This is a genomic window from Chryseobacterium shigense (genome assembly GCF_014207845.1).
GTDB lineage: Bacteria > Bacteroidota > Bacteroidia > Flavobacteriales > Weeksellaceae > Chryseobacterium > Chryseobacterium shigense_A.
Genome location: NZ_JACHLC010000009.1, coordinates 1 through 42,886 on the forward strand (window position 1 = coordinate 1; position 42,886 = coordinate 42,886).

Annotated in this window: 44 protein-coding genes and 1 tRNA gene; 21 read left to right on the forward strand and 24 right to left on the reverse strand. The window is 35.8% G+C overall.

Features of this window, described 5'->3' with window-relative positions:
- Positions 1–74 precede the first annotated feature (74 nt).
- The 10 genes from HNP36_RS18755 to pdxA all read right to left on the reverse strand — a co-directional run bounded on the left by HNP36_RS18755 (position 75) and on the right by pdxA (position 8,781).
- A complete protein-coding gene (locus tag HNP36_RS18755) occupies positions 75–434 on the reverse strand; it encodes a polysaccharide deacetylase family protein (protein ID WP_184167566.1) in 360 nt (119 codons plus the stop codon).
- A gap of 369 nt (positions 435–803) precedes the next feature.
- Positions 804–1,559 carry a glycosyltransferase family 2 protein gene (locus HNP36_RS18760; RefSeq protein ID WP_184167568.1) on the reverse strand — a complete coding sequence of 252 codons (756 nt, stop codon included), beginning with the start codon at positions 1,557–1,559 and terminating at the stop codon, positions 804–806.
- Positions 1,559–2,806, reverse strand: coding sequence for an ornithine--oxo-acid transaminase (gene rocD / locus HNP36_RS18765; protein WP_184167570.1), 1,248 nt, complete (start codon positions 2,804–2,806; stop codon positions 1,559–1,561). The genes HNP36_RS18760 and rocD overlap by 1 nt, the downstream gene beginning before the upstream one ends.
- 313 nt (positions 2,807–3,119) lie before the next feature.
- Complete coding sequence (locus tag HNP36_RS18770; RefSeq protein ID WP_184167572.1) at positions 3,120–3,671, reverse strand: YdcF family protein; 552 nt, start codon at positions 3,669–3,671, stop codon at positions 3,120–3,122.
- 332 nt (positions 3,672–4,003) lie between these two features.
- Complete coding sequence (tssD, locus tag HNP36_RS18775; protein ID WP_184167574.1) at positions 4,004–4,411, reverse strand: type VI secretion system tube protein TssD; 408 nt, start codon at positions 4,409–4,411, stop codon at positions 4,004–4,006.
- Between the two features lie 327 nt (positions 4,412–4,738).
- On the reverse strand, positions 4,739–6,094 hold the full coding sequence (gene accC, locus HNP36_RS18780) for an acetyl-CoA carboxylase biotin carboxylase subunit (protein WP_184167577.1): 1,356 nt from the start codon (positions 6,092–6,094) through the stop codon (positions 4,739–4,741).
- 99 nt (positions 6,095–6,193) lie between these two features.
- Entirely contained in the window at positions 6,194–6,676 is a 483-nt protein-coding gene (gene accB, locus HNP36_RS18785) for an acetyl-CoA carboxylase biotin carboxyl carrier protein (protein ID WP_184167580.1), read from the reverse strand.
- Between the two features lie 128 nt (positions 6,677–6,804).
- Positions 6,805–7,008 (reverse strand): 50S ribosomal protein L32, encoded by a 204-nt coding sequence (gene rpmF / locus HNP36_RS18790; protein ID WP_007843326.1) that lies wholly within the window; start codon positions 7,006–7,008, stop codon positions 6,805–6,807.
- A gap of 66 nt (positions 7,009–7,074) precedes the next feature.
- Positions 7,075–7,605 (reverse strand): YceD family protein, encoded by a 531-nt coding sequence (locus tag HNP36_RS18795; RefSeq protein ID WP_184167583.1) that lies wholly within the window; start codon positions 7,603–7,605, stop codon positions 7,075–7,077.
- Between the two features lie 84 nt (positions 7,606–7,689).
- The gene (pdxA, locus tag HNP36_RS18800) at positions 7,690–8,781 is read right to left on the reverse strand and encodes a 4-hydroxythreonine-4-phosphate dehydrogenase PdxA (RefSeq protein ID WP_184167586.1); all 1,092 of its coding nucleotides are present in this window, start codon (positions 8,779–8,781) and stop codon (positions 7,690–7,692) included.
- A 48-nt stretch (positions 8,782–8,829) separates the two neighbouring features.
- Here pdxA and HNP36_RS18805 point away from each other — a divergent pair, with 48 nt between their 5' ends.
- From HNP36_RS18805 to HNP36_RS18815, 3 genes are read left to right on the forward strand one after another with little or no spacing between them, the layout of a single operon-like run.
- Positions 8,830–9,414 (forward strand): riboflavin synthase, encoded by a 585-nt coding sequence (locus HNP36_RS18805; protein WP_184167589.1) that lies wholly within the window; start codon positions 8,830–8,832, stop codon positions 9,412–9,414.
- Between the two features lies 1 nt (position 9,415).
- On the forward strand, positions 9,416–10,867 hold the full coding sequence (locus HNP36_RS18810; RefSeq protein WP_184167592.1) for a sensor histidine kinase: 1,452 nt from the start codon (positions 9,416–9,418) through the stop codon (positions 10,865–10,867).
- Positions 10,867–11,565 carry a tRNA1(Val) (adenine(37)-N6)-methyltransferase gene (locus HNP36_RS18815; RefSeq protein ID WP_184167595.1) on the forward strand — a complete coding sequence of 233 codons (699 nt, stop codon included), beginning with the start codon at positions 10,867–10,869 and terminating at the stop codon, positions 11,563–11,565. Before HNP36_RS18810 ends, HNP36_RS18815 begins: the two co-directional genes overlap by 1 nt.
- Before the next feature lie 53 nt (positions 11,566–11,618).
- On the opposite strand, the gene HNP36_RS18820 is transcribed toward HNP36_RS18815, so the two are convergent.
- Positions 11,619–12,329, reverse strand: coding sequence for a cell division ATP-binding protein FtsE (locus HNP36_RS18820; protein ID WP_184167598.1), 711 nt, complete (start codon positions 12,327–12,329; stop codon positions 11,619–11,621).
- A gap of 155 nt (positions 12,330–12,484) precedes the next feature.
- Positions 12,485–12,643 (reverse strand): 50S ribosomal protein L34, encoded by a 159-nt coding sequence (gene rpmH / locus HNP36_RS18825; RefSeq protein ID WP_034701860.1) that lies wholly within the window; start codon positions 12,641–12,643, stop codon positions 12,485–12,487.
- A gap of 235 nt (positions 12,644–12,878) precedes the next feature.
- Here rpmH and HNP36_RS18830 point away from each other — a divergent pair, with 235 nt between their 5' ends.
- On the forward strand, positions 12,879–13,883 hold the full coding sequence (locus HNP36_RS18830; RefSeq protein WP_184167601.1) for a DHH family phosphoesterase: 1,005 nt from the start codon (positions 12,879–12,881) through the stop codon (positions 13,881–13,883).
- 68 nt (positions 13,884–13,951) lie between these two features.
- Here HNP36_RS18830 and HNP36_RS18835 read toward each other — a convergent pair whose 3' ends face one another.
- From HNP36_RS18835 to tilS, 5 genes are all read right to left on the reverse strand, one after another.
- The gene (locus tag HNP36_RS18835) at positions 13,952–14,755 is read right to left on the reverse strand and encodes a patatin-like phospholipase family protein (protein WP_184167604.1); all 804 of its coding nucleotides are present in this window, start codon (positions 14,753–14,755) and stop codon (positions 13,952–13,954) included.
- Between the two features lie 74 nt (positions 14,756–14,829).
- Positions 14,830–15,612 carry an alpha/beta fold hydrolase gene (locus tag HNP36_RS18840; RefSeq protein ID WP_184167692.1) on the reverse strand — a complete coding sequence of 261 codons (783 nt, stop codon included), beginning with the start codon at positions 15,610–15,612 and terminating at the stop codon, positions 14,830–14,832.
- 61 nt (positions 15,613–15,673) lie between these two features.
- Positions 15,674–16,192, reverse strand: coding sequence for a biopolymer transporter ExbD (locus tag HNP36_RS18845; protein ID WP_184167607.1), 519 nt, complete (start codon positions 16,190–16,192; stop codon positions 15,674–15,676).
- A gap of 265 nt (positions 16,193–16,457) precedes the next feature.
- Positions 16,458–18,524 carry a protein-disulfide reductase DsbD family protein gene (locus tag HNP36_RS18850; RefSeq protein ID WP_184167610.1) on the reverse strand — a complete coding sequence of 689 codons (2,067 nt, stop codon included), beginning with the start codon at positions 18,522–18,524 and terminating at the stop codon, positions 16,458–16,460.
- A complete protein-coding gene (gene tilS / locus HNP36_RS18855; protein WP_184167625.1) occupies positions 18,514–19,839 on the reverse strand; it encodes a tRNA lysidine(34) synthetase TilS in 1,326 nt (441 codons plus the stop codon). The genes HNP36_RS18850 and tilS overlap by 11 nt, the downstream gene beginning before the upstream one ends.
- A 90-nt stretch (positions 19,840–19,929) precedes the next feature.
- On the opposite strand from tilS, the gene HNP36_RS18860 reads away from it, so the two are divergent.
- From HNP36_RS18860 to HNP36_RS18880, 5 genes are all read left to right on the forward strand, one after another.
- Positions 19,930–20,763 (forward strand): OmpA family protein, encoded by an 834-nt coding sequence (locus tag HNP36_RS18860; protein WP_184167628.1) that lies wholly within the window; start codon positions 19,930–19,932, stop codon positions 20,761–20,763.
- Positions 20,764–21,161: 398 nt separating this feature from the next.
- Positions 21,162–21,809 carry an O-methyltransferase gene (locus HNP36_RS18865; protein ID WP_184167631.1) on the forward strand — a complete coding sequence of 216 codons (648 nt, stop codon included), beginning with the start codon at positions 21,162–21,164 and terminating at the stop codon, positions 21,807–21,809.
- A gap of 88 nt (positions 21,810–21,897) precedes the next feature.
- A complete protein-coding gene (locus tag HNP36_RS18870; protein ID WP_184167634.1) occupies positions 21,898–22,614 on the forward strand; it encodes a C40 family peptidase in 717 nt (238 codons plus the stop codon).
- A gap of 134 nt (positions 22,615–22,748) precedes the next feature.
- Positions 22,749–23,093 carry a cupin domain-containing protein gene (locus tag HNP36_RS18875; protein ID WP_184167637.1) on the forward strand — a complete coding sequence of 115 codons (345 nt, stop codon included), beginning with the start codon at positions 22,749–22,751 and terminating at the stop codon, positions 23,091–23,093.
- Positions 23,094–23,098: 5 nt separating this feature from the next.
- Entirely contained in the window at positions 23,099–24,331 is a 1,233-nt protein-coding gene (locus HNP36_RS18880; protein ID WP_184167640.1) for a 3-deoxy-D-manno-octulosonic acid transferase, read from the forward strand.
- Here the strand turns inward: HNP36_RS18880 and HNP36_RS18885 are convergent.
- The 3 genes from HNP36_RS18885 to HNP36_RS18895 are packed head-to-tail and all read right to left on the reverse strand — an operon-like array spanning position 24,323 to position 26,705.
- Positions 24,323–24,949 carry a deoxyuridine 5'-triphosphate nucleotidohydrolase gene (locus HNP36_RS18885; RefSeq protein ID WP_184167643.1) on the reverse strand — a complete coding sequence of 209 codons (627 nt, stop codon included), beginning with the start codon at positions 24,947–24,949 and terminating at the stop codon, positions 24,323–24,325. The two genes, HNP36_RS18880 and HNP36_RS18885, sit on opposite strands and share 9 nt — an antisense overlap.
- Entirely contained in the window at positions 24,949–25,704 is a 756-nt protein-coding gene (locus HNP36_RS18890) for a glycosyltransferase family 2 protein (RefSeq protein WP_184167646.1), read from the reverse strand. Before HNP36_RS18890 ends, HNP36_RS18885 begins: the two co-directional genes overlap by 1 nt.
- A gap of 23 nt (positions 25,705–25,727) precedes the next feature.
- Complete coding sequence (locus tag HNP36_RS18895) at positions 25,728–26,705, reverse strand: acyltransferase family protein (RefSeq protein WP_184167649.1); 978 nt, start codon at positions 26,703–26,705, stop codon at positions 25,728–25,730.
- Between the two features lie 198 nt (positions 26,706–26,903).
- Between HNP36_RS18895 and HNP36_RS18900 the strand changes: the two genes are divergently transcribed.
- The 11 genes from HNP36_RS18900 to HNP36_RS18950 all read left to right on the forward strand — a co-directional run bounded on the left by HNP36_RS18900 (position 26,904) and on the right by HNP36_RS18950 (position 37,387).
- On the forward strand, positions 26,904–27,374 hold the full coding sequence (locus HNP36_RS18900; RefSeq protein WP_184167652.1) for a lipocalin family protein: 471 nt from the start codon (positions 26,904–26,906) through the stop codon (positions 27,372–27,374).
- A 190-nt stretch (positions 27,375–27,564) separates the two neighbouring features.
- Entirely contained in the window at positions 27,565–30,378 is a 2,814-nt protein-coding gene (leuS, locus tag HNP36_RS18905; RefSeq protein ID WP_184167655.1) for a leucine--tRNA ligase, read from the forward strand.
- Positions 30,379–30,618: 240 nt separating this feature from the next.
- Complete coding sequence (locus tag HNP36_RS18910; RefSeq protein WP_048502767.1) at positions 30,619–31,482, forward strand: MotA/TolQ/ExbB proton channel family protein; 864 nt, start codon at positions 30,619–30,621, stop codon at positions 31,480–31,482.
- 62 nt (positions 31,483–31,544) lie between these two features.
- A complete protein-coding gene (locus tag HNP36_RS18915; protein WP_184167657.1) occupies positions 31,545–32,147 on the forward strand; it encodes an ExbD/TolR family protein in 603 nt (200 codons plus the stop codon).
- Between the two features lie 15 nt (positions 32,148–32,162).
- Entirely contained in the window at positions 32,163–32,735 is a 573-nt protein-coding gene (locus tag HNP36_RS18920) for an ExbD/TolR family protein (RefSeq protein ID WP_184167660.1), read from the forward strand.
- A 23-nt stretch (positions 32,736–32,758) separates the two neighbouring features.
- Positions 32,759–33,598 (forward strand): energy transducer TonB, encoded by an 840-nt coding sequence (locus HNP36_RS18925; protein WP_184167663.1) that lies wholly within the window; start codon positions 32,759–32,761, stop codon positions 33,596–33,598.
- Positions 33,599–33,674: 76 nt separating this feature from the next.
- Positions 33,675–33,872 carry a DUF308 domain-containing protein gene (locus tag HNP36_RS18930; protein ID WP_184167665.1) on the forward strand — a complete coding sequence of 66 codons (198 nt, stop codon included), beginning with the start codon at positions 33,675–33,677 and terminating at the stop codon, positions 33,870–33,872.
- Complete coding sequence (locus HNP36_RS18935) at positions 33,862–34,734, forward strand: PstS family phosphate ABC transporter substrate-binding protein (protein WP_184167668.1); 873 nt, start codon at positions 33,862–33,864, stop codon at positions 34,732–34,734. Before HNP36_RS18930 ends, HNP36_RS18935 begins: the two co-directional genes overlap by 11 nt.
- A 90-nt stretch (positions 34,735–34,824) precedes the next feature.
- The gene (locus tag HNP36_RS18940; RefSeq protein ID WP_184167671.1) at positions 34,825–36,474 is read left to right on the forward strand and encodes a tetratricopeptide repeat protein; all 1,650 of its coding nucleotides are present in this window, start codon (positions 34,825–34,827) and stop codon (positions 36,472–36,474) included.
- An 82-nt stretch (positions 36,475–36,556) separates the two neighbouring features.
- Positions 36,557–37,276: a bacillithiol biosynthesis deacetylase BshB1 gene (gene bshB1 / locus HNP36_RS18945; protein ID WP_184167674.1), complete on the forward strand. Its 720-nt coding sequence runs from the start codon at positions 36,557–36,559 to the stop codon at positions 37,274–37,276.
- Positions 37,277–37,311: 35 nt separating this feature from the next.
- Positions 37,312–37,387: transfer RNA gene (locus HNP36_RS18950), tRNA-His, on the forward strand.
- 303 nt (positions 37,388–37,690) lie between these two features.
- On the opposite strand, the gene HNP36_RS18955 is transcribed toward HNP36_RS18950, so the two are convergent.
- From HNP36_RS18955 to HNP36_RS18965, 3 genes are read right to left on the reverse strand one after another with little or no spacing between them, the layout of a single operon-like run.
- Positions 37,691–39,745 carry an ATP-binding protein gene (locus HNP36_RS18955; protein WP_184167677.1) on the reverse strand — a complete coding sequence of 685 codons (2,055 nt, stop codon included), beginning with the start codon at positions 39,743–39,745 and terminating at the stop codon, positions 37,691–37,693.
- Complete coding sequence (locus HNP36_RS18960) at positions 39,732–40,211, reverse strand: hypothetical protein (protein ID WP_184167680.1); 480 nt, start codon at positions 40,209–40,211, stop codon at positions 39,732–39,734. Before HNP36_RS18960 ends, HNP36_RS18955 begins: the two co-directional genes overlap by 14 nt.
- A 1-nt stretch (position 40,212) precedes the next feature.
- On the reverse strand, positions 40,213–41,142 hold the full coding sequence (locus HNP36_RS18965; RefSeq protein ID WP_184167683.1) for a hypothetical protein: 930 nt from the start codon (positions 41,140–41,142) through the stop codon (positions 40,213–40,215).
- Between the two features lie 542 nt (positions 41,143–41,684).
- Here HNP36_RS18965 and HNP36_RS18970 point away from each other — a divergent pair.
- Positions 41,685–42,305: a hypothetical protein gene (locus HNP36_RS18970; RefSeq protein ID WP_184167686.1), complete on the forward strand. Its 621-nt coding sequence runs from the start codon at positions 41,685–41,687 to the stop codon at positions 42,303–42,305.
- Positions 42,306–42,390: 85 nt separating this feature from the next.
- Here HNP36_RS18970 and HNP36_RS18975 read toward each other — a convergent pair.
- The coding region (locus tag HNP36_RS18975; protein WP_228456444.1) for a hypothetical protein at positions 42,391–42,886 on the reverse strand (496 nt) is incomplete at its 5' end.

Consider the following 42,886-nt stretch of genomic DNA (forward strand, 5'->3'; position numbering starts at 1 on the left):
AAGGGCCAAAAAGTTATTAACAATTTTAGCCCAAAAATTGAAAAAAAATATCTTAAATTTTGTTAAATACTGTCCTAAGGATGGGGAGTATTATAAGCCTCACATTTCTGGATAAGCTCCGTTGGAATGAAGATGGTGGCCTGCAGCTTATATTTTTCAAGCAAAGGAACCAAATACTGAAGATTGTTGAGGTAACCGTCATCAAACGTAAGAATGAGTTTATGTTTCAACTGACAGCCGGGCTTCAGGTCATTGAAAAATATAGTATTATAATTATTTTTAATATACCTGAGGTGTTCTTCCAGGTTTTCTGCGGATACGGTGAGCAAATCCCTACTGGTGATTTCTTTCTCCGGCAGAATTTTGTGATACATGAGAATACGGATGCTTTCTGTTTTTGAAAGGCCAAGCATCCTTTTAACAAATTTGAGCATGGTTATCTGAATTTTGCAATCCGTACGTTTATACTATAAAAGCTACTTACGGTTTATATAATTCTATTGTTTTTACTTATTGACTGATTTATTGCTATGAGTCTACATAAAAAGACATCTGTTACAATTTTCAAAATTAACTAAATATCAGGTGTGCCAGCTTAAAAAAAAAATTAAAAAACTAATAAAAACAGCTGAACAATGGATTATAAATCTAGATAAAGAAATCCGGATAATAGCAGCGAAAATACAAACAGAAACGAACGGACTATTTATAACCAAATGGAATTAAAATGAAAAGAAAACGAAAACAGCCGGCACAAAAAGTTGATGTTTGTCCGGCTGTTTTTATTTTAAGATCTTAAGGTGTTATTTGAACTTAAGAATTTCGTTGATCTTTATGTATTTCAGGAATGTGTAAAATGCTCCGGTAACAGATATATAAAATCCGGCCATACCATCCAGAAAACCTAGCTTGAAGAAATAAGTTTTCATAAAATCGAAGAAAGGGGAGAAAATAATCTTGAAAATGGATACTGTTTTTCCGTTAGAGATCTTTTTTTCTGCCATCAACTGTGTATAATTATTGATTTTTTCAATGTGATGGGCAATGCTTTTGTAGGTATAATGATCAATATTTCCCGGCAGTTTCCCTTTTTTATCCTGTGTTATAAAACACTCATGCACCAGATCATCAGTGTATTTCCCATGCCCTTTTTTAAAGAATCTTTCTCTCCATACGTTGCCCCAGCCACCATATTTAATGGTTTTCTTCAGCAAAATATTGTTGAAGTGGATTTCATAAACATTATAAGGGGGACTGGGATTTTGTAGGATTTCTTTAATGGCATTTACGGCCTCTGCATCCGGAACTTCATCGGAATCTAAAAACAATATCCATTCTCCTGAAGCTTCGGACAGGGTATAGTTCTTCTGACAGCCGAAGCCGTAGAATTTTTTTCGGATAAATTTTACCTTCGGAAACCCGGTACAAATTTCTTCGGTTTTGTCTGTGGAAAAGGAATCAACGACAATAATTTCATCAGCTATCTCATGGATACTCCTGATGCTTTTCTCAATGATCCTTTCTCCATTAAAAACAATATAACAGACTGATAACTTCATTAATGAAATTCTGTGATAGTTTTTTCAATGATTTTTACGCAGTCTAAAAGCTGCTCTTCTGTAATAACCAAAGGTGGTGCCAATCTAATGATATTTCCGTGGGTAGGTTTTGCCAGCAGACCGTTTTCTTTTAACTGCAGACATAAATTCCATGCTGTAGAGCTGTCTGGTGTGTCATTAATTAAAATAGCATTTAAAAGACCTTTTCCTCTTACTTTGGTAATCAGATTATTTTTTTCAATAATTTTTTCAATTTCAGCTCTGAAAAGCTGACCCAGATGTTCTGCTCTTTCAGACAATTTTTCATCGGCAACCACATCTAAAGCGGCTACTGCCACTGCGCAGGCAATAGGATTTCCTCCGAATGTGGAACCATGCTGCCCCGGCTTAATCACATTCATAATATGATTATTGGCTAATACCGCAGATACAGGATACATACCTCCTGAAAGGGCTTTCCCTAGGATCAGGATGTCCGGCTGCACATTTTCGTGGTGACATGCGATGAGCTGCCCTGTTCTTGCGATGCCGGTCTGAACTTCATCTGCAATGAACAATACGTTATGTTTTTTACATAGTTCAGAAGCATTTTTCAGGAAGCCTTCATCCGGAACATACACTCCGGCCTCTCCCTGAATAGGTTCCACCAGAAAAGCTGCAATATTTGCGGCTTCTCTGTTGAGCACTTCTTCCAGTGCTGTAATATCATTGTATGGAATTTTTATAAATCCGGGTGTAAAAGGGCCATAGTTCTGGTTTGCATCGGGATCATTTGAGAAAGAAACTATAGTAGTTGTTCTTCCGTGGAAATTATTTTCACAAACGATAATTTTAGCTGCATTTTCAGAAATTCCTTTTACTTCATAGCTCCATTTTCTGGCCAGTTTTACGGCAGTTTCTACAGCTTCAGCTCCGGAATTCATAGGAAGAACCTTATCGAATCCGAAAAGGGAAGTGATTTTCTGTTCGTATTCGCCCAGTTTTGAGTTGTAAAATGCTCTTGATGTAAGGGCAAGCTTTTGGGCCTGCTCTACCAGTGCCGCTACAATTTTAGGATGGGAGTGCCCCTGGTTTACAGCAGAATAAGCGGAAAGGAAATCATAATATTTTTTGCCTTCAACATCCCATACAAAAACGCCTTCTCCGCGGTCAAGAACTACCGGAAGAGGGTGATAGTTGTGTGCTCCATGTTTGTCTTCAAGGTCAATAAAATACTGTGAGTTTTTTGCTGTTGCTGCTGTTGACATATGTTTCGGTTTTCGACAAATTTAAGCATTATTAATGAGATGCATGAACAAAAACATAATGCAGTATATAGCAGTAATTAAAGTATATTTTAAGGTTTGTAAGTGCTGCATCAGAAAATATTTCTTTTGTGAATTAGCTGTGACAGGTTTTATATCTTTCGAAGATGATTTTGAGTTTTTTTATTGTTTTTCCTTTATTATCTGAAAAGATGATTGCTGTTTCAATGTGTTTTCTTTTGCCTCCGATTTATAGACAATAGTATGCTGAATTTTTTCCATTATTTTTTGTCTATGGCAGTATCAGGTTTGTGTATTATAAATAATAGGCAAAAAATTCTCTGAAAATTGAATACAGATCCCTAATTTCAAAGTACTCAGGGCTGGAGCTGGTTATATTGTTAAAGTGATGCTTTCTGAACAATTTTTTAATACGGGTCTGATGATAGTATTGAGAGACTGAAATGATACTTTTATACTTTAAGCTGTCTGCAATTCTTACTGAATTAATAACAGTTTTTTCAGTAGTATCACCATGATTGTCTGTAATAATTTTGTCAGAAGGAATTTTATTTTCAATCAGGTATTTCTTCATCTCACTTCCTTCCCAATATCCTTCTTTACCCAGGCCGCCGCTTACCAATATTTCTTTTACCTGTTTTTTTCTATAGAGTTTGATTGTCTCATCTAATCTGGCTTTCAATCTGGGAGACAGGGTTCCGTCTTCATTAACTTTATTGCCAAGCACAACTGCCAAATCAGCATTTTGTTGAGTATTGATTAACCCATCTGCCGTTATATAAATTGAATGGATGACAAACCATACCATTCCTGCAATAAAAATGTATTTAAAAATATTTTTCAACATAGATTTGTTTGCCGTTATTGCATTTTTACCTGTTTTCCGCTGTTAATGCTTTTTCGTTCTTGAGTTTCCGTGATATCTTCGCCTGCCATGATATTATTTTTTTGTATTGAAGCAATAATAATTCCTTTCTGTATTTATCTGTACATTTTCTCCTTAGACTCATTTTTTCTGGCAGGATGCTGCTTTAAAAATCGGATAATATAAATCTTATATCATCTTCGTATTTTTTGTAGAAATTAACCAAGACACTATTAGAATCAAAAAAGACAGAACGGTATTCCTTACGGTTTACCATTCTGTCTGCTGTTTTTTTCTTGAGGTAGGAATTACTTTTAAGATGTAGGCCATTCCGCTCTATAAGAAGAAGTACCCAGATCGATAAGCTCAGCGCTTACAATGAAGCTGATGTACATGCTGTTTTCATCTACTGCATCAAAGTCTACTTCGTGCTGAATTACGTATCCGTTTTCCCATTTCAAAGTAGTAAGTGTTCCTTCTTCGTGAGACTTGTTGAAGGTAACCTCTCCGGTTGTAGGTTTGTATTTTCCGTTAAGAAGACTTTCCAGAATGTCTGATTTTTCAGTTGCCTCTACTGTGATTTTGATCAATGCATTGGAAGGATCTGATGCTACTCTTCCTGATACATCTGTAGTACGGGATACACTGTAGTTAAGCTTTAATAACTTCTGTCCTTCACCGCCGTTGAATTTTAGAATTCCTCTTGAATTTCTTTCTGCCATGATTAGTAAATTTTAATTGTTAATATTTTGTGATTTGTTGTTTATATCACCAAAAATAGAAGTAATTATACAATCAGGAAAATTTTTTAAGGAAATTTGAAAAAGTGTCGTAATTCTTCTACTAACAAGTGTTAGGTTTTTTTATTTGTTAGTAATCAGTGGTTTATGAATTTAATATTAAAGATTTATTAACTCCTGTTGGGCAGAGAGTTTGAAAGGGTTTCCGGGAAATTAGTTCTACTTTTTGAAAAGATAAAAGCCTCAAAAATCTGAACATAAAAAAACTGCCCCGGAATGAGGCAGTTTAAAATGTATATACCAATAATCTTAGTGATTATCATATTTTCTGTCCATTACAAAATCCTCCATGAATTTTGTTGTGTAGTTTCCTGCCAGATAATCTTCATTATCCATCAGTTGTCTGTGGAAAGGAATCGTTGTTTTTACTCCTTCAATATAGAATTCTTCCAAAGCACGTCTCATTTTGGCAATAGCCTCATCACGGGTTTGAGCCGTAGTGATAAGTTTTGCGATCATTGAATCATAGTTGGAAGGAATGGTGTATCCGGAATATACGTGAGTATCCACTCTGATTCCGTGTCCGCCTGGGATATTTAATCCTGTGATTTTTCCCGGAGACGGTCTGAAGTCTGCATAAGGATCTTCAGCATTGATTCTGCACTCAATTGAGTGTAATTTCGGGTAGTAATTGATTCCTGAAATAGGAGTTCCCGCAGCAAGAAGAATCTGTTCTCTGATCAGGTCATAATCAATTACCTGCTCAGTAATAGGATGCTCTACCTGGATTCTTGTGTTCATTTCCATGAAATAGAAATTTCTGTGCTTGTCTACAAGGAATTCAATAGTTCCTACCCCTTCATATCCAATAAATTCAGCCGCTTTTACAGCCGCTTCACCCATTTTCTCACGAAGTTCATCAGTCATGAACGGAGAAGGAGTTTCTTCAGTCAGTTTTTGGTTTCTTCTCTGTACAGAACAGTCTCTTTCAGAAAGGTGACATGCTTTTCCGTACTGGTCGCCAGCAACCTGAATTTCGATATGTCTTGGCTCTTCAATCAATTTTTCCATGTACATTCCTCCGTTTCCGAAGGCGGCTACAGCTTCCTGAATTGCAGATTCCCAGTGATCTTTAAGGTCTTCAGCTTTCCATACAGCTCTCATCCCTTTTCCACCACCACCTGCAGTAGCTTTGATCATAACAGGATATCCTGTTTCTTCTGCTACTTTTACAGCATGCTCATAAGATTCGATCAGACCGTCAGAACCTGGTACACATGGTACTCCTGCAGCTTTCATCGTTGCTTTGGCATTGGCTTTATCACCCATTTTTTCAATCTGCTCGGGAGAAGCACCAATAAATTTGATGTTGTTTTTCTGGCAGATTCCTGAGAAATTAGCATTTTCAGAAAGGAATCCGTAACCCGGATGAATAGCATCAGCATTGGTAATTTCTGCTGCTGCAATAATATTAGGAATTTTAAGATATGAGTCTTTGCTCATCGCAGGGCCTATACAAACCGCTTCATCAGCAAATCTTACGTGAAGACTGTCTTTGTCCGCAGTAGAGTATACTGCAACGGTTTTGATACCCATTTCTTTGCAGGTACGTAAGATACGCATTGCAATTTCGCCACGATTGGCTATTAATATTTTTTTGAACATCTTTTTTAATTTGAAAATTAGATAATTTGAAAATTAGATAATGTTATTTTGAATGCAGAATTAAGTCTAACATCTAATGTCTAACATCTAACTTCTGAATTAAGATGGATCTACTAAGAATAAAGGCTGGTCATATTCTACCGGAGTAGCATCATCTACCAGGATCTTCACGATTTTTCCGCTGATCTCAGAATCAATCTGGTTGAATAACTTCATTGCTTCGATTACGCAAACTACTTTTCCTGCAGTAATTTCATCGCCCACGTTTACGAATACGTCCTTATCCGGAGACGGTTTTCTGTAAAAAGTACCGATCATTGGAGATTTGATAGCCACATATTTGCTGTCATCAGATGCTGCTTCAGCTTTTTCAACTGGTGCTGCTGCCGGAACTGCTGCTACAGGAGCGGGAGCAGCTGCCTGAGGAGCTGTGTGGTAAACTGCTGGCTGTGCATATACCGCATCGCTACCGGCTAATGGAGTTTTAATAGTGATTTCGAAATCTTTAGTTTTGTATTTTACTTCTGAAACTTCAGCCTTAGATACAAACTTAATAAGATTTTGTATGTCTTTAATGTCCATAAATTTGATATTTGATTTTGACCCAAAGATACCAAAAAAACATAAAAAACAACAAAAAACCGCCTAATTTTATCTAAATTGAGCGGTTTTTGTATTAAAATGAGGCTTTTTCAGCGAAAAAGCGACTCTTAGTTTTCTTCTGTAGTTGCTACTTCTTTTTCCAATACTACTTTACCTCTGTAATAAAGTTTTCCTTCATGCCAGTGAGCTCTGTGGTAAAGGTGAAGTTCACCAGTTGTTGCATCTTTAGCTAATTGAGGAACTACTGCTTTATAATGAGTTCTTCTCTTATCTCTTCTTGTGGACGACTGTCTTCTCTTAGGATGTGCCATTTTGAATAACTTTTTTAATTGATGAGCGATGAGATTCATCATCTCATCATATTTAAATTATTTTATTTAATTATTGTCTTTTAATTTTCTTAAGGCGTCCCATCTCGGATCGCTCTCATGTTCCTCTTCTTCGGACTCTTCAATATCTTTTGGACTGAACCTGTTCAGGATTTCCAGATCTTCATCGGTTACATTCGGTGAAATTTTTTTCATTGGTATGGAAAGCTGTACATTTTCATAAATCAGCTGAGCTACGTTGAATGCATGATCTGAGGCCGGTATAGTAATAACCTCTTCATTACTGTCATCATATTCCTCACCAAAATTGATCAAAATCTTAATCTCATGTTCCACAGGATAGTTGAATTCATCATTTGTGATATCACAAATAAGTTCCACAGTTCCGTGTATTTTGATCTCAAATTCTAAAAAAGTAGTATGCTTTTCAAGAAAAACATCTGCTGTTATTTTAGGATTTGTAAATTCCTGTTCAGTGTCAAATAATTGAAAGAACGCATTATCTATCTCAAATTTGAACACGTGCTTCCCGTTTTTGAGTCCGGAAAAGCTTACGTCATAGTTTCTTAACTTGTCCATAAAATGAGTGTGCAAAAATATGCAAATTTTTTATAATTACAAATAAAATACATAACAAATTAATTTAAAATTTGTTTTTAATAATTATATTTCGGGTTCATCAGGCAGATCTTCATCCACTCCGTTGTCAACAGCCATTTTTCTAGGCTGCATCCTGTTGGTCATCAGATCGTTATATTCGGTTCTGTTCCTGAAAATCTTGATAGCCGTGAAGATGGCTTCAGTAAAACTCTGCGCATCAGCTATGTTTTTCCCCGCAATATCATATGCCACTCCATGGTCCGGGGAGGTTCTGATAAATGGAAGTCCGGCTGTATAATTTACTCCTTCTTCATAAGCCAGTGTTTTGAACGGAGCCAGGCCCTGATCATGGTACATTGCTAACACAGCGTCAAAATTCCTGTATTTGCCCGGCTGGAAGAAACTGTCTGCGGGATAAGGCCCGAAAGCCAGAATTCCATTGTCTGAAAGCTCTTTTATGGCTGGTTCTATGATCTCGATTTCTTCCTTTCCGATCACTCCGCCATCTCCTGCATGAGGGTTTAATCCCAGCACTGCAATCTTCGGCTTCTGTACACAGAAATCTTCGATCAGCGTTTGGTTTAAAGCTCTGATCTGTTTTTTTATTTTTTCTTTGGAAATGTTTTCTGCAACACTGGCAATTGGAATGTGGTGGGTAGAAACAGCTACTTTCAGGTCTTCCGTAACCAGGAACATAAGCCCTTTTTTACTGAATTTTTCTTCAAAATACCCAGTATGTCCGGCATGTTTAAAGCCCATCTTTACCATTTCATCCTTATTGATAGGTGCGGTAACAAGAACATCAATGTCCCCTTTCATCAGGGCTTCCGTAGCCAGTTCAAGGGAATCAATGGCCATTTTGGTAGATTCTTCTGTGGGAACTCCCAATTCTACGTTCACATTTTCCTTGGTAAGGTTCACCATATTGAGTTTTCCTGCCTGAGCCTGTGATGCTTCATTGACGTAGTTGAAATTCAGATTCAGCTTGAAAATATTTTTCTGAAAGGTAAATAACTTTCCCGAGCCAAAAATCACCGGAGTGAAAAAATCCGTAATGGTTTTATCACTCAGGGACTTCATGATGATCTCCGGACCAATACCGTTAAAATCACCTATTGAAATTCCTACTCGCACTTTATGGTTTTTTGGGCTCATTTTGATTATCTTTGAAGATTATAATTTACAAATTTAGCAAAAAATAATATGTTCACAGGAATTATTGAAGCAGTTGGCGTTATTGAAAAGATTGAAGAAAAAGGAAGCAACATAGATTTCACATTAACATGCCCTTTTACGAATGAGCTGAAAATAGACCAAAGTCTTGCCCATAACGGGTGCTGCCTTACAGTTGTTGAAATTAAAGGAGATCAATATGTGGTAACGGCAATCAACGAAACCCTGGAAAAGACCAATCTTGGAAAATGGGAGACAGGTACTGTGATAAATCTTGAAAGATGCATGAAGATGGATGGAAGATTAGACGGACATATTGTGCAGGGCCATGTTGACAAGACAGGTGAAGTAACAGGAATTGAAAATAAAGACGGAAGCTTTTTTATTACTATCAGATACGAAGACAACGGTAATTTTGTAACGGTTCCGCAAGGTTCTATTACGGTGAACGGTATAAGCCTTACTGTGGCAAAAAGTGAAGATACGCAGTTTTCTGTAGCCATTATCCCGTATACCTGGGAATTTACGAATATGCAGCATCTGAAAATCGGAGATAAAGTTAATTTAGAATTTGACATCATTGGTAAGTATATTGCTAGGTTAATTAAAAAATAGGATGCCAATAAATAAATACAAAGGATACAGTTTAAGGAACCGGGTGTTTTTCGGGTTTCTGCTTGTATGTTTTTTAAGTGTTGTGGCTACATCGCTGGTTCCCTATTTTGTATTAAGGAATAATTCCCTGCAGCAGAGCAATATTGACATGCAGGAGAAAACCAACGCGGTGATGAGATATCTGGATTATGCAGTAAGCCGGACTCTTGTTGAAACAAAAGACCTGCCCCAGGTTCTGGGAAACAAGATCTTCGAGATAGCAGATATCAACCAGCATGATATTGTCATCTACGATCTGAAGGGAAATTACCTTCTTTCCAATAATGAAAGCCTTATTGACCAGAAAACAATCCCGATTAATATTGTTAATAAAATTCTCTCCACAGATTCCAGGGTAGATATTAAAGGCTACGACAAAACGAAAGATGCAGGCCGTACCTCGTCTTATCTCCTTTTAAAGAATAATGAGCTTGAGCCTATAGGAATTGTATATATTCCTTTGTATCATAATGAATCTGCATATCTTGATGTTCTTCATCAATACATAAAATACATCCTTTTAGTAGATATTTTCCTGATTCTGTTCAGTGTCTGGATAAGCTGGGTAACTTCCAACAGTCTGGCAAAAAATATCACCAAATTCTCTGATATGATTACCCGTATTACATTATTTGAAAATGAAATGCGTCCAATCAGATATTATAAAAATGATGAGCTTAATGCATTGGCAAGAGCTTATAACAGGATGATCCTACAGATTCAGGACCAGAAGGAAAGGCTGCGTTTCAAAGCCTCGGAAGAAGCCTGGAGAGAAATGGCAAAACAGGTAGCCCATGAGGTGAAGAATCCTCTTACCCCAATGAAACTGACCATTCAGAATTTTGAGAGAAAATTTGATCCGGAAGATCCGAATATCAGGGAAAGGGTAAAGCTGATGAGCAAAACGATGGTAGACCAGATCGACCTGATTGCTACAGTAGCATCTGCTTTCTCAGAATTTGCAAAACTTCCTGAAAAAAATAATGAGGTCATTAATCTGAATACAGAAGTGGAGGATATTCTGCGTGTCTTCAATGATGACAGTATCTTCATGCATTCCAATAAAGCGAATATTATGATCAATATGGACAGGATCTACCTTTCCAGGATCATTACCAATCTCGTGACCAATGCAAAACAGGCGCAAAGTGATGAACGTAGGCTGATCATTAATGTAGATGTGGAACAGCATCAGAGAAGGGTAATGATTTCCGTACAGGACAACGGAATCGGGATTCCTGAAAATATGTATGAAAGAATCTTTGAACCTAATTTTACCTCTAAAAACAGTGGTATGGGACTCGGGCTTTCCATGGTAAGAAAGATGATCGAAGATTACAAAGGAGAGATCGCTGTGAAATCAGAAGTAGGGAAGGGGTCTACATTTACCATTACATTACCTACAAATTTATAGTGAAGCCTTTCAGATTTAAACATTTTGAAATTCAGCAGTCAAAAAATGTCTTCCGTGTAGGAACGGATGGGGTGTTGCTCGGTGCTTTAGCTGATGTGGAAAATAATGCTTCGGAAGTTCTGGAAGTCGGAACGGGAACAGGGCTGATCTCTTTGATGCTTGCCCAAAGAAACCCGGATGCATGCTTTCTTGGACTTGATATCAATGAAGATGCAGCATTGCTCACCAAAACCAATTTTGAACATTCTCCTTTTCATTCAAGGCTGAAAAATATTCATCAGGACCTTAAAACTTTTGAAGCAGGAAGAAAATTTGATCTGATTGTCTCAAATCCCCCTTATTTTGAAGAATCTGATTCGGATAAGGATAAATTGGCTCGCCAAACTGTAGAATTGAATTTCAAGCAACTTATTGAAGCTTCCGTAAGACTGCTGTCTGATCAGGGAATATTGTCTGTTATTATTCCTGCTGAAGCGGGAAGTGGGTTTGTTGAAACAGCTTTGAAAAACCGGTTGTTTTTAAACCGTAAGATTGATATCAAAGGTATTGAATATTCAAAAACGAAAAGATTAGTTCTTGAATTTTCCTTTACAGAAAAAGAGATTGAAGTGTTTGATTTTGTGATAGAAAAAAGTCCGAGACAATACTCGGACCAATATCTTGAACTCACAAAAGAGTTTCATGTCTTTAAAAAATAAGGATTAAAAAGCTCTGAATTTTTTAATCTTTTAATCCTTGAATCATTTAATTTTTATTCAAATAATTCTGCAGTATCCAGCACGGAAACTTTTCCGTCCTCACATCTGATTGCTTCTCCCGGGAAGTTCTGGATCATATGGTAATCATGCGTTGCCATTACTACTGCAGCTCCGTTTTCAAGGGCTACCTGCTTCAGAAGGGTCATGATTTCGTTGGATGTTTCCGGGTCAAGGTTTCCTGTAGGCTCATCAGCAAGGATGAGGTCAGGATGGTTCAGTAGGGCTCTTGCAATAGCGATACGCTGCTGCTCTCCTCCGGAAAGTTCGTGCGGCATTTTGTGCTTTTTGCTTTTCATGTTCACGCTTCCCAAAACTTCATTGATACGGTCTTCCATTTTCACCTTATCTTTCCATCCTGTTGCTTCAAGAACGAATTTTAGGTTTTTCTCAACCGTTCTGTCGGAAAGAAGCTGGAAGTCCTGGAATACAATTCCCAGTTTTCTTCTCAGGTTAGGAATATCAGAAGGTTTAAGCTTGGCAAGTTCAAAACCTACTACGGCTCCATGTCCTGATGCTAAAGGAATATGTCCGTAAAGCGTTTTCAGAAGAGAACTTTTTCCGGAACCTGTCTTCCCGATAAGGTAGCAGAACCTGCCTTTTTTGATATTAAGATTAACATCAGAAAGTACAGTGAAATTTTTTTGCGCAATTTTTGCGTGCTGTAAGCTTATAATATTATCTCCGGAGATATTTGTATGCGGCATAATTCAATTTTATGGGGCTATTTCTAAAATATTTTTTCAGATCTTAAAAATAGAAAAAAGAAGCTTAAAAACCTTAAACTTTAGGAAATTTTAACAACAAAAAATGCCTGAAAAGCTACTTTTCAAGCATAATTTGTATATGATAATTCGAGATATTATCTCTTAGCGCGTGCTGCACTAACAGTTAAACTCTTTCTGCCTTTAGCTCTTCTTGCTGCCAAAACTCTTCTTCCATTTGGCGTAGACATTCTTTCTCTGAAACCGTGTTTGTTTCTTTTCTTTCTCTCTGATGGCTGGAATGTTCTTTTACTCATTACTATATATTTAAATCGTAATTAATCTATTAATTTTCAGGTTGCAAAGATATATAAATTTTTAAAAATTACAAACTTTACGTATCTTTTTTTAGAAATTATTTGAAATGCTTTTGATCCCGATATGAACAAAGTCTCCCTGGAAACCAAATTTTGTGTAAATAAATAATATGCAGATGATTTATTTAAAAGCTCTATCTTTGGAAACTCAAATTTAAAGAAAAATAAACACAAGATGTTTACACCAGCAGAACTTTTAGATATCAATACATTACTTACGCCTGAAAACAAAATAGTAATCCTTACCCACTATAATCCGGACGGGGATGCTATAGGTTCCAGCCTGGGTTTGAAACATTACCTGGCGGCAAAAGGAATTCCGGCTGAAGTAATTGTTCCGAATGATTTTCCGAAATTTCTGAAATGGATGCCGGAATCCAAAAAGGTGATTATTGGAGAATACAAAAGAAAATATGCATTTGATCTGATCAGCGGAGCAGATGTGATCTTCTGCCTTGATTTTAATTCTCCTTCAAGAATAGGATTGCTGGGGGAATGGCTGATCAAATCCAGGGCTAAGAAAATTCTTATCGATCATCACCAGCAGCCTGAAAAATTTGATTTTGTATATTCAGATACGGTAATTCCTGCCACTTCACAGATGATTTATCATTTTATAGAAGAAATGAATGATGAGAAGCTGGTTAATCAGAATATGGCAGAATGTCTTTATACCGGAATCATGACGGATACAGGAGGCTTCCGCTTCCGCTCCACAAGTGCAACAACCCACAGAATTATTGCCAATTTAATAGAAAAAGGAGCTGATCCGTCTGTGATTACTTCAAATACCTGGGATACCAATACTGTTTCCCGTCTTCATCTTCTTGCTCTTGTGCTTGGAAGGATAGAAGTGGTAAACGACGGTAAGGTAGCTGTGCTGTCTCTTACAAGAAACGAGCTGAAAGAATTTGGATTCCAGAAAGGTGATACGGAAGGTTTTGTAAATTACGGACTAAGTATTGCGGGAGTAAAAATGGCGGCTTTCTTTATGGAAGACTTATATGATGATTTTATTAAGATCTCTTTCAGAAGTAAGGATGATGTGGATGTAAACCAGTTTTCCAGAAAATATTTTAGCGGTGGCGGGCATATTAATGCAGCGGGTGGAAAATCCAATGAATCTCTGTATGATACTATCGAAACCTTTAAGAAAAGACTGGAGGAAGAGGAATTATAAGCAACAGGAAAGATTGGGAACACAAAACGTAGTATTTTAAACCCGGATACGCTCAAGCCCTAAGACCCTCATACACTCAAACCCTTGGTATATCCTTTACTTTCGAGTTCTTCACAGGTATACTCATATACTTCCTGAAACATAACGTCGAGATTTTTCTTGCTGAATAAGCTGAATTTCGTCATTTTGGGAGGGTCCAGAAAAATATCACAGGATTTAACTTTGGAATAAACCGATTTTGCAATTGCTAAATGGAGAATCCTGTCGAATTCCTTCATCAGGCTCATCTTTTTCAGTTCATCGTAGCTTATTGAGTTAACATGGGATGCAATTAGAAAATCACATTTGTCAATAATAGGTTCTATAGGAAGGTTGTCTAAAACTCCTCCGTCAACATATATTTTCTCACCTATTCTTACAGGAGGTAAAACAAAAGGGACACTTGATGAGGCCAGAAGTGGACCGAAAAGCTCGCCTTCCGAAAAGAAATCTACAATTCCATGGGTCATTTCTGTAGCTGTAACGTAAACAGGGATTTTCAGAATCTTAAAATCATTCTCAGGAAAATGATCATTAAAAAGTTTTAAGATGAAATTGGAGCTGAAAATACCATTTTTGGAAAGCTTCAGATAAGACCTTGAGAAAAATGTAGTGTACTTTACAATGTCCATCATCTCGTCCGGCGATTTTCCAAAGGAATAGAAGGCTCCTACAATAGAGCCGGCGCTGGTTCCTGAAATGATATGGGGTTTCAGATTGTATTCTTCAAGTGCTTTCAGTACTGCGATATGGGCAATCCCGCGCATACCTCCGCCGGAAAGTGTAAGGCCGATAACTGGTGGTGTCTTTTTTTTGAACGAGAATAAACCCATTGAAAACTATTAATCTCCACTAAGATACAAGAATTTTTGACATGCATCGAATAAGATGATGACTGCCGTATGGTTTACAGGACTAATTTTTTGGGTAAGTTGTGAAGAAGCTCAGTGTTGATAATCTCGGCACAGATCCCCGGTTTTTCCCAGTGTCCGTTGTGCCCGCAATCCAGAATATAAGATTTTATATTGGTTCTGTCCGGAAGATGTTTGATCATGGTATCTGTTTTTACGGCATTGTCGTGTTTTCCTGCCAATACTAAAATTTTAGCTTCCAGGTTTTCCATGATATGTTTTTTATCCGTTCTTTCCACCATACCTTTTACACAGGCAAGAGCGCCCATATTATTGGTAGAAAGAGCTGTTTCCAGTGCCGTTTCAATTTTTCCTTCCAGGATATCTCTTTCATTGGGGTTGAACAGATTCGGAACTCCGGCCCGGGCGTAATGGGCAAAAGCATCTTTGATAATCCTGTAACTTTTGATCCGTTGCTGTTTTTTCTCCTCATCGTCAGGGAAGTAAGTGGAAAAGAATAGGGTAAGACTTTTAAGGGCTTCCGGGTATTTTTCCGCAAAAGCCAGTGAGGTGTAGCCTCCCATTGAGTGACCTAAAAGGTGTATTTTAGTCAGATTTTCATAGTCTAAAACTTTTTTCACTTCATCAGCCATCAATTCCATCGTGTGAACCTCTGCTAAGATATCGGATTGCCCATGACCGGGAAGATCTATTTTCAGCAGTGAAAAATGATCGGAAAGATGAGGTTCCATATCACTCCAGATAGAAAGATTTTCCATAAAGCCGTGAAGCAGTACTAAAGTTTCTTTTCCGTTTCCTTTTCTTTCAAAGTTCAGCATAATCTCAGATGTTTCTTCAAATTTAAATAAAAAAAGAGCATTGTAAAAATGCTCTTTCATATTACTTGGTTAATTCGGTATAAACCTTCTTTTCCCAGGGTTTTATATCTGTAATGCCGTATCTTTCTTTTTTAGAGATCGCGATATTGTCCAGGATGTCTACAAAGTTCTTATAATTGGCTTCATCTGTCGGTTTTACAATAACAGTAAAGTTTTCAGGTATTGGTGCATTTCTATAAGCATCAGAAATGATTTTGGAAATTTTCACCCCGCTGAAATCTGTTTCTTTCAGATTTCCTGTATTCAGATCCTTTTCATTGCTCTGGTGGTAAAATACCCTGTTGTCTTTTCCAAGGATAAATGTAACCTGATTTTTTTGATCAACCACAGGTCCGGAAGGCGGATTGCCTTTTCCGGGAAGTCCCAGATCCATTACATTAGGTTTTGTAAAATTGGTAGTAAACATAAAGAATGTGATTAATAAAAATCCTAAGTCTACCATCGGAGTCATATCAACTCTTATTAATTTTTTTCGTTGTTTGCTTCCTCCCTGTTTTTCTTGTGCAATTACTTCAGCCATAATTAATATTTTTAAATGTTAAACGGTTTTTGGTAAAAAGTAAAGTGTTGATACTTATTTTGAGGAATCTATACAAAGTTTATACCCAAAATTGATAAATGACAATGAAATTTGAAATTTATAAAATGTATGGCATAAAAAAACCTTATGAAGCTTTATATTCATAAGGTTTTGTGATTTTTTAAGATAGATTATTGTTTTCTGATGAATGTATAAAAAAGCCTTATCAGAATAAATGATAAGGCTTTGCTATGTTTAGTAAATCTTACTTTGTTGTTTTGTAATAATTAACACCGCATTCCAAAAATTTCCTGAAATCTTCTTTCGGCATATATCCGGATACCGGAGTATTTATTACTTTTCCGTCTGGTGTTACCAGAACGTAGTGTGGTTGGGAATTGTTGTTAAAATTCACCTGCTGGAATAAACTCCATCTATCACCAATTGTTTTTACTTTTTTTACCTGTCCGTCCCCAAGATCTATTTTTGTTTTCTGATCTTCAGGAAGTTCTTCCTTATCATCTACATATAGGGATGCCAATACCACATCATTCTGTAAAATAGGAAGAATGTCCGGCTCGCTCCATACAAATTCCTCCATTTTACGGCAGTTCTCACAGCCGTAACCGGTAAAGTCGATCAAAATAGGTTTGTTTTCCTTTTTGGCAAGCTCAATAGCTTTAAAGAAATCATGTTCAGGATGCATACCCAGAATTCCGTCTTTTTCATCATGGAAATAACTTACATTCAATGGAGGCAGGATTCCGCTTAACAGCTGAAGTTTTGGTCGTTCGGAAGGCATTAATCCCTGGATCAGGTAGATCACAAAGCCTATTCCTAAAACTCCCAAAATCTTTCTTGTAACGGAAATTTTCGGTTTTTTATCATCATGCGGAAATCTTATTAACCCGAAGAGGTAAAGTGCCAGTCCTAATGCAATTACAATCCATATCGCAATGAAGAGTTCTCTTTTTAATAAGAATGTTTTAGACACCAAATCTGCCTTAGACAGGAATTTAAGTGCTAAAGCCAGTTCTACAAACCCAAGAACCACTTTTACAGTATTCATCCACCCTCCGGATTTCGGAAGACTTTGTAAAGCCTGCGGGAATAAAGCCAGCAATCCGAAAACGATAGCCCATGCCAACCCGAATCCAGCCAATGCAAATGTAAGCAGCATTGAAACGTTTGCAGATCCTGTAACAGCACTTCCAAGCAAACTTCCCAGGATAGGTCCGGTACATGAAAAAGAAACAATAACCAAGGTTAATGCCATGAAGAAAATACCGATAATTCCACCTGCTTCTTCCGCTTTTGAAGATTTGTTGGCAATAGAGCTGGGTAATGTGATATCATAATATCCGAAGAAACTTCCTGCGAAGAAGATGAATATGATAAAGAAGGCAATATTAAGCCATACGCTTGTAGAAATTTCATTGAAAATATTCCCGGCAATTCCATCAATTAAATGGAAAGGAAGACTTAATAGCACAAAGATCAGAAGAATGAAAAATCCATAGATCAATGCATCTCTTTTGCCTTTTGCTTTGTTTTTTGTTCCTTTTGTAAAGAAAGAAACCGTTAGGGGGATCATAGGGAAAACACATGGTGTCAGTAAGGCGATCAAACCTCCTATGAATCCTAAGAATAAATAAGTCCAGTAGTTTTCACCTACTTTTTCCGTTGCTGTTCCGCAATCCGTTAAAGGTTTCTGGAAATCAATGGTTGCTATTTTTAACTGTTTAGGATCCAGTTTTGAAGCTTCTGCAACTTTCACTTCTCCTTTTACAGGATCAGCCACAATGGTTTCTACATCTTTTACTGAGTCTTTTGGGGCTTCGGTTTTTTCTTGTGTTGCTTCTTCAGTAGCTCCTTTTGGTGTTACTTTCTGGTTGAATTCCAGGGTGTTCGGGGCAAGACAAACTCTGTCGTCACAGGTTTGATAGGTTATTTCAGAGATAACATCTGCGGGCTTCGTAGGATCTTTTAATTTGAATTTCTGTTTAAAACCGGCTGAATTGGAATAAAAAACAATTGTCCCTCCAAAAGCCTCCGAAAATTCTTCATGTTTCTTACCCACTTCGGTAAACTTTCCGATCAGCTCAATATTTTTCCCCGAAACTTTATATTCAGTAGGAATTCCCGTATCTTCAGGAAGGTCTTTGGAGTAAATATGCCAGCCGCTCTCCATCGTAGCATTTAAAACAGCTTCATATTGGTTATTTCCCAGATCATTGACCGTAAACTTAAACTTTACAGGATTCTTGATCTGTGCATTAATTCCTGCTGCTAAAAACAGCAATACTACTAAAAACCAGTTTCTAAATTTCATTTTTTCTTTTCATTAAAATTTTGAGAATACGTTGCGTTTTCTCATCATTTGCATATCGCCTGTCCTGTCTGAAAGGTATAATTCCGAGTACAGAATTGTTGCTGTCGCACAGGATCCAGATTTTTGGCCTCGCTAAAATAGATAATTTTTCGTCCCTAAAAAACTTGGAAACTTTCTTTTTCCCTGAAAATCCTGCCGGATAAAACTCGTCACCATCCTGCTGTTTTCTTAATCGCAGTGGGAACTGAAGTTTCGCGGCATCAAAATACCATTCAAAACTGTTATTGATTCCTTCAATATTTTCAATCGTATTTTCAAGGCTGATGCTCATCTGGTTTTTAGAGAAATCAAAATTCTCAGCCAGAAGAATTTCATGTACGGTTTCCTGTTTTTTATCTTTATTGATGAAAATTAACTCATCACGGTTGATTATGAGCTGGTAATCTTTTGAAAAAAAAGAACTGCCGTTTTCCGAACTGAAGATTTTGGGAATTTCCTCTTCCTGATCGAACCCGTATTTCTTTAAAATTTCAAACTGTACAAAAGCACTTTCCTTGCTCAGTTTGTCTTTTGATAAGATTTTATGCTCCGGGTTAAATAAAGTAATCTTGTTTTCAATCTCTGCGATCTGTTTTTCTACAAAATCTCTGGTTTGATTTAAATAAGAAGAACTCTTTTTAAAATTTTCAAGGAAATGCTCGTTTGTTTCTAAGAGGCCGGGAACTATTTCGTTCCTGATTTTATTTCTTAAATAATCATTTTTTTTGTTGGAGAGATCTTCCCTGAAATGAATCCCGTTTTCTTCAGCGTATTCGTAAATTTCTTTTTTTGAAAAATGTAAAAGCGGACGCAGTACATTGTTCCTGTCTGCCGGAATTCCACTCAGTCCATTGATCCCGGAAGCTTTGGAAAGATTGATGATGAAGGTCTCCAGCTGGTCATTCAGATGATGGGCGGTAACAAGAAATTCAAGGTTTTCCTGCTCCCGGATTTCTCTGAAAAAACTGTAACGGATTTCCCTTGCCCAAAGCTGGATAGAGTTTTCAGGCTTTTTATCTTTTTCCGAAACCTGGTAAAGATGAAACGGAACATGATTTTTCTCACAAAAATCCTGAACCGTCTTCTGATCCAGATCGGAATCTTCACCTCTGAGTCTGTAATTGATGTGCGCCACCTGGTAGGTAAACCCTAAACACTGAAAAAGAGAGGCCAGAACCATTGAATCGGCACCACCACTTACAGCCAGAAGATAGCTGTGATTTTCCGGATTCCTGACAAGCTTTTCAAGCTGATTTTTAAAACTGAATTTTTCCAAGAGGTATGCTGAAGATTTCTTTTATGCAAAGATAATCCATAAAATTCAATTCAATTTTCCTAACTTTGATTCGTCTAAAAATGATTACATATGAAGATTATTAAAATTTTAGGAATTGCTGCAATGGCGTTGGGGCTGACTTCTTGTGTCAGTAAAAAGCAGTATGATGCATTAAGTTCAAACTATAAGCAATGTATTGAAAATATCGGGGAAAGACAAAGAGAGATCCAGGATTTAAAATCTCAGAACTCTGCATTGTCAGGTGAAAATAATCTTTTAAAAAGCCAGCACGATGCTTTAAAATCATCTTTGGATGCGTGCCTTGCAAATACAGGAAAAAGCTCTGCTAATATTGATAAACTGGTTGGAGAGATCAATGCTTCAAACTCATATATCAAACAGCTGATCTCAAGTAATGCTAAAAATGACAGTTTGAATCTTGCGCTGTCTAACAAGCTTAAAAGATCTCTTGATAATGTAGCTGACGATGATGTACAGGTGAAAGTATTGAAAGGAGTGGTAATGATCTCACTTTCAGACAAAATGTTATATAAAACAGGTGATTACAATATATTGCCTGCTGCTCAGGAAGTTTTAGGGAAAGTAGCTAAAGTAATTAATGATTATGATAAATACTCTGTACTGATTGAAGGTAATACAGATAATGCTCCTTTAAGCTCTCCTAATCTGCCAAGAGATAACTGGGATCTTTCTGCATTGAGAGGTACGGCTATTGCTAAGGTACTTCAGACTCAATTTGGAGTGGATCCTGCAAGAATTACCGCAGGAGGACGTTCTGAATACAATCCTAAAGCAACCAACATGAGTGTTTCGGGAAGAGCAGAAAACAGGAGAACGGAAATCATCATTATGCCGAAGCTTGATGAATTCATGAAGTTAATGGATATTACTCCTAAGAAATAACTGAACATACAGATAAAAATAAATCCCGAAGTCATTCGGGATTTATTTTTTTACTCAAATTAATTCTTCTTTTTTCAATAATGAAATAATCCGATGAAAAAATGAGTTGGATATTTCTGCTTTAGTTTTTTTGGACGAAGAATCCGCCTTGCCTTTCGGCCCTGCGGTCTTCTGATTCTCTGTGTTAATTAGTTTTCCCCCTGCATTCATTTTCTTTTTTCTTTAGTGTTTTTACCCCTTGTTCTTATGCAAATGTATAACTATGATTCCGGAAAAAACATCCGTATTTTTACGGTATTTTCTACAGTGTTTTTCCGGGAGTTTTTCCGGAAAATAGGTATGGATAAATAATTTTTCCTTATATTTAAGTACCTTTGAATAACGTAAATAATTGCAGTATGAGCTTTTTTGAAGAAAAAAATCCGGAAATGGACAGGTATCTGGAAACACATGCTTCCTCGGAACCTGAAATTCTGAAAAAACTGAGAAGAGAGACCTATCAGAAAACCACACAGCCGCATATGATATCAGGATATCAGCAGGGAAGGCTTTTAACCATTATTTCCCAGATGATACAGCCTGAAAACATACTGGAAATTGGGACTTTTACAGGATATGCCACACTTTGCCTCACAACAGGACTGGCTAAAAACGGACGAATTACAACTCTGGATGTGAATGAAGATCTTGCTTACCTGCCGAAAAAATATTTTGAAGAGAGTGAATATGCAGCACAGATTGATTTTAAGCTTCAGGATGCTAAAGAATTCTTAAGAGAGACTGATGAAATTTTTGATCTGGTCTTTATAGATGCTGATAAAGAAAATTATGCAGAATATTTCAGACTTATCAAGCCCAGAACAAAATCAGGGTCGGTAGTTATGTTTGATAATGTTTTATGGTACGGAAAAGTGCTGGAAGAAAATCCTAAACAGAAATCTACACAGGTTATTAAAGAACTGAATGATTTGATCGCAAAAGACGATGATTTTGAAAATCTTATTTTACCTTTGCGGGATGGAGTAAACTTCCTTCGCAGGAAGTAATAAAATATTTAAAGATTAAAAACAGTAAAGATTTTTACAGGCTGTAATTTTTTAATCATTAAATTATTCAATCTTTTAATTTTAACGAATGGATAAAGGAATTTGCAATGTTACAGTAGCACCCGTTCGCGCAGAAAATTCTGATAAGGCGGAAATTGTTACGGAAATACTGTTTGGAGAAAGCGCTGATATTCTGGAGGTAAATAAAAACTGGACCAGGATAAAAATGCATTATGACGGATATGAAGGATGGATGGATACCAAACAGCTGAAGCCTGTAACAGACGAAGAACTGGCTGAAAGAAAAGTTACCGTAGTTACTGAAGATTTTTCCTCAGTACTGATGAATGACGGAAAAATCCTTTTATCCATGGGTTCCGAGGTGGAATTTCCTGTTGTGGCTTCAAGAAGAAGTCATGATCTTCGTGAAAGTATAGCTTTAACGGCAAAAGAATTCCTTAATGTACCTTATTTATGGGGTGGTAAAAGCTTTTTTGCTATAGACTGCTCAGGTTTTACGCAGCTTGTTTATAAAATTCATGATATTAAATTACCGAGAGATACTTATCAGCAGGCAGAAGTAGGAGAGCCTTTGACTTTTGTTGAGGAAAGCCAGCCCGGCGATTTAGCTTTCTTTGAAAATCCTGAAGGCAGAATCATTCACGTAGGAATTATGCTCGACAATCAGAGAATCATTCACGCTTCAGGAAAAGTGAGAATAGATACCCTTGATTCTACCGGGATCTTTAACAAAGAAATGAATAAACATACCCATAAACTGAGAGTGATTAAAAACGTACTTTAGTTTCACAAATGGGACGGATTTTACTCCCGGTATTCCTTTGATGAAAATGTGAAACCAAAAGTACATCTGTCTACGGTTATTTTATCAGTTATCGGAACTTTAATCATCGTTTTTGTTTTAGCAGGCTTATTCAAATGATACAATCTAAAAATAATTCAGAACATTATACTTGGGGAAACGGTTGTGACAGCTGGGTTCTGAACAATTCGCAAAACCTTTCCGTAAAACAGGAAAAAATGCCCGCAGGAACTGCTGAAAAAATGCATTTTCACGCAAGGGCAGAACAGGTTTTTTATATTCTGAAAGGTGAAGCTGTTTTATATGTTAATAATGAGAAATTTTTAGTGAGAACAGGAGAAAGTATTTCCATCCAGCCGGAGTTGGAACATTTTATTTCCAATGAATCTCAGGATGATCTGGAATTCCTTGTTATTTCCAGCCCATCCACCAATAACGACCGAACCGAAATTGAAAAATAATTAAGATGGCTTTCCTGTACAACATATTTATTAGTCTCCTCATTTTCGGAATGAAGGTTTTTTCTTTGTTCAATGATAAAACTAAAAAAGGCGTTGAAGGAAGAAAACAGTCTTTAAATAAAGTAAAAGCAGCATTTTTACCTTCAGATAAAGTAATCTGGATGCATGCGGCCAGCCTGGGCGAATATGAACAGGGACTTCCTGTTTTGGAAAAGCTTAAAGAAAATTTTCCGGGCCATAAAATCCTTGTCACTTTCTTTTCTCCTTCAGGCTATGAAAATGTTGTAAAAAAGAAACATATTGCGGATGTCATCTGCTATCTTCCTTTTGATAAAAAAAATACTGTAAAAGAATTTATTTCCCGGTTTGATACAGAACTGTTTGTTACGGTTAAATATGATTATTGGTATCATCTCCTGGCCGGGCTTAAAAATCGGGGGACAAAGATCTATGTGATATCTGCTTTATTTTATGAAAGTCAGGCCTTCTTTACTTCTTATGGAAAATGGTTTGTGAAGCAGCTCAAAAAAGATGTAGACTGGTTTTTTCACCAGACCGCTTTTTCTTTTGCATTGGCTAAAAATATTGGCCTGACGAACTCTTCAGTAACAGGAGACACAAGGTTTGACAGGGTGAAACAGCTTAGGGCAAGAGATAACCATGTTGAGTTCATTGCAGATTTTATAGGAGACCACCAGTCTGTTGTATTTGGTAGCTCCTGGCAGGCTGAGGAAAAAATTGCCGCTACAGTTTTCAGAATGAATGCTGATTTGAAATTAATTATTGCTCCTCATGATTTGAAAAGAGTGGAGCATTTGAAAAATATTTTTCCGGAAGCATTATTATACAGCGAAATACAAAATCCGAAGCTTCCCGTTTCTGAATATCAGATTTTAATCATTGACAGCATTGGTTTACTGTCAAAACTTTATTCCTATGCAGATGTGGCTGTGGTAGGCGGAGGTTTTCATGATGCAGGGCTGCATAATATTCTGGAAGCGGCAACATTCGGCACTCCCGTGATTTTTGGAGATCATTATAAAAAGAATCCTGAGGCGGACGATCTTATTACAGCCGGTGGAGGAAAAGCTTTTTCAGAAGAATATGCAGCAGCAGATTTTGTATTGTTTCTTCTTAATAATGAAGAAGAGCTGCAGGAAATGTCCGGCAATGCCAGAAAATTCGTAAAAGAAAAGCCGGATGCCACGAATCTTATTCTGCAGAAAATTTTATCTTAAAAATCCTTGACTTTTGGTGTCTTTCATGATCTGTTCTATATGTTCTGGAATATAATCAGATTCAAGCCAGCTCATATCCAGGCCATTGTTGATGCAGAGTTTTTGCAGGTAATGATTTTCAGAGATTTTATTCCGGGTTTCTTTCAGAAGCTCATCAATTTCCATCCAGTAATCTTCATCCAGCTTTTTGGTTAGTACCAGCGCTTTGAATACTTTATTAATGATATAGATATAAAGCTTGTAAACATTATCAAATCTTTGTCTGCTGAGGTCGCTGTTATGATCCAGAATTCTGTTTACCAGCAAAAGATTCAGTGAAACTTCCCCAAATTTATCAGTGGTTATTTTGATGTGTTCGGTTATCTCTGCACTCAGCTTTCGGATAATGGTCAGGAAATATTTGGCGTTTCCTACATATTTTGAAGCCAGGAGAACCTGTTCAGCAACGTTTTCTTCCATTGCATTTCTTTTATCATCGGTAGTTTCCTGATCGATCAGTTCGAAATACAGTTTTTTAGACAAAAGTTTATCCTTTTTCAGCAGTCTGAAAATAAGACGGTCTTTTTCTATGCTGGAAAAAGCACTTAACGCAGCTTTAAACTCTTTTGAATATTCCATCAATTAAAGATCTTGGAATATTTTAGGAATCCATTGATAGCCCAATTGGCTGTATAATAAAAGGATTTGACAGTGGAGAATCCCATAAAGTCTTTGTATACCAGATACTGATCCTTAATGATATTTTTTTTGTTTCGGGAAACACTGTTTTCACGCATTCTGTACTTTGCCAGTGTCTTATTGATAGGCATTCCTTTAGGGATTACCTTTAAAAGATTCAGCCACATCACGTGATCTTCACGCTTGCTTTTTATAGGAAATAGAAATTTTCCGACTCTTTTGGTATCGTACATGGTGGAAACCGGTGCCAGTCTGCAGGTTTTCAGGAGATTGGAAAAGGTTACCACCTTATCTGCCATAAAATCCTTTAAAACAGGCTGTAGCTGCTCATTACATCTTGAATAATTACAGTATACCAGTTCTGCGCTGTTTTCCTCCATATAATCCGTCATGGTTTCCAGATATTCTGGATACCAGAAATCATCAGAATCAAGGAAGGCGATATACCGTCCTGTAGCTCTTTCCAGGCTGTTGTTCCTGGCATTTCCGGCACCGCCGTTTTTCTCAAGGACCTGTAATTTTATCCTTGGGTCATTATATTTTCTTAAAACTTCTACAGTATTGTCTTTGGAAAGATCATCAGTAATCAGCCATTCCCAGTTTTCATAGGTTTGGTTTAAAACAGATTGGATCGTTTCTTCGATGAATTCAGCAGAATTGTAACAGGGAGTTATGATGGAGACAAGGTCTTTCATTTGTGTTTTTACTGGGTGTAAAATTATAAAAATTTTTTCTCATAAAGATGCCACGATGCAATTCCCACACCAATAACTACCAGCATACATACAAACCCCATCAAAAAAGGATTGTAGTTTGCAAACAGTCCGAGTGTAGCAAACACCCTTATAATAGGGAAATGGAATATATAAATACCATAGGTGAAATCTCCGTATTTTCCGAAGTTATTCAGGAATTTGAATGAATAGGCAATATAGAGTACAATAATACTGATCATAATCGGAGAGAACAGCTTGATATGCAGGATAAGGTCTATCCAAACCGTTATGATGGCAATCATAAAGAGCCTGTTTTTATATTTGATAAACTGATCAAAATGGAAGTAGACCAGCATTCCGCCAATGAAATAGCATAATGAACCTGGAAGCTGTCTGGATACGGCAGGTCTTCCGGTCATTTCGAAATAATTGAGGAATATGAGAGAAAGGAAATACAACACAATCAGGCTGATATTTCTGTATTTATTGTTTTTTCCGAACAGTAAAAAGATCAGAGGAACCGCTATGTAAAAGCACATCTCAATTTTAAGTGTCCAAAGAGCACCGTTTACAGCCTCGTTCCCGAATACGCCGGGAAGGTTAGGCGCCATGAAGTTCATGAAAATAGAGTTCCAGAAGAGATACTTATAAACCTTTATATCGCCAAAATAATCGGAAAAAGACAGAGTACTTACCAAACTCAGAAGAACAGTGCAGAGAAATACAACGAGTAAATAGGCGGGGACAATCCTGTTGAATCTTTTCTTGGCATAGCTTTTAAGGCTGGAAGATCTCTCGTAGCTCCTGGCAATAAGGAATCCACTGACGATGAAAAACGAAAAAACAGCAACTTCTACGGGACTGTGGGACAAAAAGTGAAGCTGACCGGAGTAGCTTAAAGTTCCCAAATGTCCTAAAAAGACAATGAAAGCAAGGAGAACACGGATGAAGTCAAAATTATTTTTCGTTATACTCTGCATTTTTGTTTATTTCTGCAAAAATAGTTTTTTTAATAAAAACAGAGAGGAAACCGGAATTCAATATTTTGTTAAATAACGCCTGTTTTAAGGGTTAATCTTTTAAAATTTTCAGAAATATACTTTATCGAAATTATTTTTCACAAAAAATAGTGATATAAATCAAAAAAATTATAATTTTAGGCCTTGAAAATTTTATCTATGAAGAAATTAGCATTACTATTTGCAGGTTTATCATTATTTGTAGCTACAGGGTGTAATGATGATGATAAGGAAATGGAGTATCCTCTTGTAGGGGTTTGGCAGCCGCTGAAGGAAGTAGTTACTACCGTAGAAACCGGTGAGGAGCCTGTTTCAGACCTTATTACATATACCGATTGTGATAAAGAAGGAAGATGGAGATTTACCTCTGAAGCGACAGGGAAAGTAACCAAAAATGGGGAAGTAGGGACAACGCCACAATGTGTTATCACATCAGATCAGAACTTTACCTATACCTATGATAGAAGTGCTAAAACAATAGTGATTAAATATCAGGGGATCGTAGAACCTTCCAATGGGAAAATAATTACCCTCGATAACACAACCCTGAACCTTGCCATAAGAGAAGAGACGCAGGATCCGACTGTATATAAAACAAGAACGTTTACAATGAGGAGAATCCCTCAATAAATATATAGTTCATACCTAAACATAGATCTCATCTCAGGATGGGATTTTTTTGTTAAAGGCATTCGTGAATTAATCTAAAATTAAAATTTACATTTCTTTTAAAATCATTATTTTTGTGAATCTTGATTTGGAATTAATGGAAAAATTAGCTCTAAAATCTAAAGTCTAACATCTAACATCTATTATAAAAGTGTTTTACGATCATCAGCAGATAGAAAAAAAGTGGCAGAAGTACTGGGAGGACAATCAGACCTATAAAACCTCCAATAACACAGATAAACCTAAATTTTATGTCCTCGATATGTTTCCGTATCCATCCGGAGCAGGGCTTCACGTAGGACATCCGCTGGGATATATTGCATCGGATATTTATGCAAGATATAAAAGACACCAGGGATTTAATGTTCTTCATCCGGTAGGATATGACAGTTTTGGTCTTCCTGCTGAACAGTATGCAATCCAGACGGGGCAGCATCCTGCAATAACAACCGAGGAAAATATCAACAGGTATGAAGAGCAGCTGAAAAAGATCGGTTTTTCATTCGACTGGAGCAGGGAAGTGAGAACTTCAGACGCATCCTATTATAAATGGACGCAGTGGATCTTTATCGAACTGTATCATTCATGGTACAATAAAAATACAGATAAGGCAGAACCTGTCAATACCTTAATTCAGCATTTTGAAGAAAAAGGAACCGAAGGATTGAATGCCAATCAGAATGACGAATTAAATTTCACGGCAGAAGAATGGAAAGAGTCTTCTGACCTTGATAAAGAAGATATCCTATTAAATTACCGTCTGGCTTACAGAGCAGAAACTACAGTAAACTGGTGCCCGGCTTTGGGAACCGTACTGGCCAATGATGAGGTAAAAGACGGAAAATCAGAGAGAGGAGGATTCCCTGTATTCCAGAAGAAAATGATGCAGTGGAGCATGAGGATTTCTGCTTACTCTGAAAGATTATTACAGGGATTAAATACATTAGACTGGCCGCAGCCCCTTAAAGATTCCCAGGAATACTGGATCGGGAAATCCCAGGGAGCACAGGTTCAGTTTAAGGTAGAAGGACATGATGAAACTATTGAAGTATTCACCACCAGACCTGATACTATTTTCGGAGCAACATTTATGGTATTGGCCCCTGAAAATCCTTTAGTGGATACCATTACTACGGAAGCTCAGAAAGCAGAAGTAGATTCTTATATTGAAGAAACTTCCAAGAAAACGGAAAGAGACAGGATGTCTGACGTGAAAAATGTGAGCGGAGCCTTTACGGGAAGTTATGCAATCAATCCTTTCAGTGGCGAGAAAATGCCAATCTATATTTCAGATTATGTATTGATGGGATATGGAACAGGTGCTGTAATGGCCGTTCCTGCACATGATGAACGTGATCACAGATTTGCCAGGAAATTTAACCTTGATATTAAAAAGGTAGTAGATACCGATGAAGATGTTCAGGAAAAATCTTTCGATTCTAAAGATTCAGTTTGTGTGAACTCTGATTTCTTAAACGGATTGAATTATAATGATGCCAAATCAAAAATAATTTCTGAAATCGAAAATAAAGGGATTGGCCACGGAACCACGAACTACAGACAGCGTGATGCCATTTTCTCCAGACAGCGTTACTGGGGTGAGCCGGTTCCTATATATTATAAGGAAGGAATGCCTTATACGCTTCCGGTTTCCGCTTTGCCGCTGGAGCTTCCTGAAGTTGAAAAGTATCTTCCTACCGAAGACGGAGACCCGCCATTAGGAAATGCAAAGGTATTTGCCTGGGATGAAGCCAGCCAAAAAGTTGTTTCTACCGATTGGGTTGATGATAAAACCATATTCCCGTTAGAATTATCCACCATGCCGGGATGGGCAGGAAGCTCATGGTATTTCTTAAGATATATGGATCCGAATGATCAGGAAGTTTTTGTTAAAAAAGAACTTGCAGATTATTGGGGGCAGGTAGATTTATACATCGGAGGAAGCGAGCACGCAACCGGTCACTTATTATATTCCCGTTTCTGGAACATGTTCTTAAAAGACAGAGGATATATTAATAATGATGAGCCTTTCCAGAAATTGATCAATCAGGGAATGATTTTGGGGATGAGTGCATTTGTGTACAGAATTGATGGAACCAACCAATATGTCTCCAAAAATCTTGCAGGTGATTATCAAACCCAGAAGATTCATGTAGACGTATCCTTATTAAAAGGAACTTCTGATGAATTGGATACTGAGGCCTTCAAAGCCTGGAGACCGGATTATGCCAATGCCGAATTTATTCTGGAAGATGGAAAGTACATTACAGACCGTGAAGTAGAGAAAATGTCCAAGTCCAAATACAATGTGGTAAACCCTGACGATATCTGTGAAGAATACGGAGCAGACGGGTTAAGACTGTATGAAATGTTCTTAGGACCTTTGGAGCAGTCAAAGCCGTGGAATACACAAGGACTTAGCGGAGTATATGGATTCCTTAAGAAATTCTGGAACCTGTATTTCAACGGAGATACTTTCGAGGTTTCCGATGAAGAGCCAACAAAAGCAGAATACAAAGTTTTGCATACCTTAATAAAGAAGGTGGTTTATGATATTGAAAACTTCTCGTTCAATACCTCTGTATCTTCATTTATGATCGCCGTGAACGAGCTGCAGAAAATAAAATGCAACAAACGCAATATTTTGGAACCGTTAGCCGTTATCATCTCTCCCTATGCGCCACACATCTGCGAAGAACTTTGGAGTTTACTGGGGCATAATGAATCTGTTGAATTTGAGAAATTCCCTGTATTGAACGAGGAATACCTGGTAGAAGATGAAATTGAATATCCGGTAAGTGTAAACGGTAAAATGAAGTTCAAGATTTCACTTTCCGCTCAGTTATCAGCCAAAGAAGTGGAAGATTTGGTGATTTCCGATGAAAAAGTACAATCGGTTTTAGAAGGGAAGACCCCTAAAAAAATCATCGTAGTGCATCACCGTATTGTGAATATCGTAATTTAAAAAAAAATTAACATTGGGAAATTAAAAAAAATGAGGGTTTTATTTTTTTAAGTTTCTAACTCAAATGTTAAATTTGGGAAAAATAAATAAAATATCTAAAAATAATTATTATATCGAAATCGTATTAAAATTTCTTTATCAGAAAAATGCAAAATGTTTATTTAAGACTATTGCATTTTAATTAATTTTGCCTTTAATTTACACCTTGTAAAATTTTAAAACAATATAATTTAGTTAAATATGGAAATGAATGTTTCAAAAAATGATGAGCAAGTAGTTGCTAGAAAAGCAGGAGGTTTAAACCCGGCTGTTATTATTCCTATTCTTTTCGTTATAGGAGTTTGTATTTATTTATTCGTTCTTGGTAACCCAGGAAACTTTAAAGATGCAGAAAAACTAGGTAGTGGGTCTGTGGCTTTCTCAAGTGTTGAAGGAAAAGACATTCACCCGGAATCGTTTTTAGGTATTATCTACAAAGGAGGGGTTATCGTACCAATCTTGATTACTTTCATGATCACTGTAATCGTTTTCTCTTTTGAAAGATATTTCGTACTAGGTAAAGCTGCCGGAAAAGGAAACTTAGACAACTTCGTAGTACAGGTAAGAAGCTTACTGAATCAAAACAAAATTGATGAAGCTTTAGAAGAGTGTGACAGACAGCAAGGATCTGTAGGTAACGTAGTGAAAGAAGGTCTTACTACTTACAAAGCACTTTCTCATGATACTACTTTAAATAAAGAGCAGAAAATGGTAGCGCTTAATAAAGCTATCGAAGAAGCTACAACTCTTGAAATGCCAATGCTTGAAAAGAACATGATGATTCTTTCTACATTAGGTACTGTAGCAACGCTAATCGCACTTTTAGGAACTGTAATCGGGATGATCAAAGCATTCTTCGCATTAGGTTCAGGTGGTGGTACTCCAGATGCTGCTGCACTTTCTACAGGTATCTCTGAAGCCTTGATCAACACGGCGTTAGGTATTGGTACTTCAGCTATCGCGATTATCCTTTATAACTTCTTTACATCTAAAATTGACGGATTAACTTATAAGATCGATGAGATCGCTATGAGCATCCAGCAGTCTTTCGCTGAATTCAACTAAGAATTTTAGCAAGGAATTTGCATTCAATTAAAAGAAGTTTAATATTTAAATAATTCAAAACAATGGCGAGAGTCAAACCAAAAAGACATGGAGTAGTGACGGATATGACGGCAATGTGTGACGTTGCTTTCCTGCTACTTACGTTCTTTATCTTGACCACTCAGTTTAAAAAACCTGACGTGGAGCAGATTAAACCGCCATCTTCAATATCAGAGAAGTTACTTCCTGATGCAAGTTTGATGACCATCAACGCGACTCCTGAAGGAAAGTTCTATTTCCAGCCGGTAGACAATGCATCAGAGAGATTACAGCTTTTAGACAAAATGGGGCAAAAGTATAATATGACTTTTAGCAACCAGCAAAAAGCTGCATTTCAGAAAGTACAAGCAATTGGGGTTCCTATGAGCCAACTTAAAAGCTATCTCGATTTGTCAGATGAGGATCAGAAGAGTTTCAAGAGTCCTACAGGGATTCCTATGGATAGCACAAATAAGCAGTTAGTAGACTGGGTACAGCAGAGTTTGAGCGTAAATCCTGATTACAAATTAGCAATCAAAGGAGACGTTACCACTCAGTATCCAAAAGTTAAAAGCCTATTTGAAGGTTTAAGAGATATTGATTTTCTTAAATTCTGGTTGATTACATCACAAGAAGGTAAACCATAATAATATCATTTAGAAATGGCAGAAGTACAAGTACAGGAAAAAGGCGGCAAGGGCGGCAAAGTCCGTTCCAAGAAGCAGAATACCAGAGTAGATATGACTCCGATGGTGGACTTGGGTTTTCTATTGATTACCTTCTTTATGTTCACAACCACATTCTCTAAACCGAATGTAATGGATTTGGGACTTCCGGCAAAACCTAAAAAGGACCAGCCGAAACCACCTCCAACAGAAATTAAACTTTCTAACTCAATTTCCTTATTATTGGGTAAAGACAATAAGATATTTTGGCATCAGCAGGATCCTACATCTTTAACTGATCAGAATCTTAATGAAACCACTTACGATAGAGAAGGAATTAGAAAAATAATTGAGAAAGCAAGAGCAGGCGCAGCTGACAAAACAAAATTTACTGTTATTATCAAGCCGACTGACGATGCTGTATATAAAAACTTTGTAGATATTCTTGATGAAATGGCCATTACCAAAAGCGAACAGTACGGGGTAACCGATGTGAAGCCTTGGGAAAAGGTTATTTATGATAGAAAAGTTGGGAATAATGGAGCTGCGGCTGCACCAGCTACAAAGTAATTTAACCATAAAATTGTATATCTATGGCAGATGAAAATGTATACAATCAGAATCTTACTTTAGATGAGATTGTATTTGAAAATAGAAACAAGGAATATGGTGCCTATGATCTGAGACATCAGTATCCAAGACTTCTGACAAAATCTTTTATTGTTGGAACGGCATTATTCCTGGTTGCGGCTTTGTCTCCTTTTATTTATCTTACCATTAAGAGACTTACTGAACCGCCTAAGCAAGAAGTGAAGGCAGATTTGGTAAACATTATTGAAGATGAGCCAATCATTGAGCAACCAAAAGAAGAAGAACCACCTCCACCACCTCCTCCGAAAGAAGAGGAAAAAATTGAGGTGATTCAGAACGTAGTTCCTGAGCCTGTAAAAGCTCCTAAGATTGAAACTCCGCCGCCGCCAATTTCTAAGCAGTTAGAAACAACGACCGGGTTAAATAATCAGGAAGGGGTGAAAGCTCCGGCTTATACACCACCGCCACCACCACCGTCTACTGGAACTAAAGCCAGTACTGCGGAAGTAAAAACAAATAACCCTAATGAGATCTACAAAGATGTAGACCAGTCTGCAGAATATCCTGGAGGTATGGGAGCATTGAGAAAGTTCCTTGGGGAAAACTTTGATACTTCTTTAATGGAAGGAGGTGAAGGTACACTTAAAGCCAAGCTTAAGTTCGTTGTAGAAAAAGATGGAACTGTTTCAGCAGTTACTATTGAAGAGAAATCTCCAAATAGCGACTTCAACAATGAAGCAATTCGTGTAGTTAAGAAACTTAAAAAATGGACTCCTGCGAAGAGAAACGGGGAGAGCGTTAGATCTTACTATAGCGTACCATTTACGATGAACTTTGAATAAGACTTATTATTCAACATATAAATAAAAAAGAGAAGCATATGCTTCTCTTTTTTATTTTTTTTGGTATTTTTGTTACATGATGTTCAATTGGTTATCCTTAGTTACAGGATTATTTTATATCGTATTGGGAGTTGTAGTTATTATCTACAAATTTTTCTTTACGGTTTTGGAGCCTGTCATTGCTTATGCGATGGGTGCAGTGCTTATTCTTTATGGAATATTTAGAATCTATAGAGCAATTTCAAGAATTAAAGATTCAAGGGATGAGAAATAGTTTGAAGATTACGTTGCTTTCCCTGGTGAGCATCATTGCTGTAAGCTGCAAAAAAGAAGATAAATCTCCCTCTTATCACAAAGGAGATCTTACCATACTTACTGATGAGTCTTTTAAAAGTGTTACCGAAGCATTGGCGGACGGATATATGATCAATTACCCGGAAACCCACATCAAAATAGTAACCAAGAAAGAAGACCTGGCTTTCCTTGACCTGTTGAAAGACAAGGCAAGAATAACAGTTATGTCCAGAGATCTCACTCCGGAAGAGAAAAAAGCTTATGAAGAGCAGGTAGACCTGAAGTTTCTTCCCGCTAAATTTGCCGCAGACGCAGTAGTATTTGTCGTTCCAAAAGATTCCCCGAAGCAGAGTATTTCAATGGATGAAATTAAAAATGGATTAGAATCCGATGCCAAGAATTTTATTTTTGACGGAACAAACTCTAGCAACCTTAATTTTGTTGCCCAGAAATTGAAAAAACAGCCTAAAGACCTGAAATTTTCTATCATTCCAGGAAACCAGAACATTATTGAAGAACTAGGGAAATATCCTGATAAAATAGGCGTTATCGGCCTTAATACATTCAGTCGCCCTTATGATAAGACTTCCGAGAAGCTAAGAGATATGGTGAAGATTCTTCCGATAGAAAATGAAGGAAAAATCTATACGGTTGATAATACTAATCTTCGTGAAATGACCTATCCTTTTACCCGCGTTCTTTATTTTTTAACCAATGAAGGAAACTTTAATATTGCTAACGGATTTATCAGGTATTCATGTACGCAGCTAGGTCAGATGATCGTGCAGAAAGAAGGTTTACAGCCCTATAATATATATAAAAGGGAAGTACAAATGCGTTAAAAAATATTAAAATAATACATACCCCTTTAAAAAATATATTTTGGTCCAAAAATTGTGGAACATATAACTCAAAATACAGAAAAATATAAAATGAAAGATATAATGATTATGAATGTAAAGAAAATTGCTTTTGGAGCAGCCGTAGTATTTTTTTCCGGTTTAGCTACTGCACAGACGTTGCAGGACGGTATCAACAGTATAGACAGTGATAAGTACGCACAGGCTAAAACCAATTTTACGGAAATGATTGCCAAAGCGCCTACAGCAGAAAATTACTTCTATTTAGGAAATACTTACCTGAAACAAGGTGAACCTGATTATGCTAAAGCTACAGAAAGTTTTAACAAAGGTTTGGCTGTTGACAATAAAAGCTATCTTAACAAAATAGGATTGGCTACTGTAAAATTAGGTAAAGGAGATAAAAGCGCAATTGCTGAAATTCAGAAAATTGTTGCAGATTCTAAGGAAAAAGATGCTGAAGTACTATTCAGAGGAGCTGAAGCTTTAACTTTATTTGAGAAAAACAGTGCTCCGGACGCAGCTATCCAGTTTTTAACAAAAGCTATTGAGAAAGCTGAGAAAAAAGGAGTTCCTGCTCACTATTATTATACACTTGGAGATGCTTACAGATTAAAAAGAGCGCCTGGTGAGGCTATGTCTGCTTATGATAAAGCACTTCCATTAGCTAAGAATAAAGCATCTGTTTATACAAGAATGGCTACTTTATGGATGGCAGCACAACAATGGCAGCAGGCTAAACAAAGTATTGATAAAGCAATTGGTGTAGATGCAACGTATGCACCTGCATATAAGGCTTTAGCTTCTTACGATATCAGATATCAGCAGAACGCAAAAGCTACACAGGATCTTATCAACTATACAAAATATGCTGACGAAGATCCATATACTCAGTTAGAAATTGCTAAACTATATTTCACTAATGAAGATTACGCAAACTCTAAAACAGTATTAGATAAAATCTTTGATAAAATTGATGATCCTATCAAGTTTAAATTAAGAGCTTATCAGTCTTATGCAGACGGAAACTATGCTGAAGCAAAACAGAATATGGATACTTTCGTATCTCAGGCTGAAAAAACAAGAATCCAGCCGGCTGATCAGGGTCTTCAGGGACTTATTGCAGCAGGTTTAGCCAAAACTGAAACTGATGCAGCTAAGAAAGCGGCTTTAAATACAGAAGCACAGCAGAAAGTTGCTATTGCTAAAGCAGCTAAGGATGAAACAATGAAGTGGGATATAGAACTTGCTAATATTGCAGGTGGTGGTGCTTCTCAAACTGAGGCAGACAAAGGACCTACTACTCCTGAAATTGAAGCATTGAAAAAGAAAGTTGCTGCTAATAAAGAAGATTCAGACTCTCTGTTTAAATTGGCAACCGCTTACCAAGATGCTAAAAACTGGAACGGTGCTGTACTTACTTGGCAGAAAATGAGTGCTCTTCTTCCTGATTGGGCTCCGGCTTATTACAGCCAGGGATATTCTTATCAGCAGGCAGGAAATAATGATGCGGCAAAATTGGCGTATGAAAAATTCATCAGCACGGTAAAACCAGCTGATCAGGAAGCTAACAAACAGACTTTAGCGTATGCTTACTTCGCAGTAGCGTATATGAATAAAGATACTGATGTAGCTAAAGCCAAAGATTATATAGCTAAATCTTTACAGCTTGACCCTACTTATCAGGATGCTGTAAAATTAAATAAAGAAATCAACAAGTAATTTAAAATTTAAATTACAGATATAAAAACTTCCCATTCTCAATGTTTGGGAAGTTTTTATTTTAAATCTTATCTTTGAAAATATGAAAACAGATATACTTGCTTTTGGAGCCCACCCTGATGATGTAGAGCTGGGATGTGGCGGAACTATTGCCAAAATGATTTCGGAAGGTAAAACATGCGTTATTGTAGATCTCACAAAAGGAGAGCTTGGAACCAGGGGAACTGATGAAACAAGAAAAGTGGAAGCGGGTGAAGCAGCAAAGATTCTGGGAGTTTCTGCAAGGGAAAATCTGGGAATGAAAGACGGTTTTTTAGTGAATTCAGAAGAATACCAGATAGAGATCGTAAAAATGATCCGCAAATACCGGCCTGAAATTGTCTTAGCCAATGCAATTGATGATAGACATCCGGATCATGCAAAAGGCGCAAAATTAGTATCAGATGCGTGCTTTTTGTCCGGACTGAGAAAAATTGTAACTGTTTTGGAAGGAGAAAACCAGGAAGTGTGGCGACCAAAGCAAATTTTTCATTATATCCAGTGGAAAGATATCAAACCGGAATTTGTTATCGATATATCAGAACATCTTGATAAGAAGATTGAGGCTTGTATGGCTTTCAAAACACAGTTCTATGACCCAACATCTAACGAGCCCGTTACTCCTATCGCAACAAAAGATTTTTTTGAGAGTCTGACTTACCGGGCACAGGATTTGGGAAGGTTATCGGGAGTGACTTACGCTGAGGGATTTACGTCTGAGAAGTTGATTGCGATGAAAAATTTTGACGGAATAGTTTGGTAATTAAAAAATCTTCTCTATATTTGCACTCACAAAACGGTGATTGTAGCTCAGTTGGTTAGAGCGTCGGATTGTGGTTCCGAAGGTCGTGGGTTCGAGACCCATCATTCACCCATCATAGGTCATCCCGCTTTTTTAAGCGGGATTTCTCTTTAAATAAACCTTATATTTGTTTAGATTTCAAACACTTACAAAAATTAATAAATCGCAAAAAAGCGGTTCGATATTGCTGATTTTTTTAGTGTATTTTTTTCGTTCAATATCGAACCGAAAGGGGTAAAATCGTATAAAAGTTCCCTAATAAAAATGAAAAATTCCTTTATTAGAAAGGGATTAAGAAGAAGTGATTCGATCCCCACTATAGGTTATTATATTTTTAATGATTATTTTACTTACAAATTGTTAATATAGAGTAGTCTAAGTAATAGGCTTTATTAATTTGTCTTCAATATAAATCAAATTAAAATCTACTCCTTTTGTTGCTGTATTAAAAGCTTCGTCGGAGTTTTCAAAGGAAGCAAAAATTAAAATTTGAGACTCTTTATGTTTTGAAATTGTTTTTAAGAAACTATGAAAATTCTCAATTGCAGCATCTTGTTGTTTGGGTTCGTCCATCATAATAAGTCTAGGATGATTTCCATCAAACTTAATTGAAGTATCAAGTAAGCTAAATGTATAAGCCCAAATACATCTAATGAAATCACTTCCTGACGAGTCAAATCGTATATTATAATCTTTTGTTTCTTCTCCAAAAGGCTTACTTATAACGGGTAAATAATTCTCTCTTGAAATTTTAATAAATTCACTTTGCTGACTTGTGTAATTGAATTCTTTTAGAAGTGCTTTAAATTTCAGCTCCAAAAACTGTAATTTTTCATTATCATTAATTGAAAAAAAGTTGGTTGGTAAATTACTTTCATCACTAATAATTTTTTCCCATTGTTTTGAGAGCTCTTTTAATTGGCTAACCAATTCGTTGAAATCCTCAAGGAATTTATTATAAAATTCTATTCTTTTTTTAAGATTTAATCTATTTTCAATTTCAATAATAGAGGGAAGTCTTTCATCAGAAACTAGTTCTTTTTTTATTAGCCTGACATTGGTTCTTGCTTCGGATAATTTTGTTTTGAAAAAATCTATTCTTTTTTCTTTTTCATTTATAGTTTTTTCCTGCCCTTCAATATAGACACTAATCATTTTAATCTGAGCATCAATAAAATCAATATTATCTTCTAGACGCATTGGAATTTGCTCAACCTCCAAAGGCAATAGAGAATCATTAATTTCTTGGTTGCATGTTGGGCATATTTCAGTAGAAGTTTTTAAATTGAAATCAGCACCTAAATTTTTTACCTTTAAAGCTCCCTTGTTTTTTCTCAAATCACTTTTTAATAATGATAATTGCGATCTATAACTGCTTAATCGGTCTATATCAAAACTTAATTCCGTTGATAGTAATTCATAATTTATAGATAGCTTATTGATGAAATTATTCAATTTTTCGAGCTGGTCTTCATCATTTGAAATATTTTGACCAACTGAAAACACGGATTTAGTTTGTAAATTATTTAACTCATCAACCTGCAAATCAATATAATCAGAAATTGTGTGTTCTCCTTCATCTTTAGTTAGTAAAATATTCAATCTACTATAGTCATTGATAATAACAGGTTTTTGTTCAATGCCACTAATTCTACCACCTCCTTTTTCTGCCAGTCTAATAAATTGATTATTTAAAGTTGACCACTTATCTTCAATTATTCTTTTATTAAATGTTATTTGTTGCTTTCTTTTCTTGTTCTCGGTAACATCAAGGTTCAATAGAAACTCAATTGCTCTAGCTTCTTTATTACTTAAGCTAAAATGTGGCATTGTAGCAAAGAAATCTGACCAACCTGATTTTTGCTCTATCATGAATGATGAAGCAACTTGTTGAATATATAATTTTTTTGAATCTCCAGAGTTTGTTAAAACATTGGGCAAACTCCAGTTTAAAAAATTTTCCAAAAAGAGATGGAAACCATATATTTCATCGGTAGCGCCTCCTTTGTCATGGATGTACATAGGCTTAGATTCAGGAATAATATTTTCCGAATCATCAATTAATTTCCCAAAATAAACATCTACTAACTGAGGTTTTCTATCAGAATTACTAATCACACTTCTTTTAATTGTAATGATCTCTTTTTCGCTATTTTCAATTTCTAAATAAACAAAAGATTGAATAACTTTGTGAAAGGAATCTTTTGGATATTCAACTTGGTCTCTAAAAACAGATTGCATGGTTTTTTCATTTCTGCCACCAATGATTTCTTCAAATCCTAAGCAATAAGTAATTGCTTGAAAAAGACTACTTTTACCGCTAGTATTGTCAGCTCTAATAATGTTTAGACCATTGCTGAATTCGTATTTTGATCCATACAATCCTGAGCTTGTATTTACTTCAAATTTTATTTTATTAATTTTTAACATTGAATAATGACCATTTATTTGAAATAGATTCTATTCTATTATCTGTTATTTTTCGTTTACCTATAAAATTTAAAAATATAAACTCTTCTTTAAAAACATCAGCTTTAACAATTAATTGAAAAAATTCTTCTCCTTTTTTTGTTAATAAATATTTCCCATGTTCTATAATGCAAATACACTCAGCTACACAAAATAAAAGGGCTCTATTGAGTGCTGGTTCAATTCCCCAAACTGCAATATCTGGATCATAGTTGTTTTTTATTAGTTCTAAAACCTTAACTTTATTTTCATCATCTTTTAAAGCCCAACTCAATAAATGTAACTTTAATAAACTGCATTTATTACCTATACAAGTAACTGACAAAATCATTACTATTTGAGCTATTTTATACATAGGTCTATAATCAGCAGGAATTGAAATAGGCTTTTTAGAAAATGTTATATCTTTTATTCCATTTTTTTTCATCTTACTCAAAATTTATTGGACATCGCAAAATCCAATCTGCAAGTACCTGATTTGTTAGATTCATAATCATCTCTTGTTCTAATTTTGGAAAAGCTACATTTAATTTTTCTTCTACCAAACTCTTAAAACTAAAATATAATTCATTTTTATCTTGTGTAGGAAACATACATTTTTCAATAACTTCATTTTCAATCAAACTTACAATAGATAAAAATTTTTCATACTCAGTGGGATATTCATTTTGCCAAATCCTCAATAATATATTTCCTTCCAAGAAAGAAGCTATTGTCAATTCTGTCAATCTATCAACTTTCTTATCAACATCAGGTGTTGTGCCATCAAACCTTAAAGAATGCTTTCTTTGAGCATTTTTAACCAGTGAAATCTGCTTGCCTTTCCACTTCAATTTATCTGTTTCTGTTACAGATTGATTTGGAGATAAGTTTATTTTTTGATTGGTGGCATCTAAAGCGAGTGCTAAATGTGGATGTAGAAAATTAATATCTTCAAAAATTACTTCAAAATTATCATTATCGACAATTGATAACCCCCAAGACTTAACTTCATCACGTTTAGAAGTGCAATGAGAAACAATATCATTTTTTCCATAAATTGGAGTGACAAAATACCATTTATTGATCTTTGTTTCTCCTAAAAATTTCTTTAATTGACTTTCATAAGTTTTGAGTTTATTTAAGTCAGTAGTAATCTTGTCTCTATGTTTTATATATAATTCAGAATTTGAATATAATTCGTCAGGACAATAACATTGAAAAACTTTTCCAGTTCTTGTAAAACCTTCAATGCCATAATCTCCTGGAGTAGCTTTTACTTCCTGATATCCTTCTTCTCTAAAATTTTGTTTAAAACATATTTGACTTATAGATTCCCATTTATCTCCATCAAATGTTCCAAATTCAGTCTTTATCATTAAAACGAATTAAATGTTAAATTTAATAAAATTTCACTAAAGAAAGGCCAAAAAATGTTAGATATTGATTTTTTTGAAAAAAATAATTTGTAGTTAGTGTAAATTTTAAATAAAATTTATTTGTTTATTTGATGATATAAAATAATGAAATGAAGAATGGCTCTTTGAAAATGAAATATTCTTTTATTAAAGTGGGATTGATGTAATTAATAGGTTTGAAATAGGCGCAAATTGATTCACACTTTGGAGTTATAATTTTTTACTTACAAGTTGTAAAAATTTCAAAATTCAGTATATTTGATTTCAAATAAGATTTTTTAAATCACTAACTAGTATATAACAAATGTTGATAAGTATTCTTAATTTCTAATATTCGACAAGGAGTTTATTTTTAATGAATAAATAGTTGTGAAAAACAATAAACAAAAATCTGTCTCAAAACTATAATAGAAATGTAAAATATTATATGATAAAGAAATAATTTAAGTAGTCAAAGTGAAACATTAATAATAATTTCTATTTTTTTTCTAATATAAATTTATATGAATTCTCTGTACAAATATTTTGAAGATTTTAGTAAACTTTTTTATTGGTTATTAATACTGACAAGTTGGTTATTAACAGCGGATATTGTAGGATTGTTTTTTATAGATAAAACTTATAGTGAAATATTTTCTGATTTAAAGATTAGCGAAGCTTTATTGATTTTTATGGTTCAGACTACGTTTATCCTTACTTCTATAATCATTTATCGTGTTCTTCAGTTCATTTGGATACTTGTTCCAAAAAACAATAAGGATAGCTATAACGATTACGAAATAAGCAGGAATTATTATACACCATCTGAATTACTTAACACAGCAGTAAAAACCAACAATCCAACGATGTATAGCTATGTTAAGGATTACAAAGATGATATAAAATCAGATTTAAATCAAAAGTATCTTTGTTTCACGGTAGTTTTGTTATTAATTTTAGATCTATGCTTAGAAAATAGTATTATTAGAGATTTTATTAAGAATTATAACGATTTCACAGTTATAAAAAAAATGGTTATAATAATTGTTATTGCGTCAGTTTCATTAGGTCTTTTTGTATTATTTCATGGAGGTAATAAATCAGATTATACAAATATCAGAAAGGAAGAAAGTTTAAAAAAGTAGGGAAGTTTCTTACTTCACCCTCAAAAACTTGAGCTTCTTCATCTGTGTAAGCACCAACTTAATAGTTTCGTCCAAATGGGAAGTCTTAAAATATTTGGGAGTATAGATAATCGTTATTTTGAAGGGTAGCTTCATTAAATAAATCTGTTCTATTTTGTAGGAAATTGTCAATATCTATAGAACTTGATAATTCATATAAATTCATCCAATAATTTGTTAGGTTTTTTAAATATAAACTCGGCTCAAAAGTTCTTGATCCCCCATCATAGATTACACATCTTTCAAAAAAAGAAGAAAGATGATTCATTCTTTCCAATTCAAGTTCAACTGTTCGAGGATAATTCTTTATAAAAAAATCAGTTTCAATCAAATTCAATTCTTTATATGGTATGTCTCCCTTATTAAGATTAAAAATACCTTCTAAAAACAAAATACTTATTCCTTTAAAATCAGACCCAAACTCTGATTCAAATTTCTTTGATATACTATAATACTCCCCATCCTTAGGACAGTATTTAACAAAATTTAAGATATTTTTTTTCAATTTTTGGGCTAAAATTGTTAATAACTTTTTGGCCCTT

Bases quoted from the DNA above. Each gene is read 5' to 3' on its own strand.
- HNP36_RS18755 (WP_184167566.1), bottom strand. From the start codon at position 434: ATGCTCAAATTTGTTAAAAGGATGCTTGGCCTTTCAAAAACAGAAAGC.
- HNP36_RS18760 (WP_184167568.1), bottom strand. From the start codon at position 1,559: ATGAAGTTATCAGTCTGTTATATTGTTTTTAATGGAGAAAGGATCATT.
- rocD (WP_184167570.1), bottom strand. From the start codon at position 2,806: ATGTCAACAGCAGCAACAGCAAAAAACTCACAGTATTTTATTGACCTT.
- HNP36_RS18770 (WP_184167572.1), bottom strand. From the start codon at position 3,671: ATGTTGAAAAATATTTTTAAATACATTTTTATTGCAGGAATGGTATGG.
- tssD (WP_184167574.1), bottom strand. From the start codon at position 4,411: ATGGCAGAAAGAAATTCAAGAGGAATTCTAAAATTCAACGGCGGTGAA.
- accC (WP_184167577.1), bottom strand. From the start codon at position 6,094: ATGTTCAAAAAAATATTAATAGCCAATCGTGGCGAAATTGCAATGCGT.
- accB (WP_184167580.1), bottom strand. From the start codon at position 6,676: ATGGACATTAAAGACATACAAAATCTTATTAAGTTTGTATCTAAGGCT.
- rpmF (WP_007843326.1), bottom strand. From the start codon at position 7,008: ATGGCACATCCTAAGAGAAGACAGTCGTCCACAAGAAGAGATAAGAGA.
- HNP36_RS18795 (WP_184167583.1), bottom strand. From the start codon at position 7,605: ATGGACAAGTTAAGAAACTATGACGTAAGCTTTTCCGGACTCAAAAAC.
- pdxA (WP_184167586.1), bottom strand. From the start codon at position 8,781: ATGAGCCCAAAAAACCATAAAGTGCGAGTAGGAATTTCAATAGGTGAT.
- HNP36_RS18805 (WP_184167589.1), top strand. From the start codon at position 8,830: ATGTTCACAGGAATTATTGAAGCAGTTGGCGTTATTGAAAAGATTGAA.
- HNP36_RS18810 (WP_184167592.1), top strand. From the start codon at position 9,416: ATGCCAATAAATAAATACAAAGGATACAGTTTAAGGAACCGGGTGTTT.
- HNP36_RS18820 (WP_184167598.1), bottom strand. From the start codon at position 12,329: ATGCCGCATACAAATATCTCCGGAGATAATATTATAAGCTTACAGCAC.
- rpmH (WP_034701860.1), bottom strand. From the start codon at position 12,643: ATGAGTAAAAGAACATTCCAGCCATCAGAGAGAAAGAAAAGAAACAAA.
- HNP36_RS18830 (WP_184167601.1), top strand. From the start codon at position 12,879: ATGTTTACACCAGCAGAACTTTTAGATATCAATACATTACTTACGCCT.
- HNP36_RS18835 (WP_184167604.1), bottom strand. From the start codon at position 14,755: ATGGGTTTATTCTCGTTCAAAAAAAAGACACCACCAGTTATCGGCCTT.
- HNP36_RS18840 (WP_184167692.1), bottom strand. From the start codon at position 15,612: ATGCTGAACTTTGAAAGAAAAGGAAACGGAAAAGAAACTTTAGTACTG.
- HNP36_RS18845 (WP_184167607.1), bottom strand. From the start codon at position 16,192: ATGGCTGAAGTAATTGCACAAGAAAAACAGGGAGGAAGCAAACAACGA.
- HNP36_RS18850 (WP_184167610.1), bottom strand. From the start codon at position 18,524: ATGAAATTTAGAAACTGGTTTTTAGTAGTATTGCTGTTTTTAGCAGCA.
- HNP36_RS18860 (WP_184167628.1), top strand. From the start codon at position 19,930: ATGAAGATTATTAAAATTTTAGGAATTGCTGCAATGGCGTTGGGGCTG.
- HNP36_RS18865 (WP_184167631.1), top strand. From the start codon at position 21,162: ATGAGCTTTTTTGAAGAAAAAAATCCGGAAATGGACAGGTATCTGGAA.
- HNP36_RS18870 (WP_184167634.1), top strand. From the start codon at position 21,898: ATGGATAAAGGAATTTGCAATGTTACAGTAGCACCCGTTCGCGCAGAA.
- HNP36_RS18875 (WP_184167637.1), top strand. From the start codon at position 22,749: ATGATACAATCTAAAAATAATTCAGAACATTATACTTGGGGAAACGGT.
- HNP36_RS18880 (WP_184167640.1), top strand. From the start codon at position 23,099: ATGGCTTTCCTGTACAACATATTTATTAGTCTCCTCATTTTCGGAATG.
- HNP36_RS18885 (WP_184167643.1), bottom strand. From the start codon at position 24,949: ATGGAATATTCAAAAGAGTTTAAAGCTGCGTTAAGTGCTTTTTCCAGC.
- HNP36_RS18890 (WP_184167646.1), bottom strand. From the start codon at position 25,704: ATGAAAGACCTTGTCTCCATCATAACTCCCTGTTACAATTCTGCTGAA.
- HNP36_RS18895 (WP_184167649.1), bottom strand. From the start codon at position 26,705: ATGCAGAGTATAACGAAAAATAATTTTGACTTCATCCGTGTTCTCCTT.
- HNP36_RS18900 (WP_184167652.1), top strand. From the start codon at position 26,904: ATGAAGAAATTAGCATTACTATTTGCAGGTTTATCATTATTTGTAGCT.
- HNP36_RS18910 (WP_048502767.1), top strand. From the start codon at position 30,619: ATGGAAATGAATGTTTCAAAAAATGATGAGCAAGTAGTTGCTAGAAAA.
- HNP36_RS18915 (WP_184167657.1), top strand. From the start codon at position 31,545: ATGGCGAGAGTCAAACCAAAAAGACATGGAGTAGTGACGGATATGACG.
- HNP36_RS18920 (WP_184167660.1), top strand. From the start codon at position 32,163: ATGGCAGAAGTACAAGTACAGGAAAAAGGCGGCAAGGGCGGCAAAGTC.
- HNP36_RS18925 (WP_184167663.1), top strand. From the start codon at position 32,759: ATGGCAGATGAAAATGTATACAATCAGAATCTTACTTTAGATGAGATT.
- HNP36_RS18930 (WP_184167665.1), top strand. From the start codon at position 33,675: ATGATGTTCAATTGGTTATCCTTAGTTACAGGATTATTTTATATCGTA.
- HNP36_RS18935 (WP_184167668.1), top strand. From the start codon at position 33,862: ATGAGAAATAGTTTGAAGATTACGTTGCTTTCCCTGGTGAGCATCATT.
- HNP36_RS18940 (WP_184167671.1), top strand. From the start codon at position 34,825: ATGAAAGATATAATGATTATGAATGTAAAGAAAATTGCTTTTGGAGCA.
- bshB1 (WP_184167674.1), top strand. From the start codon at position 36,557: ATGAAAACAGATATACTTGCTTTTGGAGCCCACCCTGATGATGTAGAG.
- HNP36_RS18955 (WP_184167677.1), bottom strand. From the start codon at position 39,745: ATGTTAAAAATTAATAAAATAAAATTTGAAGTAAATACAAGCTCAGGA.
- HNP36_RS18960 (WP_184167680.1), bottom strand. From the start codon at position 40,211: ATGAAAAAAAATGGAATAAAAGATATAACATTTTCTAAAAAGCCTATT.
- HNP36_RS18965 (WP_184167683.1), bottom strand. From the start codon at position 41,142: ATGATAAAGACTGAATTTGGAACATTTGATGGAGATAAATGGGAATCT.
- HNP36_RS18970 (WP_184167686.1), top strand. From the start codon at position 41,685: ATGAATTCTCTGTACAAATATTTTGAAGATTTTAGTAAACTTTTTTAT.